Below are 57671 nucleotides of genomic sequence, written 5' to 3' on the forward strand. Positions count from 1 at the left end.
AAGCGGAAAGCGTCTAATCCTGCCAAAGAAAAGAAAGCGAAAACCATTTCCGCGACAAGTGCTTTATAAAGCACCGCGCTACCCTTATAAAAAAAGAGCCACTAGCTGTTAAGCGAGCGGCATTAGCTTTTATGTGCAGGCTTTTTTATACCTATCAATCATCCGACTTTAGGGTAAATACTCACTTATAAAGTTCTCATTATTTTGATTAAAATTTGACTGATCTAATAAAACGATATTTACTTAACATTATATTAACAACAAATAATAATAATCGCAGGATGCAGCCATGAATCAGCCATTTTTTGACCACAAAACCAACCCTCAACTCCCTCATGAGGCGATGCTCGAATGGGCAGAGAAAAAGCCACATGACCTATTTCTTCGTCAAATAAAAAACAGAGAATTTACAGACTATTCTTTTGCTGATGTTGTTGATAAGGCATTGCGTCTTGTGAGCGCACTGCAAGAGATGGGCATTAAACCAAAAGACAGAGTAGCATTAATCTCTAAAAACTGTGCCGAATGGTTTATCACTGATCTGGCCTTAATGTTAGGGGATTTTGTGAGTGTTCCTATTTTTCCAACAGCAGGGCTCGACACCATAGAGCATTGTTTAACGCACAGTGAAAGCAAGGTACTTATTGTAGGTAAACTTGATAATAGTGAAGCAACACAACAGGCAATCACTAACTTACCCGATATATTAACCATCGCTTTTGACTATGACTCTGCAGCCAAGTGTCAATATCAATTTGAAGTTTTATTAGCCACTCATAGCCCTTCTAATTTTAAAGCTGAGCATAATGACAATACATTAATGTCTATTGTGTATACCTCTGGTACTTCTGGTTTACCAAAAGGAGCAATGCTGACCTTTGGCGGATTCAGTCACGCTTCAAAACATTTAATTAATCACATTGGCATGCAGCAAGATGACAGGCTCTTCTCTTATCTTCCTTTAGCTCACATCACTGAGCGAGTATATATTTTAGGTTCAGCTTTCTTTGGAGGGATCCAAACCGCCTTTCCTGAATCTTTAGATACTTTTATTGATGATGTAAAAATGCATCGCCCAACTTTATTTATTTCAGTCCCACGATTATGGACGGTTTTCCAACAACGCATTCAAGATAAGTTGCCACAAAAGAAATTAGCTATTTTATTAAAAATCCCATTCGTCAGTGGATTAATAAAACGTAAGTTAGCAGATGGCTTAGGGCTTGATAAAGCACGTGTACTGGGTTGTGGTTCAGCTCCTGTATCTGCAAGTTTATTAAAATGGTATGAGAGTATAGGCCTAAACATTACCGAAGCATGGGGAATGACAGAAACGTTTGCCTATAGCACACTGAATCATCCATACCGTTCAGATAAAGTCGGTAGTGTCGGTGCAGCAGGACCTGGTGTTGAATTAAAAATTGCAGACGATGAAGAAATTTTAGTTAGAGGTGACAGCCTGTTTGCTGGTTATTATAAAAATGATGAAGCAACCGCTGAAACCTTTAATAAAGATGGATGGCTCCATACAGGTGATATTGGATCTATTGATTCTGAGGGCTTTTTAACTATCCAAGGTAGGAAAAAAGACACATTCAAAACAGCCAAAGGAAAATTCGTTGCTCCTGTACCAATTGAAAAACGCATCTTTGATTTAAGTAATCTTGAAATGATGTGTTTAATAGGCTCAGGTCTACCTGGTCCTATTTTATTAGCAGTACCTCATGCTTATCCTAATTTTGATCAAGCTCGTTATGAAAGAACCGCTCTTAAAAACCTTGAGACAATTAATGATGGTTTAGAGTCACATGAAAAGCTAAAAGGCATCTTAATGATAAAAGAGCCTTGGAGCATTGAAAATGGCATTTTAACACCGACTTTAAAGATAAAACGCCACGTACTAGAGAAAAATTACCATGAATTTGCATCTAACTGGCCTCAAGATAAAAAAATAATCTGGGAATAACCGGATAAAACCTTACACTTAACAAGCAAAAAATAGACAATAACCAAGTAAAAACAACAAAAGCCTTAAAAGTAACACTTTAAGGCTTTTGTTTTATCTAAAAGATATAATTTTTATGATTACTATTGCTTTTTACACACTAAAAACTCAAATCCAACCAAGATAAAAAACATCACACCATCTTTTATTTATAAAAATCAAAAATTAGAACCAACAATCTATTTCCTACAAAATAAAAGATAAAGCAACCGTTTAACAAAAAACATAAGCAATAAATCAAAACTAATAAACACTTATAATACAAATAGATAAATAAAAAACACTCTAAAACAAAACAAAAACCAAGATTACATTATTGACAATAATATAATTTTCTTTAGACTCTCGTCCGTTTGTCAAAAACTTGACCAAAATACATTCAATACAGACGAGGATTGCATATGTCTCACGACAATGATTACAGCTTAGGGCCTGTACCTAAGACAGCCAGAAAAGGCGTCGTTTCCTTAACTTTAGTTATGTTAGGACTCACTTTTTTCTCGGCAAGTATGTGGACAGGCGGTTCACTTGGGACCGGACTTTCTTTTAATGATTTCTTCCTCGCTGTTCTTATTGGTAATTTAATCCTCGGCATTTACACTTCTTTTCTTGGTTACATCGGCGCTTCAACTGGTCTCTCTACTCATCTCCTCGCTCGTTTTTCTTTCGGCTCTAAAGGCTCTTGGCTTCCCTCTCTACTTCTCGGTGGTACTCAAGTTGGTTGGTTTGGTGTTGGTGTTGCAATGTTCGCTATCCCAGTACAAAAAGCCACAGGCATAGATACCAACGCTCTCATTGTTATCTCTGGTCTATTAATGACCGTCACTGTTTACTTCGGTATATCTGCTCTAATGATTTTATCTATGGTTGCAGTGCCTGCAATTGCCATTTTAGGTGGATACTCGGTATTTAGTGCTGTTGATAGTATTGGTGGCATTGCTGAGCTTCAAAAAATTCAACCAGCAGAACCTATGGACTTTTCGGTTGCTCTTGCCATGGTTGTTGGTTCTTTTGTAAGTGCCGGAACCTTAACGGCTGACTTCGTTCGTTTTGGTAAAAAACCAATGGGGGCCGTTGCTATCACAATGATAGCTTTCTTTATCGGTAATTCTTTAATGTTCATCTTTGGTGCTGCTGGCGCTTCTGTTACTGGTCAGTCTGATATTTCAGAAGTAATGATTGCACAAGGGTTATTAATCCCTGCAATTATCGTATTAGGCCTAAATATTTGGACGACAAATGACAATGCGCTATACGCTTCTGGACTTGGTTTTTCAAATATTACTGGTTTACCGAGTAAATATGTTTCTATGCTAAATGGTCTAATTGGTACTGTTTGCGCACTTTGGTTATACAATAACTTTGTAGGTTGGTTAACGTTCTTATCTTTAGCGATTCCACCTATTGGTGGTGTTATCATTGCGGACTTCTTTAGTAACCGTAAACGCTACCTAAATTTTAATAACGCAGCATTCCAAACCATTAACTGGGCAGGTATTATCGCAGTAGCCATTGGTGTTGCCGCTGGTAAATTCTTACCGGGCGTTGTTCCTGTAAACGCTGTATTAGGCGGAGCGATTAGCTACCTATTACTAAACCCAATGATTAACAAAAAATCGATTTCTGAAACAGAAACAGTATAGAAGATACAGCAATGACTAATTTATTAATAAAAAACGTAGCTCTACGAGATCAAGAAGGTTTATTTCAGATCTTGATTGAAGATGGTCAATTCAAAACCATTACTGACAATGAGCAAGCACTCTCCTATTCTGGTGACATTCTTGATGCTGAAGGTGGTTTAGCCAACGCCCCATTTTGCGAACCTCATATTCATTTAGATACAACTCAAACAGCTGGCGAACCAAGCTGGAATATTTCAGGTACCTTATTTGAGGGAATTGAACGTTGGGCTGAGCGTAAAGAACTATTATCTATTGAAGATGTAAAAACACGCGCTAAACAAACATTAAAATGGCAAATTGCTAATGGTATTCAACACGTTCGTACTCACGTCGATGTTTCAGATCCGACACTGATTGCATTAAAAGCAATGCTTGAAGTAAAAGAAGAAATGAAAGAATGGGTTGATATCCAAATCGTTGCTTTTCCTCAAGAAGGCATTCTTTCTTACCCTAATGGTAAAGAATTACTTGAAGAGGCAGTACAGCTAGGCGCAGATGTTATTGGCGCTATTCCTCATTTTGAGTTTACTCGTGAATACGGTGTCGAATCTCTTCACTATATTTTTGAATTAGCGAAAAAATATGACCGTCTAATTGATGTTCACTGTGATGAAATCGATGATGAACAATCACGCTTTGTTGAAACTGTTGCCGCTCTTGCTCATAAATTCAATATGGGTGAAAAAGTAACAGCAAGTCATACAACAGCAATGCATTCATATAATGGTGCTTATGCCTCTCGCTTGTTCCGCTTACTTCGTATGTCTGGTATCAACTTTGTTGCGAATCCACTAGTTAATATCCACCTACAAGGTCGTTTTGACGATTACCCTAAGCGCCGCGGTATTACACGTGTAAAAGAGATGCTAGCAAACAATATTAACGTTTGTTTTGGCCATGACGATGTATTTGACCCATGGTATCCGTTAGGCACAGCTAACATGCTACAAGTTCTTCATATGGGGCTACATGTATGTCAAATCATGGGATACGATCAAATTAACCAAGGTCTTGATCTAATCAGCTATAAATCGGCTCGAACCCTAAATATTCAAGATAACTACGGTATCGAAGAAGGCAAACCGGGTAATCTAATTATCTTGCCTGCTGAAAATGGATTTGATGCTCTACGTCGCCAAGTTCCGGTTCGTTTCTCTATTCGCCACGGTAAAGTAATATCAGAAACTCAACCAGCAACGACTACGATTACGTTAGATAAAGCAGAGACTGTTTCATTTAAACGCTAAGTCATTACCATCTTAAGTAATAAGGGAGCTATCGCTCCCTTTTTTATTGTTACTACCTTCATAGTGATATACTTACTTTATATTCTTATTCAATGGCATTAATTATGACTCAACAAAATAACCCGCTACACGGTATTACATTACAGAAGTTACTTACTGAATTAGTAGAACACTATGGCTGGGAAGAGCTAAGTTATATGGTAAACATTAACTGTTTTAAAAAAGACCCAAGCATTAAATCAAGTCTTAAATTTTTACGTAAAACTGATTGGGCTCGTGAACGTGTTGAAAATATTTATCTGAAACTACAGCGTCATAAAGAAAGAAACCAATAACAAAAAAAGCCCCGTAAGTTTGCACTTACGGGGCTTTTTAATAACTATAAAGATTTAAGTGCTAATTACTTAGCCGCTTTCTCTTCTTTAGCTTTAGCGATTACTTCTTCAGCAACGCTGTTTGGACATGGTGCGTAGTGAGAGAACTCCATAGAGAACTGACCACGACCAGAAGTCATTGTACGTAGAGTACCGATGTAACCGAACATTTCAGAAAGAGGTACATCACCCTTGATACGTACGCCAGTTAGACCAGCTTGTTGATCTTTGATCATACCACGACGACGGTTAAGGTCACCGATAACATCACCAACGTGATCTTCAGGAGTGAATACGTCAACTTTCATGATTGGTTCTAGAAGTTGAGCACCTGCTTTAGGCATAGATTGACGGAATGCGCCTTTAGCTGCGATTTCAAATGCGATTGCAGATGAATCCACTGCGTGGAAGCCACCGTCGAATAGTTCAACTTCAACGTCTAGTACTGGGAAGCCAGCTAGAGGACCAGTTTCCATCATAGATGCGAAACCTTTCTCAACTGCAGGCCAGAATTCTTTAGGTACGTTACCACCAACAACTGAAGATGAGAACGTAAAGCCTGTACCAGCTTCACCTGGTTTGATACGGTAATCGATCTTACCGAATTGACCAGAACCACCAGATTGTTTCTTATGCGTGTAGCTATCTTCAATTGCTTGAGTGATAGTTTCACGGTAAGCAACTTGTGGTTGACCAACAACTAGGTCTACACCGTAAGTACGCTTAAGGATATCAACCTTAATGTCTAGGTGAAGTTCACCCATACCTTTAAGGATTGTTTCACCTGTTTCTTCATCAGTCTCAACTTGGAAAGATGGATCTTCTGCAACCATTTTACCGATCGCGATACCCATTTTCTCAGAACCGCCTTTGTCTTTTGGAGCAACAGCGATAGAGATTACTGGAACAGGGAAGATCATTGGTTCAAGAGTACATTCGTGTTTAACATCACATAGAGTGTGACCAGTTTGTACGTTTTTCATACCAACGATAGCGATGATGTCACCAGCTTGAGCTGAAGTTAATTCGTTACGCTCATCAGCTTGCATCTCAACCATACGGCCGATACGCTCAGTTTTACCAGTTGCTGAGTTAAGAACTGTATCGCCCTTATTCAGTTTACCAGAGTAGATACGTACGAAAGTTAGAGCACCGAAACGGTCATCCATGATCTTAAATGCTAGAGCACGGAATGGTTCGTCTGCAGAAACGATAGCAACTTCGCCAGTCTCTTCACCAGTATCTTTATCAGTTAGAGGTTGAGGCTCAACTTCGTTTGGAGCTGGTAGGTAATCAACAACAGCATCTAGGATTAGTTGGATACCTTTGTTTTTGTACGCAGAACCACAGAAAGTTGGGAAGAACGCTAGGTCACGAGTACCTTTACGGATACAACGCTTAAGCTCTTCGATAGAAGGTTCTTGACCTTCCATGTACGCTTCCATTAGGTCGTCGTCTTGTTCTACAGCTGTTTCAACAAGCTCTTCACGGTAAGCTTCTACGTCATCAACCATATCAGCAGGGATATCTTGGATTTCGTAGTTTTCAGGAAGACCTGTGTCATCCCATACAAATGCTTGACGGTTTAAAACATCTACAACACCAACGAAGTCTTCTTCGCGGCCGATTGGTAGAGTCATAACTAGAGGAGTTGCGCCTAGTACTTTCTTAACTTGGTCAACAACGCTGAAGAAATCAGCACCCATACGGTCTAGTTTGTTAACGAAGATTAGACGAGATACTTCTGATTCGTTCGCGTAACGCCAGTTAGTTTCTGATTGAGGTTCAACACCACCAGAACCACAGAATACACCGATACCACCATCAAGTACTTTTAGAGAACGGTACACTTCAACTGTGAAGTCAACGTGTCCAGGAGTATCGATAACGTTTAGACGGTGATCATTCCAGAAACAGCTTACTGCTGCTGACTGGATTGTGATACCACGTTCAGCTTCTTGCTCCATGAAGTCAGTAGTAGTTGAACCATCGTGAGTGTCACCAATCTTATGGATTTTACCAGTAAGCTTAAGGATACGTTCAGTAGTTGTGGTTTTACCCGCATCAACGTGCGCGAAAATACCAATGTTTCTGTATTTAGATAAATCAGTCATCGTTTTACTCTATTAATAGGATATAAAATGCGCGCAGAGTATAACACAAACTGTCAATTGGTATATGCTTTGTTCTATTTTTGCATAGAATTTTCTACCAAAATGGTTCTAATGTGGCCTCTGCCCCTGAAAATTATAGATGAATTTCTGCATTTTCAAATAAAATAATGCAGAAATCCGAATTCAAAGCCTCAGTTAAAGTTCATCAAAAGCATCAATTGCTTCAGATAGCTTCTTAACGCCATGAATTTGCATTCCTTCTATGCCACCTTTTGGCATGTTTGCAGCAGGTACAATCGCTTTTTTGAAGCCATGCTTATATGCTTCCATTAAACGCTCTTGCCCACTTGGAACTGGACGAATCTCACCTGCAAGACCAACTTCACCAAAGACCACTACATCCTTGGCTAATGGGCGGTCTTTAAAACTAGATAGTAGCGCCATAATAAGAGCCAAATCCGCACTGGTTTCGGCAACCTTAACGCCACCAACCACGTTAACAAACACATCTTGGTCAGCCATTTGCAAACCACCATGTTTATGTAAAACCGCTAATAGCATAGATAAACGGTTTTGATCTAAGCCAACAGAAACTCGGCGAGGATTGGAAAGCTGAGAGTAATCGACTAAAGCTTGTATCTCTACAAGTAACGGTCGTGTTCCTTCCCACACAACCATCACTGAGCTACCAGAGGTTTCCTCTTCTCCACGAGATAAGAAAATGGCTGATGGGTTATTAACTTCTTTTAAGCCTTGGCCTGTCATAGCAAAAACCCCAAGCTCATTAACAGCTCCAAAACGGTTTTTATGACTACGAAGCGTTCTAAAGCGGCTATCTGCACTACCGTCAAGTAACACAGAACAGTCAATAATATGTTCCAATACTTTAGGACCAGCTAAAGTACCATCTTTGGTTACGTGACCCACTAAGAAAATAGCTACATTGTTTTGCTTAGCATATCGAGTTAAAGCGGTTGCTGACTCACGAACCTGCGCGACGCTGCCCGGTGATGATTGCACGTCTGCAACATGCATTACTTGAATAGAATCAATAACCATTATTTTTGGCTGTTCTTTCTCTGCAACCTGACAAATCTTGTCTATATTGGTTTCAGATAACATTTTCAAATTATCTTTTGGCAAACCAAGACGAGAAGCTCGCATTGCTACCTGCTGTAACGATTCTTCACCAGTAACATATAATGTTGGCATTTCAGCAGCCAAACGACACATGGTTTGCAAAAGTAAAGTAGATTTACCTGCACCTGGATTACCACCAATCAAAATTGCAGCACCAGGAACAATGCCACCACCGAGAACGCGGTCAAACTCTTTAAACGAACTACTGAACCGAGGAACTTCTTGTAAATCAATACTAGATAAGGTTTGAACTTCTGAGTCTGTAGTGGAGCCCGCATAACCACCAGATAAACGTTCATTACGAGCAACTTGTGGAGAAGCAGCCAAACGAACCTCTGTAATCGTGTTCCATGCCCCACAAGCATTACACTGTCCTTGCCAACGAGGGAAGTCTGCCCCACAATCATTACAAACGTAGGCGCGTTTTGCTTTTGCCATATATCACCGACATATAAATCAAATAAAAGTGATGGGTTATAACTATTTAACGTATCATTGTTAAATAAACGAGCAATTCTGCCGATAAACCCACTAGATTGTTATTACTGTACCAGAAATCATGCAGCAAGAAGAATATCAAAGCTACGTAGAACAACTTATTCCCGTATTTGGTGAACCTGATTTTAATCTGGTTTGCGAACAAGTTATGTCTCATGAACATCCATCTGTGCATTTAATTGTAAAAATTGAATTAAAACGCATTATGGCACCTTGCACCAAACATATTGATTTACGAGGTCGAGTAAAAGGCCAGTGTCACCAATATGAGCTGGATGGATACACTCACTGGCTTGATGATGTTGCAATTAATACCTATCACAAAAGTATTGAGCGCTTCGGTAGCTATACTGTTGGTGTATGGGAAGCCTTAACCAATACACGTAATAACTTCCGTGTTCTTCATAAAAATAAAGAACAATTAGCAGCGACTGATGATAAAGACGAAAACAATCTATTCAAAGCCAAATTAATTCGATTTGGACACTACCTAACCCGTAGTGAAAACCGTCTGCGCATGTCTACACAAGTTACAGTACTGCTACCAAATGGAAATTTAATCCATGGTACAAGTAGCGATCTTTCTTCTTCTGGTGCTCGTATCAAAGTGCCTACTGCTTTTGAATATGGTTTGGGACAAATCATACAAGTTAGCTTCCCTAACCTTGCAAAAGACACAGGCATAAAAGAACTCAATGGCGACTTCCCTTACCGTATTCTTGGCATTCACGATAGCGAAGAAAGTGATAGTTATCGATGGTTACGATTAAAAATGGAATCAAACCACGATGTTATTGCTCAAGCCATTGAAGAGAAACTAAATAAAAATAAACGACGAACTGTACATGATCAAAAAGATCAAATAGTTCGAGCTCGTACACAAGGCTATGAGCACTGTTTTTTAAAACATACCACTAATATCCCTCTTTTCTTTTCTGGGGATACCTTGAAGTATGCTGTTATTACTGATCACAATGAATCACTTTGGAAGCACTGGCACGATGAAAAAAATCAGCCAGTAATCCATCATTTATTTAAATCAGAGCGTATGCAGTTTTTAACCAAACCAGGGTTAAGAGCCAGTCGTACTCATTTTTATAGCTTTAAACACGATCATGAAGATAAAGAACTCTTCTATTCCATGATGTCATCAGAAGCCACGCAACAAGAGCGCCAACTCTTTTGGCATGTGGGAGCAAAAAGAAAAAGCTGGAAAGTCATTCGTCTTTCTCTTTTCGAATTAGAAAAAGGTGACAAAGAACGCTTATTAACCGTCGCTCCTGAAATGGAAAAAGTGCTGGCTACTTTAACGCATATGGGGATTTTAACTGAACTCAGTTTACCTGATACTCAGAAAGATTACTTGTTAACAGAAAAACCAAACCTTGAAGCTAAGGTATTAAATCCATACCGCCATTCTTTGACGCCAATGGCTCAAGATCCTGCGTTATATTACGATTCAACGCCTCGTAGAACTGAACCGAGATTTAATTACGAAACCTTAATTACTCTTACTCATCCTACAATTGGTGAAATCAAAGGAAGAACTCAAGATATTTCAACCAATGGCTTATCGATATTACTCGATAAACCCGCTTTGCTAACCAAAAAATCTGACGTAAAAATAACGTTTAATGAACTGCAAAGTCTTGATAAAAATACACCATTAAGCCGTATTACTTATCGAGTATTAAAAGTAAATTCAAATGGATTGAATCTTCAACTACAAATTGAAGACAGTTTACAAACTCAAAAAAGCAAGGCTTTCTTGAGTCGATTAATACAGCACAACATAGAAAGACTTCCTGTTGATTATGAACAACTTCCATCGATTGATATGCTGAAAATAATGCATCAATTATTACTAAATAAACTAACAACAACGCCTTTCTTTATTGAAAAGGATAACCATAAAATTAAAACGCGTTGTATTGGGGTTAACTTCCCTTTAAATCGATTAAATAAAATCTGGCTACAATTAGGTAATGAGCAACATTTAAATTTAGAGCCTATTTTTAAATCGAGAGTACAACAATTGTTAGTTAATCCATTGAAAACACCAGCCAATCAACGATCTCACCATCATGAAATCTACATTGCTGTTGTTGTCAAAGATGGAAAAATAAAATCAGTATTCACGCGTATGCTACAAGAGTTTTCATCATACAATGATCGTTTAACCTTCATTAAAAAAGCAAAAGAACACGGTGAGTTTTTAGCAATACGCGTAACCACGACAGCAGTAAAAAATGCACTTTCCACCACCTCTGAAGTGGAATTAAGCCAATTAGCTCAATACGCTATCCATTACGCGAGAGCATTAGAAGATGAATTATCAAGCATTGTGGGTTGTGGTGAAATCGCTGACATAACGGATGAAGTCTTAATTCGACTTGAGTTAGGGTAGTTCTTTCAGTCTATTCTAACGAAAAAATGGACTTCATATAAGAAGTCCATTTTGGTAAAAACAATATAAGTCGCTACCAACTCAGTTTATTACTGAACAATAACGAAGCTGATAAAATACAAACAACACCACCTAAATCAGCATATCTGATTGCGGTTTGTGCTTGCTCTTGCACTTTAGGTTTTGCGTGATAGGCAATACCAAGACCAGCAGCTTCCATCATCACCAGATCATTAGCACCATCACCAACAGCAACCGTATTACTGATCTCTATGTCATATTTATCAGCAAGCTCAACTAAAATATGTGCCTTAGTCTCTGCACTGACAATCTCACCAAGAACCTTACCGGTAAGTTTGCCATCAACAATCTCCAGCTGATTCGATTGTGCATGCACAAGATTGAGTTCTTGTTTTAAATAATCAGAAAAATAAGTGAAGCCACCAGAGGCAATAGCCGGTTTCCAACCGTATTTATGCATGGTAGCAACCAGCTCTCTGATTTCAGACATAAAAGGTAACTCTGATTTTACTTTAGCTAAAATAGCTTCATCAGCTCCGGCTAGAGTACCTACACGTTGAATCAGACTCTCTTTAAAATCTAATTCCCCTTGCATTGCTCTTTCTGTTACTTCTGCAACTTGCTCACCAACACCCGCTAATTTCGCTATTTCATCAATACATTCGATTTCAATCGCCGTTGAATCCATGTCAAATAAAATGATCCCTGGTTTTGATAGATCAGGAATATCTTTCATCTCTGCGTAATCTAAACCGAGCGCATCAACGATAATTTTATGCTCTTCTGTAAGCGCACCAGCTATAGCTGCAACTTCGTAATAACCAACTTTCCAAGTTTTAATTAGTTGCGTTTTATAACCGACAAAAAAATCGATATCATCAAAATGACGAGGTGATAATTGAGGACCGTAAATAATCCAACCTGTTTTTTTAACGTCGAATTGCGTCGTTGTTAAGGTTGAACTAAAACGATTTAATAATGGTATGTGTTTCTTTATTGAAAATGGGATTATCCTATCCATGATTTGCATCCTTTCTTGTCCTGTCTAAAAAATACCGATTGAAGAGGAGTAGAGCAAGAGGCAAATGACATAAACTGCTTTTTTTCGATAAATTCAGTATAATTACTGCATTCATATCTTATTAGGTGGTTGTAATGCTTTCTCAAAACTTTGTCATTAAAGGATTGATGCTGCTTTCTCTAATGGCATTCAGTTACTTTATTTTGATCAACAGTACGATCATCAGTGACAGTAACCAAGTTATTCAAAACAAACAATTACAAGATCTTAGCCGAACAATGACTCGACAAGCGGCCTTATTTGCCGTTGATAGCATTAAAGAAGATAACCATGAAGCATTATTCCAGTTAACGAATAACCTTGCTAAAGAGCGTTTAGTTTTTGATGCCACAATATATGACGCTGAAGGTAGAATCTTAGGAAAAAGTGATAATGCACTAACGGCTTCTCAAATTACTGGATTAAATACGCCATTGTCTATTGATGGTATTGGTCGTCAGCAGTTGATTGAACCTATCATTAAAGATGACCATCTACTTGGCTTTTTACGTGTGACATTTGAAAAATCAACGTTGACCGGCTTTGCAAATCACCACTATCGCAAAAGTGACCGTTTAATGTTTGGTATGCTCGCAATCAGTTTGGTTTCAGGGATGCTGATTATGGGGTTACTAAGAAAAAGAAAAGACGCTTCCAAACCAATCACCACATTGTTTGGTGGTAAAGCATAAAAAGAAAGGCGATGAAATTAACCTCATCGCCTTTTTTATTTCTAACGGTTTTCGTTATGCGTGTTATTTATCGCCAAGTAATACTGAATCTAATGCAATCAGCATCATTTCATCAAATGTCGTTGCGCGCTCATCAGATGTCGTTTGCTCACCAGTCTTAATGTGATCAGATACAGTACAGATTGCTAATGCTTTTGCACCGTATTCAGCGGCAACACCGTACATGCCCGCAGCTTCCATTTCAACGCCAACGATGCCATATTTGTCCATTAGGTCAAACATGCTTGGATCTGGTGTGTAGAACAACTCAGCAGAGAAAAGATTACCCACTTTTACATCGATACCACGAGCTTGCGCTGCTAGCTCTGCATTACGAACCATTTCATAATCAGCAATAGCCGCAAAGTCATGGTCTTTAAAGCGAATACGGTTCACTTTTGAATCTGTACATGCGCCCATACCAATAACTACGTCACGAACTTTAATGCCTTCGTTTACCGCACCACAACTGCCTACACGGATAACTTTTTTAACGCCAAAGTCTTTAATCAGTTCTGTCATGTAAATTGAGCAAGATGGAATACCCATACCATGGCCCATAACAGAAATCTTACGACCTTTATACGTACCTGTGAAACCGTACATATTACGAACATCACATACTTGAACTACATCATCAAGAAATGTCTCAGCGATGTATTTAGCTCGGATCGGGTCACCCGGCATAAGTACTACGTCTGCAAAATCACCCATTTCAGCATTAATATGTGGAGTTGCCATAATTTATATCCTTTGTGTTTACTTAAAATAGAAAAAAAGCAGTAGAGAAGACTCTACTGCTTATTTATTTTTATAGGAAAGATTTTCCATATTCCATATCAGAGGTTTCAAAATACTCTGCTAGAGTTTGACCGATATCGGCAAAGGTATCACGACGACCTAATGAGCCTGCTGGTACCTTATGACCGTAAACAAGAACAGGAATATGCTCACGTGTATGATCTGTACCTGGCCATGTAGGATCACAACCGTGATCGGCAGTCAGGATCAAAATATCATCTTCTTGTAGCATATCCATGATTTCAGGAAGACGCCCATCAAAGTATTCTAATGCTGCAGCATAACCTGCTACATCACGACGGTGTCCGTATGCTGAATCAAAATCTACAAAGTTAGTGAATACGATAGTATTGTCACCCGCTTGCTCAATTGCTTCTTTAGTTGCATCAAATAACGCAGGGATACCCGTAGCTTTGGTTTTCTTCGTAATACCACAACCCGCATAGATATCAGAGATCTTACCAATTGAATGAACTTGACCACCCTTTTCATCGACTAATTTTTGTAAAATCGTTGCCGCTGGTGGCTCAACAGAAAGATCGCGACGGTTACCTGTACGTTCAAACTGACCTTTACCCGGACCAATAAATGGACGAGCGATCACTCGACCAATATTGTAATCTTCAAGCTCTTCACGTGCGATTTGGCAAAGCGTTAATAGGTTATCTAAACCAAACGTTTCTTCGTGACATGCAATTTGGAATACAGAGTCAGCAGAAGTATAGAAAATAGGCATGCCTGTTTTCATGTGCTCTTCACCTAAATCATCTAACACTTGTGTGCCCGATGCATGGCAATTTCCTAAATAACCCGGAAGGTTAGCACGCTCTAAAATGCGATCTGTTAGCTCTTTAGGAAAGCTGTTTTCTTTATCAGTGAAATAACCCCAGTCAAATAAAACAGGTACACCTGCAATTTCCCAGTGGCCAGATGGTGTATCTTTACCTGAAGACAACTCAGCAGCATGACCATAAGCACCGATAATTTCAGCGTTTGCATCTAAACCAGCAGAAAATTTGCCAGTCGATTCTTTACCTGCCATCACTAAACCAAGTTTAGATAAATTAGGCAGCGTTAGTGGCCCTTTACGGTTTCCATTATCAGCTAATCCTTTATCACACTGCTCAGCAATGTGGCCCATCGTATCTGAACCTACATCACCAAATTTATCAGCATCGCCTGCTGCACCAATTCCAAATGAATCGAGAACTAAAATTATTGCACGTTTCATGTTTTATTCCTTACACATCTTCAGGGCGAATTTTACGGTAAACTTCAGGAGTCGCTTCTGGTTGTTTCTCACTAATCACAATCGCTGCTTTTACTGCATTGGCAGCTTGTTGCCATTGCTCTTCATTACGAGCATGAATCATTGCAAGTGGTTGTTGATTATCCGCAGTTTGACCTAAACGAATCATATCGCTTAACCCTACAGCATAATCAATCGTATCGCTAGCAACACGGCGACCACCACCCATTCCGACAACAGCCATGCCTAAATCACGTGTATCCATTGCATGAACAAAACCCGTTGTATCAGCAAAAACAGGTTTAATGATTTGCGCGCTTTCTAAATGATTATCGTAGTTTTCGATAATATCGCTAGGGCCACCAAGACCAAAGACCATTTTACCAAAACACTCTGCAGCTTTACCGTTATCTAATACTGTTTGTAATTTAGCACGAGCATCTTGCTCATCTTTTGCTAAGTTAGCAATCACTAGCATTTCGGCACAAAGTGCCATTGTTACTTCATATAAACGAGGGTTACGGTATTCACCAGTTAAGAAACGAATTGCTTCACGAACTTCTAATGCGTTACCTGCAGTTGAAGCTAGTACTTGGTTCATATCAGTAAGCAATGCTGTCGTCTTAGTACCAGCACCATTTGCTACCGCTACGATTGATTTAGCTAACTCTTCTGATGCTTCGTAAGTTGGCATAAATGCGCCAGAACCTACTTTTACGTCCATAACAAGAGAATCTAAACCAGCCGCTAATTTCTTAGATAAAATAGACGCCGTGATTAATGAAATATTATCCACTGTAGCCGTCACATCACGAGTAGCATAAACACGCTTATCCGCCGGTGCTAGGTCTCCAGTCTGACCAATAATAGCAACACCCGCTTCTTTGGTTACTTTTCCAAATACATCGTTACTCGGAGTAATGTTGTAACCCGCAATAGATTCTAGTTTATCTAACGTGCCACCTGTATGACCTAGACCACGACCAGAAATCATTGGTACATAACCACCACATGCGGCAACCATAGGGCCAAGCATTAATGAAGTTACATCACCAACACCACCTGTTGAATGTTTATCAACAATTGGGCCATCAAAGTTCATGTGACTCCAATCGATAACCATGCCAGAATCACGCATAGCACATGTTAATGCGATACGTTCAGGCATCGTCATTTCATTAAAATATACCGCCATTGCAAACGCTGCAATTTGACCTTCTGAAACGGTTTCTTTTGCTACGCCTTGAATAAAGAAGTTAATTTCTTCTGCTGTTAGCTCTTTATTGTCACGTTTTTTACGAATAATCTCTTGTGGTAGATACATTAGTGCCTCCCCAATCTTGGTTGGGTAATTAAAATAGGTAGGGTTGAGGTAGGCGAGACGAGTATGTCTCACCTAAGTCGATTTATTTCTTAGCTATAAATCAAGTAACGAGAAACTAGTAAGCTGATGGATCAGCTGTTTCTTCTGTTACTTCTAATGTATTTAATAGGTTAGTCAGTAGGCTTGATGCACCAAAACGGTAGTGCATATTATCAGCCCAATCGCCACCAAGAATATCATCAGCCATTGCTAGGTATGCTTGTGCATCTTCAGCAGTGCGAACGCCACCAGCAGGTTTAAAACCAACTGTTTTAGCTACATCCATATCACGGATAACTTCAAGCATCATACGTGCGTATTCAGGCGTTGCGTTTACTGGCACTTTACCTGTTGAGGTTTTGATAAAGTTAGCGCCCGCTTCAATACAGATTTGAGATGCTTTTTTGATTAATGCTTCTTCTTTTAATTCACCAGTTTCGATGATTACTTTAAGAAGAACATCACCACATGCTTCTTTACATTGCTTAACCAGTTCAAAACCTGTTGTTTCATCACCAGCAATAAGAGCACGATATGGGAAAACCACATCAACTTCATCTGCACCATAAGCAACCGCTGCTTTTGTTTCAGCAACAGCAATCTCAATATCATCATTACCGTGAGGGAAGTTAGTTACTGTTGCAATGCGTACTTCTGGTGTGCCTTGTTCGCGCAGCGTTTTCTTAGCGATAGGAATAAAACGAGGGTAGATACATACAGCCGCTGTATTACCTACTGCTGTTTTTGCATTTTTACAAAGTGCAATTACCGCTTCGTCTGTATCGTTATCGTTTAGTGTTGTTAAATCCATCAACTTTAATGCACGTAGTGCAGCTGCTTTTAAATCGCTCATTGTTATCTCCGATAGATAGAATTCTTTGATAGTTTTGCTGTTCAGGTTAAGTACGTTCAACAGCAAATGAGCGGACTTGATTCCTTGAAGAATTGGACAATATATTAAGCCCAATCAATATCCATTTTGCCGCCAGTATTTATTCCATTTTCTAATAAATAAAATACTGATTTTGTTAACGTCTCATCATGAGACACCGTTGAAACATTGCTTCATCTTATCAATACTTCTTTTGAGGCACTAGAGAAACAATGTTTCCAGAGAAAGACACTGAGATTATGAAAAGAAACGTTCAACAATCCATTGATAACCGACTGCACCAGCGTAAACGCCGACAATTCCCATCACACCAGAAAGAACTGGAGGCGCAGGAATAGGCAGCTTAATTGCAGAGAAAACAACTCCAACAATCAAACCTGCGAACATAGATAGTAAAACTTCATTCATAATTGACTCTCATTTTAGGTTATGTGTGCTTTAACTACAGTGTAGACCATAGCTCATTTTTTTAACCTAGCAATTCTTCTCTCTTTTATTATGGATTCATTATATCAATATAATTTTGCTTGATTGTTTTTGTGTGGTAACGCAATCGGTTTGCATCTCAAACTTTTTGCATAAAAAATGTGATTTTAGCGCATTTATTCATCACACTTTTTCATGAGCAACAGACATAAAAAAACCCGCACATAATGCGGGTTTTATAATGATTATCTGTTCCGCTCTATACGATTATAGAGATAGGAATAGACCTGCAATTGTTGCAGACATTAGGTTTGATAATGTACCAGCAGCAACCGCTTTCATACCCATGCGAGCGATGTCATGACGACGTGCTGGTGCAAGGCTACCTAGACCACCAAGAAGAATCGCTACAGAAGAAAGGTTAGCGAAACCACATAGTGCGAATGAGATGATTGCTTCTGTTTTCTCAGAAAGAACCACTTCTGCGCCATCAGCTAGGTAAGGTGCAAAGTTTAGGTATGCAACGAATTCGTTAACTACCAGTTTTTGACCAAGGAATGAACCAGCAATTGTTGCTTCTTCCCATGGAACACCGATTAAAAATGCTAAAGGAGCAAAGATGTAACCAAGAATCAGTTCTAGAGTGATATGAGGCATATCGAACCAACCACCGATACCACCTAAGATACCATTGATTAGAGCGATTAAACCGATAAACGCAAGAAGCATTGCACCTACGTTTAACGCAAGTTGCATACCCGTTGCAGCACCTGCAGCAGCGGCATCGATTACGTTAGCTGGTTTGTCATCGCCTTCGTTATCTAGAGCATCTAGTTGCTCAATTGGTTGTTCTGTTTCTGGCTTGATGATTTTAGCAAATAGAAGACCACCAGGTGCAGCCATGAATGATGCTGCGATTAGGTACTCTAGAGGCACGCCCATAGAAGCATAACCAGCTAGTACACCACCAGCAACAGATGCTAGACCACCACACATTACTGCAAATAGCTCAGATTGAGTCATTTTAGGAACAAACGGACGCACAACTAGAGGCGCTTCTGTTTGACCAACAAAGATGTTAGCTGTAGCAGACAGTGATTCTGCACGAGATGTGCCAAGTGCTTTCTGCAATGCACCACCTAGGAAGTTAATCACGATTTGCATGATGCCTAGGTAGTAAAGAACAGCAGTTAAAGAAGCAAAGAATACTATTACAGGAAGTACACGCAGTGCGAATACGAAACCGCCGCCACCAAATACTTCGAACATTTTACCAGAAACTAAACCACCGAATAAGAATTCGATACCTTGGTTACCGTAGTTAATTACGTTAGCAACAGCTTCCGATGCACCATAAAGTACATCACGACCCACAGGTACATAAAGTACAAATGCGCCTAAGAAGAATTGGATAGCAAAAGCGCCACCGACAGTGCGTAGATTGATTGCTTTACGGTTATCAGAAAGAAGTACAGCTATACCTAGCAGTACCACGATCCCAACCAAACTCATTAGCAGGCTCATAGTTAAAGTTTTCCCTAAATTTATTGTTGGCGTGTTTCAAATTAGCGGGGGCGATTATACTCATTGAACCACAAAGAAAGTAATGCTGTTGTCACATAATCGTGGCTGATACATGCTTTATTCATTCATAATTGTGATCATTATCACTAAGGCGTTTCTAAATAATCATCAATTACAACTAAAGAAATGACTGGTAACTCAAATCCCAAACAAAGAGGTGGTATTTTTATAAACAGTTTCCGAAATCGTTTGCATTGACTCTTTTCTAATCAAAGACAGATATTCGAATATTTTTTGTACTTTATCTGGGGTGTTTTTTTCACCTTGAAAGCCAAATACTGGCATGTCTGGTGCGTCAGTTTCTAATAAAATTTTATCTAAAGGCAGCTGTGAAATGACCATTTTAGTCTTCTTTGCTCTTTCGTAACTGATCACGCCACCGACACCAATATAAAACCCTAATTCAATGAACTGATTGGCCTGCTGCAAGCTACCACTAAACCCGTGAATTACTCCACCTCTCTCTGGCTGAATTTCTCTCAACAGCTTTAATACCATATCGTGGCTTTTACGACTGTGAATGATCAAAGGAAGTTGATGCTTTTTTGCCAATAAACACTGTTGACGAAAAACAGAAAACTGAATTTCCTTATCACTTTCTGGATGCCAAAAATCCAGCCCACATTCACCAATCGCTACGCATTTATTATTTTCTCCATCAAGCAACTCAACTAAGTTCTCTAATTCCTTTTCATAAGTTGATGTAATAAATAATGGGTGAATGCCTAATGCGTAATAAATCTCATCAAATTGATGTGCCAATCTACTCACTTGATTCCAGTTTGATTGATTCACACTGGGTACAACGAGCGTTGTTACACCTTTATCCTTTGCCATTTGTAAGTAGGACACTTCATTATCTTTAAAAGGGTCAAAATCAAAATGACAATGTGAATCAATGAACGTAAAAGCCATTACTCTTCTTCTTTTCTATAAGGAACACAACTGCGCTTGTTTTCTGGTGTTAAGCCTAATGACTCACACCATACATCATACTTTCGTATCCATAATTTAATTAACTTTAACATTCATGCTTCCTTTCTTACTTAACGTACCAATGAATAATACGAACCTGAATGAGTTGATGAGTTGATGAGTTGATGAGTATAAGTACACTAGTATTACTATAGATACAAAAACGGAGTCCGTTAAGACTCCGTTTTTATTTATTTGATAAGCAACTGATTAATTAGTGCTCACGCGTCGCTCTAAATTGAACATCTGGGAAACGCTCAGAAGCAAGATTTAGATTCACCATTGTCGGTGCGATGTAAGTTAGGTTGTCACCACCATCAAGCGCCAAGTTAGCTTGGTTCTTACGTTGGAACTCATCCATTTTCTTACCATCAGTACAATCAACCCAACGAGCTGTTGCAACGCTCACGCCTTCATAAATCGCTTCAACGTTATATTCTGCTTTAAGACGAGCCACAACCACGTCAAACTGAAGCACACCAACGGCACCAACAATAAGGTCATTGTTTTGAAGTGGACGGAATACTTGTACCGCACCTTCTTCAGATAATTGAACTAGACCTTTAAGTAGTTGTTTTTGCTTCAGAGGATCTTTCAGACGAATACGACGGAACAATTCTGGTGCAAAGTTAGGAATACCTGAGAACTTCAAGCTTTCACCTTGAGTAAAGGTATCACCAATTTGAATAGTACCATGGTTATGTAAACCGATAATATCACCAGCATAAGCCGTTTCAGCACGTGAACGGTCACCCGCCATAAAGGTTACCGCATCAGAAATACTGACGTTTTTACCTGTACGAACGTGGTTCATCTTCATGCCCTGAGTATATGTACCAGATACAATACGCATAAAGGCAATACGGTCACGGTGTTTAGGATCCATATTTGCTTGAATCTTAAAGACAAAGCCTGAGAACTTATCTTCTGTAGCTACAACATCACGCTCATTTGCTTGACGTGTTTGTGGCGCAGGAGCCCAGTCAGTAAGACCTTCTAGCATATGGTCAACACCGAAGTTACCAAGAGCAGTACCGAAGTACACAGGTGTCAATTCACCAGCTAGGAAAAGCTCATGATCAAACTCAGGACATGCGCCCATAACAAGTTCTAGTTCTTCACGAACACTTTCAGCCAAATCAGAACCAACAGCAGCATCCAGTTCAGGGTTATCAAGACCTTTGATCGTACGTACTTCTTGGATCTCATGACCATGACCTGATTCATATAAAATCGTTTCGTCACGGTGAATATGGTAAACACCTTTAAATTCTTTACCACAACCAATAGGCCATGAAATAGGAGCACAAGCCATACCTAGCTCGCTTTCTACTTCATCAAGCACTTCCATTGGGTCACGTACTTCACGGTCTAATTTGTTCATGAAGGTTACGATTGGCGTATCACGTAAACGCGTAACTTCCATTAATTTACGAGTACGATCTTCGACACCTTTTGCTGCATCAATAACCATTAAGCATGAGTCAACAGCAGTTAGTGTACGATAAGTATCTTCCGAGAAATCTTCGTGTCCAGGAGTATCAAGTAAGTTAACCAAACAATCGTTGAATGGAAATTGCATTACTGACGTAGTAACAGAGATACCACGTTCTTTTTCCATTTCCATCCAGTCTGATTTTGCGTGCTGGTTTGAACCACGACCTTTTACGGTACCCGCTTTTTGAATCGCGTTTCCGAATAATAATACTTTTTCAGTAATGGTTGTTTTACCCGCATCCGGGTGAGAAATGATGGCAAACGTTCTGCGTTTACCCACTTCTTGTAAAAAAGACATAAGCGTTGATAATCCTGTAAGATTTCAGAAAGGATAGAACATGTAATAATTAGGCGAGATTATACGCAAACTCGCCTCTTATCTAAAGTAAGGAATTTAGAAAAATATAAAGCTCATAATAATAGCGTCTTCTTTGCCATTATTTGTTGGGTAATAATCATGACGGCGAGTCACTTCATTAAACCCTTCAGACTCATATAGTGAGATAGCTTTAGTATTACTTTCACGCACTTCGAGCCATGCTGATTCAGCTTTTTGCTCCATACACATATCAATAAAAAATTCAGTTAACTTACGCCCGAACCCTTTACCTTGATGAGCAGGATCTATCGCAATATTCAATAAAGTCACTTCGCCGACAACATTTTGAGCATAAAAGTAACCCACGACTTGCTCATCAACTAGCATGACTCGATGCTGAGCACAGCGACTATCAAGCTCTCTGATCATAGATTCAGCCCAAGGATGTGAATGAGCAGCTCTTTCTATTCGCCAAATATCATCTAAATGAGATTCAGAAGTTGTTTGAATTTTAATTGTCATAAGAACAAATTTGTCGCCATAAATCACGTCGTGATTGAGTATTAGAATGCATCTCTGACAATAAAGGAGAGGTTAATATTTTAACGCCTTCTAGCTCTGTGGTTGATACCCCAGAGAACCAGCACCAATCTAAATGATGCTCACCAATATATTCTAATGACTCAGAGGAAAGAAATAACGCCTGCTCAGGCGACAGCTTCATACTCGCAAGCACTTTTCCAAATAGAAAAGCATCACGTTCTGTCGGTATAGCAGGAGCTACAAATAATAACTGACAAGTTTCAGGTAACGATAATGTTGTGTTTTCTAATGCTGGAAAATAGCTTGTCTGACGAACCTGCCAAACCGAAATATCCATCTCATTTAAAAACTGTAGTGCTTGTTGGGGCATATCATTCACCTGCTTATCTAAGGTGGAGAATCTTATCAATATTCTAGATTTGATGCTACTTATACACACTAGGAACACACACTCATCATTACTGAGTAACGCCACTTCGTCTCAAATATTATACATAGTGACATTTTAACCTACTCCTGACTTTGCATGTATTTTGATTCAATACTTTAGCCCCTCATTTTTGTATTAAGACTATGGCTAATGAAAAAACAATTAATTACTGCTACCGCTTTCTCCTCTTTTCTTTCAATGATTGCTCTTGTTTTACTTATTAATGCTGTATCAATAAATACTGTTTATGCGAAAGATAAAGATGATTGGGTACTGATTGGCGATAAAACGGTTAACTTTGAGCAAGAGGAAGATAAAGTAGAGCCCCTGCCTTTTCTTAGTGAGCGTAAATTTTCCAAGATAAAAATCAAATGTGTGCAAGGTACTGTCAGCATAAAAAATATGAAAGTAACCATGACTGATGGCTCAACCAAACAATTAAAAACCATGGGCACATTAACAAAGGGAATGAGTTCTCGAACTTATAAATTACCAGGAACGGATAAATCCAAATTTGATTTTCTGGAATTACAATATAAAAGTTGGGGAAACCTGACATTAAATGCCGCGGGAGTGGTGAAAAAAGCCAAAGTAGAAGTATGGGGATTAAAGCGCTAACTACCAATAAAAATAGAATGCTCATAGCAAGATGAGCATTCTTTTCGTCTATTTATAATAAATCAAATTCAGGACAGTACTCGATTAACCCTGATTTCCCTTCAATAAACTCAGAAGAACAGGCTTTAATCATAAAAGCACCTTCAGGAACTTCCCATTTAGAGTGCATATCGTAATTCGTCGCTGATTCAAAACCAAAACGTTGATAGTAATTAGGATCACCTAATACGACAGCAACGGGATACCCCAGTTCAGTCAACATCTCTAGGCCTTCTTTTACTAATGCCTCAGCAATACCTTGTTTTTGATGCTCCTTTTTTACACATAAAGGAGCTAATCCTTGCCAGTTTAAATCATCGCCATTAAGAGTAACTGGACTAAATAAGCAATGACCAATCACTTCACCATCATCACTACATGCAACTAATGCAAGTGTTAAATGACTGTTTTCACGCAAAGACATCACTAATTTCGCTTCTGCTTCAGTATCAAATGCAGAGCGAACTAAACGGTCAACCGTCAGAATATCAGCTGGAGCTTCAGTTCTAATAAGCATTCATGGTCTCTTTAACTTCTGGTTTCTGCAAACCTTGCTGTACAAAGTTCGCCAACGTCATTAATGCTTGATTTAATGGTTTTGGTAACGAATCAAGATCAACGCTATCCATTAAGTTTTTCACTTCCAAACCAAGCTCTGTATCGCCTTCAATTTTTAGGCGACGTTGAAAAAACAAAGTATCAGGATCTTCTTTTCGGCCTGCAATTAAAATCAGATCATTTAACTGCCCACTGAAACTCACATCATCATTCTCTGTTTTATTTGAGACTACCAGTTTTTCATCTTGATAGCTGATAAACCATTCTAATTCGAGATCAAGAATCGAAACTTTAAGCCATTTATCTTCTAAAAACTCAAAATCACCATCTTCAAGAGCTTCATGAAAAACTTGTTTTAATCCTTCGAGTAACATCTTCTGTTGAATTGAAACAGGAACTAACTTTGCAGGAGTTTTTAAAACAGAGGCCGCATTTTCTACTAATTTCGAACGAATTTGATTAATCACACTTAATTTCCATAACATTTGGTCGATAACTAGAGGCAAGTATAAATTGATAGAGTGATATCTAACCTGTTTATTATCAAAAAAAGCACTTATTACGATTAAAGGTAGAAAATAGGGATTCTTTCAATGTATATTTTACTGTTCGTCTTATAAATAAACATTATATCTCTGGAAGTTATTGGTCTTCTTTACTAAAAGCGGTAACACTATGTCTCTTTCTCAAATACAACATTGGCTTCCTTTGCTTACAGATAACAGTCCATTTCTGTTTGCTATTTTGGACAAAGACCATAAATACATAACAGTAAACAACCGTTACTGTGAACTTAGTGGATTAAACCGTGAATCCCTTTGTGGTCGAAGTGACTCTGAAATTTTAGGTAAACATTTTTACTCGTCATTAAAAGCCTATTATGACCGAGCCCTAAACGGTGAAAAAATTGAAGCTGAAATTACGCTAGATGACCATCGTTTTGATACCAGTCTACATTTCAGTCTCTTCCCTATTTATGAAGAAGATACCACTTATATTGTATTCCACGCTGTCGATACCTCAGAACGCCAACAACTTCTCAACTCTCTAAAAGAAAGTGAATCTAAGTACCACAAACTCACAGAGCTATTAAGTGACTCCGTCTTTTTAATCGAGGGAGATATTATTGTCTCTGCAAACGGAGCATCAGCTAAAATGCTTGGGTTTAACAATCCAGCAGAATTTATTGGCGAAAGCATTGAACAACTTTTACACTCCCCTTCTCGTACTCAATGCTTATCAGAGTTAATATCAAACTTACCTTCTGAACAACAATTAACAGTAAGAACTACCGCTAATTGCTCTCTGCGTGCCGAATTAATATTAACGGTTGAAGAAACTCACATATTAGGAAGCCCTGCTCATCTTGTTATTTTAAAAGAAAACAAGAAGCAAATTGCAATGAGCAACCATATTGCCGCTTCTCAAGTGGACCTACTCACCGGGATCTATAACCGACACGGTTTTACTCATGTTATAGAGAAAATGATTAAAGAAGATATTCCTTTTTTCATGCTCTATTTAGACATCGATAACTTTAAAAATATTAATGACTCACTTGGGCATCATATTGGGGATCGAGTCTTAAAAGAGATCTCTAATCGCTTACAGAAACTATTACCCAAACACGCCGTAGTTGGTCATTTAGGTGGCGATGAATTTGGAATTCTATTTCCAAAACCTGAACATAACCAAGTTCTTGAGCAATTATCTGAAAAGATCATCAATTTAATCAATCAACCATTCGATCTTGTTCACTTCTCAAAACGTCTTGCTTGTTCAATTGGTAGTGTTCAATACCCGGCAGATGGCAGTGATGCTCGCAGTTTATTGCAAAATGCAGACACAGCCATGTATGAAGCAAAAGATCGAGGTAGAAACCGTTTAATTAAATTTCATGACCAAATGAACAAAGAAGCACGCATGCGTCTTTGGTTAGAGATTGAATTACAAAAAGCACTTCAAAATAATGGACTTGAAGTTTGGTATCAACCAAAAGTAAGTGCTCGTGACTTTAGAATTAATGGTGCAGAAGCTCTGGTTCGATGGAAACACCCTGTTGAAGGTTATATCAGCCCAGCTCGTTTCATCCCTGTAGCTGAGCGCTCTGGCTTAATTGAAACTTTAGGTAAAGTCGTGATGCGCGAGGTTTTCCAAACCGTTAAAGAATGGAAGAATCAAGGGATCTTACCTGGCCGTATTGCTATTAACCTGTCACCAGAGCAATTTGGTAACCCTCAATTAATTGAGTACATGGAGAGACTTCTTAAGACGACACAAGTTGACCCTAATTGTATCACGTTAGAATTAACTGAAAGTGCGGTAATGAGTGATGGCGAACATGCAATTCAAATGCTTGATGCGATTAAAAAACTCGGTTTTACTCTATCAATTGATGACTTTGGTACCGGCTACTCTTCTTTAGCTTATCTAGCACGCTTTCCATTAGATGAGTTAAAAATCGATCGCGGGTTTATTAATGAAATAGATACATTACCCAAGCAAATTACGATCATCGAAAACGTAATTAATTTAGGTAAAAATTTAAACATGGATATCGTTGCTGAAGGCGTCGAAACAAGACAACAAGCGATGCTATTATCAAGTCTAAATTGTGATTCTATTCAAGGATTCCATTTCTACAAACCTCAACCAAAACATGAGATTGAAGCGTTATTAGTACAAAACAAACGCGCCAGATAAATAGAAATAATCGAACTTAATACCTAGATAAAGCCCACCACTTTCTAGGTATTACAGTCGATTATAAATTTAAAAAGAGCAAAAACTCAGGTTGAACCTCAATCCATCCCAAGCCTTTATTTAAAACACAAAACAACTAAAAACCTGCCTTATATCAAGTTTCAAAATTTTGTTACTATTATCATAGAGCATCAGATTTTTGTAATTAGGTATTCTTATGGAACTCCTCTGCCCAGCCGGTAATTTGCCCGCACTAAAAACCGCAATTGATTGCGGTGCCGATGCTGTTTATATCGGTTTTAAAGACGACACAAATGCTCGCCATTTTGCAGGCTTAAACTTTACAGGTAAAAAGCTTGAGAAAGCAGTGCAATATGTTCACGATAAAAATAAACATATTCATGTTGCCTTAAATACATTTGCTCACCCAGATGGATTTAGCCGTTGGACAAAGGCCGTAGATAACGCAGCAGCAATGGGAATTGATGCGCTTATTATTTCTGATATTGCTGTACTAGAATACGCAGCAACGACCTACCCTGATTTAGAGCTACACCTCTCGGTACAAGCATCTGCAACCAATGTTGCCGCTATTGATTTCTATAAAAAGAACTTCAATATTAAACGTGTTGTTTTGCCACGAGTGTTATCTATTCATCAAGTTAAACAACTTTCTCGTAATTTAACCTCAGATGTTGATTTAGAAGTCTTCGCTTTTGGTAGTCTATGTATCATGTCTGAAGGTCGTTGTTACTTATCATCATACATGACAGGCGAATCGCCAAACACAGTAGGCGCTTGCTCACCAGCAAAATATGTTCGTTGGCAAGAAACAGATAATGGACTGGAGTCTCGTTTAAATAATATTTTAATCGATCGTTATGGTGAAGGTGAAAATGCCGGCTATCCAACCCTGTGTAAAGGACGCTTTGATGTAGAAGGTAAAACCTTCCATGCCCTTGAGGAACCTACCAGTTTAAATACATTATCTTTAGTTCCTGAATTATTTGCAGCCAATGTTGCATCAGTGAAAATAGAAGGACGTCAACGCAGCCCTGCTTATGTTGAGCAAGTAACTCGTACATGGCGTGCAGCTATCGATAGCTACAAAGCAAATCCTGAAGGCTATGCGGTAGAACCTAAATGGGATGCAACATTAGCGAATGTATCAGAGGGGACACAAACCACTCTTGGTGCTTATCATAAGAAGTGGCAATAGGAGAACATCATGAAATACGCATTAGGTCCACTCCTATACTTTTGGTCTAAAGAAAACGTTGAGTCGTTTTATCAACAAGCAACCAATAGTGAAGCTGATATTATTTATTTAGGTGAAAGTGTTTGTTCAAAACGCCGAGAAATGAAACCTAAAGACTGGTTTGCTATTGCTAAGGATATTTCAGATTCTGGTAAACAAGTCGTGTTATCTACCATGGCTTTATTAGAAGCACCGAGTGAAGTCAATGTAATGAAAAAGTACATTGATAATGGTGATTTTATTATCGAAGCCAATGATGTATCGGCAATTCAACTAGCATCAGAGAGCAAAGTTCCATTTGTTGTTGGTCCAGCAGTTAACTGTTATAACGCTCAAACCCTAAACATCTTTTTAAAGCAAGGGATGACCCGTTGGTGTATGCCTGTAGAGCTTTCTCGTGAATGGCTACAGAACGTATTAACTCAATGTGATGAACTTGGTATCCGTAATAAATTTGAAACCGAAGTATTCAGTTACGGTTATCTTCCTCTTGCGTATTCTGCTCGCTGCTTTACTGCTCGTGCTGAGAATAAACCAAAAGATGAATGCGAAACGTGCTGTATTAAATACCCAACAGGCATTACGGTTAATAGCCAAGAAGGTCAGGAAGTATTCACGTTAAATGGTATTCAAACTCAATCTGGCTACTGCTACAACTTGATTAATGACTTACCAAGCATGAGTAGCCTAGTTGACGTGGTACGCTTAAGTCCATTAAGTGTTGAAACATTTGATGAAGTAAGCAAATTCAAAGCAAATGAAACAGGTTCTGCAAAGTTTGCTTTAAAAGATGCTCGTCATTGTAATGGTTACTGGCACAACATTGCTGGATTAGACATTCAAATGTAATTTTGAATTTTCTTTTGAATACAAAAAAGCCTTATCCATATGAATAAGGCTTTTTTATTATACTAATGTAGCTAATTATTCTGCTGTTGCTTCTTCTTTTAGAATCTCTTTTTCAGTACTTGTTTCCTGTGGTGCAACCGGTGTTTCTTTCGCTTCTTGTGCTTGCTGCTCTTTTATTTTTTGCTCTTGCAAATCACGTAAAGCTTTATAGATATTACCTAGTTCCACAAACGAATATCGATGTTCTACATACTCATAAACGTTGTTCGACATACTTAACTTATACAAAGCAATTGCGTTTGGATAATCACCTTCGTATTGGTAACGCTTAGCTAAGTAAAAATAACCTTCTGTTAGTTTTTCTGCCAATGCGACATTATTACGAGTTGTAGTTAAGATTTTTTTCAAAAACTCATCTTCAGAAGTTTCTTTTAAAATAAGTCCTGCAAGATCCCATCCAAAATCTTCATCTGTTCTTTGTTGATATTGTTTTTGGAAGGTTTCTGTTGCGACTTTTGCATCCACTTCTAAACCAATCCAATACAACCAAATAGCACGATATGGATCGCGAGGTGCATCATTGTAATGCTTTTGAGCAATCTCATACGCTTGATCGTAGCGCTCACCATAATATAGAGCGATAGCTAAATTACGTTCCGCAAATTGGTTGTTTGGATCTAACTCTAAAGCAGAATCTAGTGCTTCATAAGCTCCATCAAAATCTGTATTTTGTGTGTAGTAAACACCAAGGATATTAAACACATCACTCTGATCAGGTTTTAACGTTAAAGATTGAGTAAAGTCGACACGAGCCAAGTCACGTAAACCTAAACTGTCTTTAATTAACCCTCTTTCATAATACATTTTTGCACGAGTTACATCATCCACATCAGGGCGCTGTAGCAATTGGTCCAAACGAGATAATTGGATCTCTTGTTGGATACTTGGTTGTAAAGGAACTGCCATTGGAGGGTATCCCCATCCTGATGTATCCCCTTTAGATGCACACCCAGACAACACTAATACTGCGCCAACTAAGGCTACTCGAATCCAATTCACTCATTTTCTCCTATGATAAACCTAATTCTTTTAATAAAAGCGACTCTATATTAAAAGAAAAGGGAGCATTTCTGCTCCCTTTATAACATGCTTTAAATCAAAAGACTGTAATCAATAAGATTATTCTGCGTCTTTTGCTTCAGCAGCAGGTGCTGGATTTAGTTCAGCATTTGCTTCTTTAATACTTAGACGAATACGGCCTTGACGGTCGATTTCAAGTACTTTAGTTTTCACTTCTTGACCAACTTGTAAGTGATCAGCCACTTTCTCGATACGCTCTTCTGCGATTTGAGAAATGTGAACTAGACCTTCTTTAGGACCAAGAACCGTTACGAACGCACCGAAATCTACGATACGCATAACTTTACCTGTGTAGATCTTACCCACTTCAACTTCAGCAGTGATCTCTTCGATGCGACGAATCGCTTCTTTAGCAGCAGCACCTTCAGTTGCAGCGATTTTGATAGTACCGTCGTCTTCGATTTCGATAGTTGTGCCAGTCTCTTCACAAAGAGCACGGATAACTGCACCACCTTTACCGATAACATCTTTGATCTTATCAGAGCTGATTTTCATTGTGTGGATACGTGGAGCAAATTCAGAGATATCTTCACGAGCACCAGAGATTGCTTCATCCATAACTTTAAGGATGTGCTTACGCGCACCTTGAGCTTGGTTTAGAGCGATCTGCATGATCTCTTTAGTGATACCTTCGATTTTGATGTCCATTTGAAGTGCAGTGATACCTTCATTAGTACCCGCTACTTTAAAGTCCATATCACCTAGGTGGTCTTCGTCACCAAGGATATCAGAAAGAACAACGAAATCGTCGCCTTCTTTCACAAGACCCATCGCGATACCAGCAACAGATGCTTTAATTGGAACACCAGCATCCATAAGAGCTAGAGATGTACCACATACAGAAGCCATTGAAGATGAACCGTTAGATTCAGTGATTTCCGAAACTACACGTACTGTGTATGGGAATTCTTCAATAGAAGGCATAACCGCTTGGATACCACGTTTAGCCAGTTTACCGTGACCAATTTCACGACGCTTAGGTGAACCAACAAAACCAGTTTCACCTACACAGTATGGAGGGAAGTTGTAGTGTAGAAGGAAGTGATCTTTCTTCTCACCCATTAGGCTATCGATGATTTGAGCATCACGTTGTGTACCAAGCGTTGCAGTAACAAGAGCTTGAGTTTCACCACGAGTGAATAGAGAAGAACCGTGTGTACGAGGAAGAACACCAGTACGTACGTCTAGCGCACGAACCATGTCTTTTTCACGACCATCGATACGTGGATTACCAGCGATGATACTGCGACGTACAACCGTTTTCTCTAGATCGTGGAAAATAGTGTGAACTTCTTTTAGGTTCACATCTTCATTTTCAGATACTAGAACTTCGTTAACTTCAGCCGCGATTTCATGAATGCGATCGTAACGAGTCATTTTTTCAGTAATTTGGTAAGCTTCAACTAATTTAGCTTCTGCTAGTTCTGCAATACGTGAGTTAAGAACTGTGTTCTCTTCTGGAGCAACCCAATCCCATGCAGGAGTAGCAACTTCAGCAGCAAACTCATTGATTGCTTTGATAACAACTTGTTGTTGATCGTGACCGAACACAACAGCAGATAGCATTTCTTCTTCAGTTAGGTTATCAGCTTCTGATTCAACCATTAATACTGCGCCTTCTGTACCAGACACTACTAGGTCTAGTTTAGAGTTTTCAAGCTCAGTATTTGATGGGTTAAGAACAAGCTCACCGTTGATGTGACCAACACGTGCAGCACCGATAGGACCGTTAAATGGAATACCAGCAATAGCTAATGCCGCAGACGTACCGATCATAGTGATCATGTCTGGGTTAACTTCAGGGTTGATAGAAACAACCGTTGCAATTACCTGTACTTCGTTTTTGAATGCATCAGGGAAAAGAGGACGGATTGGACGGTCAATTAGACGAGCTGTTAGTGTTTCAGCTTCAGAAGGACGGCCTTCACGCTTAAAGAAACCACCAGGGATTTTACCCGCAGCGTACGTACGCTCTTGGTAGTTAACTGTTAGTGGGAAGAAATCTTGACCAGGAACAGCTTCTTTCTTAGCAACAACAGAAACGAATACAGATGTATCGTCCATGCTTGCCATTACAGCAGCTGTAGCTTGACGAGCAATTACACCCGTTTCTAGAGTAACGGTATGGTTACCGTACTGAAATGATTTTACGACTGGATTCGCGAACATTTTTTTTCCTTTATTCTTATTGTTAAATGGCACTTTGTGCTATCAAAAATAAGAAATTTGTAGTTGATAATTCAACATACTACTAATCGCGACTAGTACAAATTGACTTCACTAAAGACAATTTGTAATAGCCGCGACCTAGTGGCCGACTTCGGTGACTGTAATATGATGAATTGGATAGTTTTATCAAAATTACTACTGAGCAATTTCAACGAGGCACAGTATACCTCAATTAGGGGAAGATGCGAGTTTCAGGAATGAAAAAGGAGATTTTAGAGCATAAAAAAAGGAGCGATAAACGCTCCTTTTCGTCAAACTGCCTTTACAGACATCGCAAATTAGCGACGTAGGCCTAGACGTTTGATTAGATCTTGGTAACGAGCAAGGTTTTTGCCTTTTAGGTAATCAAGAAGCTTACGACGGCTAGAAACCATACGTAGTAGACCACGACGGCTGTGGTGATCGTGCTTGTGATTAGCAAAGTGACCTTGAAGGTGGTTGATAGAAGCAGTTAGTAGTGCTACTTGTACTTCTGGTGAACCTGTGTCGCCTTCAGATTGTGCGTATTCAGCAACGATTGCTGCTTTAGTTTCTGCATTCAGAGACATAATTCTCTCCTGATAAGAGTAGTTTAATATTTGTAGTAGCCAATCTCTGATTCAGCCACTACGCGAAGGGCGAATTATACGGATGAACAATAATAAAGCAATAAAAAAAGAGCAAAAACCAACAGCTTTTGCTCTTTCTACTCTTTTGAAGCTCAGGATTAATTATTTTTCTTCTTCATCTCGAAAAACAACTAAACGCTTAGGAGCAACACGACCATCATCATCAATGTGACCAACACCGATGAATAAACGTTCATCACCCGATGTCATACGAACGATGCCATCTTGTGGAGCGCCAAACACTTGTACCGGTTGACCGTGTAAAACATGATCTGCCAATTCAGGGATCATATTTACTTCAGGTAAATCTTGTACTGCTGAGTCCATTGGCATTAATAATGGGTCAAGCAACTCACGAGGAGCTCGTTCTTCACGATGTGCTTGCTCAAGTAATGCTTCTAGGTCTTCGATCGTTACCATATTCTCATATGGGTAGTTCGACACGCCTGTACGACGTAAGTAAGTTACGTGCGCACCACAACCCAGCATTTCACCCAAATCATCAGTGATCGTACGAATGTAAGTACCTTTTGAACAATGCACTTCCATTTCTACTTCATGCCCTTCAAAACGGAGCAATTCAATAGAATAAACAGTGATCTTACGTGACTCACGAGGTACTTCAATGCCTTCACGTGCATATTCATACAAAGGACGACCTTGGTATTTTAATGCTGAAAACATTGATGGAATTTGATCCGTTGTACCACGGAATTTCGCAATACAACGCTCTAGCTGACCGCGATCCACTTTTACTTCACGAGTTTGAACCACTTCACCATCAGAGTCTGATGTATTCGTACGCTCACCTAGTTTAGCGACAACACGGTAGCGTTTATCAGAGTCTAAAAGAAACTGAGAAAACTTCGTTGCTTCACCTAAACAAATAGGAAGCATACCTGTTGCTAGAGGATCAAGTGCACCTGTATGACCTGCTTTTTCAGCAAAGTAAATGCGTTTAACTTTTTGCAGAGTATCGTTTGAAGTAATACCTGTTGGTTTATCAATTAAGATAACACCATTAACCGGACGACCCTTACGACGGCGAGCCATTACTCTTCACCTTCATCTGATTCGGTGCGGCCTGATTCTGCCATTTTACGTTTATCTGTATTAACAACATCAGTTACTAAATTAGACATACGCATACCTTCAACAAGTGTGTTGTCGTAAGTAAAACGAATTTCAGGAGTTAGGCGTAAGCGAATGCGCTTGCCAAGCATCATACGTAATGATGGCTCGTGCTCTTTTAGAGCGGCTAAGCTTGATTCAGGAGTTTGATCACCAACACAGAAGAAAGTCACGAATACTTTTGCATAAGCTAAATCACGTGATACTTCTACATCAGAAATAGTCACCATACCGATACGTGAATCACGAACTTCACGTTGTAGCATAACTGCTAGTTCTTTTTGTAATTGTTGCGACACACGCTGTGTGCGGCTAAATTCTTTTGACATATCTTTTCTCTCTTAGAAAGATGGGGGGCTTGGTAATTACCAGCCCCCCATGGTGTATTCAACAACCGATTACTACTTACCTTTAAAAGATAACGTTAGTAATTATAGTCAATTAGTCAAGAGTACGTTTGATCTCAACGATTTCGAATACTTCGATTTGGTCACCAACGCGTACGTCGTTGTAGTTCTTAACGCCGATACCACACTCGTAACCATTTTTAACTTCAGCTACGTCATCTTTAAAGCGACGTAGTGACTCTAGCTCACCTTCGTAAATTACTACGTTATCACGTAGAACACGAATTGGGTTGCTACGCTTAATCGTACCTTCAGTAACCATACAACCAGCGATTGCACCAAGTTTAGGCGACTTAAATACGTCACGAACTTGAGCAAGACCAATGATTTCTTGTTTAAACTCAGGAGCAAGCATACCGCCCATTGCAGCTTTAACTTCATCGATCAATTGGTAGATAATTGAGTAGTAACGAAGATCTAGGTTTTCGTTTTCAACAGTACGACGAGCCGTTGCATCAGCACGAACGTTGAAACCAAGGATGATTGCATTAGACGCTGCTGCAAGAGTTGCATCAGTTTCAGTAATACCACCAACACCAGAACCTACGATGTTAACTTTAACTTCGTCAGTAGACAGTTTAAGTAGTGAATCAGCAATCGCTTCAACAGAACCTTGAACGTCAGCTTTAAGTACTACGTTTAGCTCAGCAACTTCACCCGCTTCCATGTTAGCAAACATGTTTTCAAGCTTAGCTTTTTGTTGACGTGCTAGTTTAACATCACGGAATTTACCTTGACGGTAGTTTGCAACTTCACGTGCTTTACGCTCATCACGAACTACTGTTGCTTCGTCACCTGATGCAGGTACACCTGAAAGACCAAGGATCTCAACAGGGATAGATGGGCCAGCTGATTCAATATCTTTACCGTTTTCATCGCGCATAGCACGAACACGGCCGTATTCTTGACCACAAAGAACGATATCGCCTTTGTTAAGAGTACCTGATTGAACAAGAACTGTTGCTACAGGACCGCGACCTTTATCAAGGCGAGATTCAACAACAACACCTGACGCCATGCCTTCTCTTACAGCGGTAAGTTCTAGAACTTCAGACTGAAGAAGAATTGCTTCTAGAAGACCGTCAATGTTGGTACCTTGCTTAGCTGAGATATGAACAAAGATATTCTCTCCGCCCCATTCCTCAGGAATAACATCATATTGAGCAAGCTCATTTTTAACGTTATCTGGGTTAGCACCTTCTTTATCGATCTTGTTTACAGCAACAATCAGAGGTACACCAGCCGCTTTTGCGTGTTGGATAGCTTCGATTGTTTGTGGCATAACACCATCATCTGCAGCAACAACAAGAACAACGATATCTGTCGCTTGAGCACCACGAGCACGCATAGCTGTAAACGCTGCGTGTCCAGGAGTATCAAGGAAAGTGATCATACCGTTGTCAGTTTCAACGTGGTATGCACCGATGTGTTGTGTAATACCACCTGCTTCAGCATCAGCAACGTGTGCACGACGAATGTAGTCAAGTGTAGAAGTTTTACCATGGTCAACGTGACCCATGATAGTTACTACTGGAGCGCGACCTTCAGCTTCAGCGCTGTTGTCACGATCAGATAGTACTGCTTCTTCTAATTCATTTTCTTTACGAAGAATAACTTTGTGACCCATTTCTTCTGCTACAAGTTGTGCAGTTTCTTGGTCAATCACTTGGTTGATAGTCGCCATAGCGCCCATCTTCATCATAACTTTGATTACTTCTGTTGCTTTAACAGACATTTTGCTTGCTAGTTCAGAAACAACGATTGTTTCACCGATAGCAACGTCTTGCTTAGCAACTGTCGCTGACTTATCAAAGCCATGCTGCATTGAAGTAGGTTTGTTAACTTGTGCTTTCTTATTACGACCACCGCGTTGGTTACGACCACCACGAGGAGCAGCAGCTTCTGCAGGTTTTGCTTTTTTCTTACGACGGCGAGGTTGTTGCTCTTCTTTACGATCAGCTGCATCTTCAGCTTCACGTGCATGAGAAGAAGTAGTTACATGGTAATCTGCATCTTTTTCAGCAGCTGATTTCTTTTGCTCTTCTTCTTTCCAACGAGCTTCATTTTCTTCAGCCAATTTACGAGCTTCTTCTACTAATTTTGCCGCTTCAGCTTCTGCTTTACGAGTCGCTTCTAGTTCCTGACGAGCTTTAAGCTCCTCAGCTTCTTTTTTCGCTTGTTCGTTTTTCTTAGTCATTTCTTTTTTAGCCTTATCAGCTTCAGCACGTTTCGCTTTCTCTTCAGCTTCACGTTTTGCATTGGCTTCCGCCTCAGCTTCACGTTTTGCCTGCTCTTCCGCTTCACGTTGTGCTTTTTGTTCAAGTTCGCGAACTGCAGCTTCCTCTGCATCGCGTTTGGCTTGTTCTTCAGCTTCTGCTTTCAGTTGCTCAGCTTTTTTCTCTTCTTCAAGTGCGCTTGCTTTTACATAAGTACGTTTTTTACGAACTTCTACTTGCACATCTTTACTTTTACCGCCGCTACCCGCAACACTTAATGTGCTACGAGTTTTACGTTGAAGAGTTAGACGCGTAGGCGATGCACTATCATCAGCACTACCATGCTCTTTCTTTAAGTGTACTAACAAAGATTGTTTTTCACCTTCAGAAACAGAGTCTCCGTCTTTTTTATTAATACCAGCATCCGAAAATTGCTGAAGTAAGCGGTCAACTGGAGTTCCAATTTCTTCACTAAGTGCTTTTACCGTAAGCTTTGTCATACCGCTTCTCCTTGCTTGCTATTATTATTCTTCGTCACTAAACCAACAGATGTTACGAGCTGCCATGATTAACTCACCAGCACGCTCTTCTGTTAGATTTTCAATATCAGACAGTTCATCAACACCTTGGTCTGCAAGGTCTTCAAGTGTAATAACACCTTTAGCTGCAAGTTTGAAAGCAAGCTCACGCTCTAAGCCTTCAAGAGCAAGTAGGTCTTCAGCTGGCTCAACACCATCTAATGATTCTTCTTGAGCTAGAGCTAATGTTGTTAACGCTTCTTTCGCACGAGTACGTAGAGCATCAACAGTATCTTCATCTAACTCTTCAATTTCTAGAAGCTCATTTACAGGTACGTAAGCGATTTCTTCTAGAGTTGTGAAACCTTCTTCAACTAATAGTTGAGCAAAGTCTGCATCGATATCTAAATGCTTAACGAATGCATCAATAGAACCTTGCGCTTCTTCTTGGTGCTTTTTGTTAAGATCAGCAACTGTCATTACGTTTAGTTCCCAACCAGTCAGTTGAGATGCTAGACGTACGTTTTGACCACTACGGCCAATTGCTTGTGCTAGATTATCAGCTTCAACAGCGATATCCATTGTGTTGTTGTCTTCATCAACAATGATAGAGGCAACTTCTGCTGGAGCCATTGCATTGATAACAAATTGCGCAGGGTTATCATCCCAAAGCACGATATCAATACGCTCACCACCAAGCTCACCAGATACAGCTTGTACACGTGCACCACGCATACCAACACACGCACCAACAGGATCAATACGTTTGTCGTTAGTTTTAACTGCGATCTTAGCACGAGAACCAGGATCACGAGCTGCACCTTTTAATTCAATTAGCTCTTCACCAATTTCAGGTACTTCTACGCGGAACAATTCAGTTAGCATTACGCCTTTTGAACGTGTCATGAATAATTGGAAACCACGTGCTTCAGGTTTAACTGCATATAGCAGACCACGAACACGGTCACCTGGACGGAAGTTTTCACGAGGAAGTTGGTCTTCACGTAAAATTACCGCTTCAGCGTTGTTACCAAGATCAACGATGATTGCATCGCGGTTTACTTTTTTAACGATACCAGTGATTAGCTCACCTTCGTTATCAATAAACTGCTCAACGATCATTGCACGCTCAGCTTCACGTACTTTTTGTACGATAACTTGTTTCGCTGTTTGAGTTGTAATACGGTCAAATGTTACTGACTCGATATCATCTTCAATGTAACCACCAACTTCGATAGTTTCATCTTCAAACTGTGCTGCTTCAATAGAAATTTCAAGCGTTGGGTTTTCAACGTTTTCTACTGCAACCCAACGACGGAATGTTTCGAAGTCACCAGTTTTGCGATCGATCGCAACACGTACTTCAATTTCCATTTCAGATTTTTTCTTTGTTGCTGTTGCAAGCGCGATTTCTAATGCTTCAAAAATTCGCTCACGAGGAACAGCTTTTTCATTTGATACTGCTTCTACAACAGCTAAGATTTCTTTGTTCATTTTAGCCTCTTCAAGCCTTAAAATTTAGGAACTAAGTTCGCCTTTGAAATGTTGCTTAACGCAAATTCTTCATTGTTACCATCAACTGTAACCGTAACAATCTCACCGTTAACTTCAAGGATGTCACCTTTCCATTTACGACGGTTATTCATCGGCATCTTTAATACAAGGCTGACCTCGTGACCAACAAATTGTTGATAATGTGCTGCTTTAAACAGTGGACGTTCAAGACCTGGAGACGAAACCTCTAGGTTATATGCTACTGTAATTGGATCTTCTACATCCATTACTGCACTGATTTGACGACTGGCTTCTGCACAGTCTTCCACAAAGATGCCATTTTCATGGTCGATGAATACACGTAGTGTTGAGTGTTCACCCGCACGTACGAATTCTAAACCAACCAATTCATAACCTAAAGCACCAACAGGAGCCTCAAGCATTTCTGTTAGTTGTCTTTCTAATCCTGTCATTGATATCCCCTGAAAACAAAAAAAGGGCTCAAGGCCCAATTCTTAAAAAACAGTCTGTTTCAGATAGCAAAAAACCCCGTAATTGCGGGGTTTAATACTGCTGGACCCTGAATGCCACTTGCGTGACTTACTTAAATAATAGCAATAACTCTTATTTAAGTAATTGGTTGCGGGAGCCGGATTTGAACCGACGACCTTCGGGTTATGAGCCCGACGAGCTACCAAGCTGCTCCATCCCGCGTCCGAAAAGAACAAAGAAATTATAGTTTCTTTATGCTTTTATTACAAGAATCAGATTCTCGTCTGAATATGGTGCCGAGAGAGGGACTTGAACCCTCACACCATAAGGCACTAGCACCTCATGCTAGCGTGTCTACCAATTTCACCATCTCGGCTAAATTCTTTTAAAGAGGAACGTCGCTGTCTTCAGTTGCAGGAACGTCGCTCGCGTTATCAGTTACTTGCTCTGTCGCTTGTTGATCTAGTTTAAGATCAAAACCTTCAGATTTATGCGTAGACATGTTGCCTAACGCTAAACTGATAACAAAAAATACTGTTGCACAAATTGCAGTCATTCGGGTTAAAAAGTTTCCAGAGCCACTAGAGCCAAATACAGTATTTGATGCCCCAGCCCCAAATGAAGCTCCCATATCTGCGCCTTTACCGTGTTGTACCAATACTAGGCCAATTACACCGACTGCGGCAATCAGATAAATCACAAGTAGAATCGTATGCATTCCGTCACCCATGTATCTAATTAATGTACCGGTAGCCTATTGGCAACACCAGCGCCCTCTCAATTAAGAGGCCGAAGGATATTAACCAAACTAGGCTACTATGACAAGTTAAAATTAACAAAAAACGTTCAATTTCATTTAATTGCTCAAATTAGCAGCTTTCTTTCACTGCATCCGCGATTTGTTGCGCATACTGTGTCACTAATTCCGCATCTTCACCTTCAACCATAACGCGAATTAAAGGCTCTGTACCTGACTTACGTAATAATACGCGGCCATTATCACCTAATTTAGCTTCCACATCAGCTTGAGCGGCTTTTACTGCTTCTGACTCAAGAGGATCATTATCTCCCGCAAATCGAACATTCACTAAAATTTGTGGGAACATACTCATGCCATCACACAATTCTTTTAATGACATTTTACTACCAACAATAGATGCAATAACTTGAAGCGCTGCAACAATCGCATCACCCGTCGTTACTTTATCTAAAAGGATAACGTGACCTGAATTCTCAGCACCAATTAACCAATTGTTTTCCAGAAGCTTTTCCATCACATAGCGGTCACCAACATCTGAACGAACAAATGGAATGCCAAGATTACGTAACGCAACCTCCATGCCCATATTTGTCATCAATGTACCAACCACACCACCTTTTAACTCACCACGACGTAGCGCGTCACGAGCAATGATGTACGCAATCTGGTCGCCATCTACTTTTTCACCAAACTCATCCACCATGATGATACGGTCACCATCGCCATCAAATGCCACACCAAAATCCGCTTTTTCTTCAACAACTTTAGCTTGAAGAGCACGAACATCAGTAGCACCTACTTCATGATTAATATTGGTTCCGTTTGGCTCACAACCGATTGTGATGATCTCTGCACCTAGCTCTTTAAATACATTCGGAGCAATATGATACGTTGCACCATTTGCACAATCGATAACGATTTTTAAACCAGCAAGACTTAACTCTTTAGGGAAGGTACTTTTACAGAATTCAATGTAACGACCTGCAGCATCATTAAGACGAGAGGCTTTACCAAGTAAAGCAGATTCAACACATGTCATTGGCTTATCAAGCTCTGCTTCAATCGCCATTTCAACGTCATCTGGAAGTTTTGTCCCTTCTGATGAGAAGAATTTAATGCCATTATCGTAGTATGGATTATGAGAAGCTGAAATCACAATACCTGCTTCTGCACGAAATGTCTGAGTAAGGTAAGCCACAGCTGGAGTTGGCATCGGACCCGTAAATTTAGCTTGTAATCCAGCAGCTGCTAAACCTGCTTCTAATGCTGATTCAAGCATATAACCAGAAATACGTGTATCTTTACCAATAATGACTTTTTTTGTGCCTTGCTTAGCTAAAACTTGTCCTGCCGCCCAGCCAAGCTTCATAACAAAATCAGGTGTGATAGGTGCTTGCCCTACTAATCCTCGAACGCCATCGGTTCCGAAATATTTACGTTCAGCCATGTTGTACTCCATGTTTTTTTAATAATTTATTTAAATTGAACAATTCTTTAATGAGGAAATTGTTCTAAAGTTGCTTGGCAAACCTTTACGATATCCATCGTTTGTTCAAAATCATGAACACGAATAATTTGCGCCCCTTTCATAGCTGCAATCGTTGCACAAGCCAAGCTACCAGATACTGCCATTTTCGGCTCTACATCTAGTAACTTAAAAACCATCGATTTTCTCGACATCCCAGCAAGAAGCGGTAAACCAAATTGGTGAAAACGCTCTAACTCAGCAAGAAGCTGGTAATTATGCGCTAAGGTTTTACCAAAACCAAATCCAGGATCGAGAATTAACTTATCTTTTGCGATACCAACCGATTGGCATGCATCGATTCTTTCACTTAAAAAGTCAGATATATCAGAAAACAAGTCTTGGTAAGAAGGATTAGATTGCATGGTTCTAGGTTGACCTTGCATGTGCATCAAACAAATTGGAACATTGGCTTCTGCTGCTACTTGTAGTGCATTTGGCTCTTGTAGTGCTCGAACATCATTAATTAAATCAGCACCTGCTTTTACTGCCTCTTGCATCACAATAGCTTTACTGGTGTCGATTGAAATCCATGTATCAAATCGTTGATGAACCGCTTCAATAATCGGTAATACACGGTCTAATTCTTGTTGCAATGACACTTCTGGCGCGCCAGGTCGCGTTGACTCGCCGCCAATATCAATAAAGCTCACTCCAGCATTAACCATTTTTTCAGCTTGTTTAAGTGCTGCATCCAGATGAGTAAATTGGCCACCATCCGAAAAAGAGTCAGGTGTTACGTTCAGTATGCCCATGACATGAGAGCGATCTAATAAAAGGGATTTATTTTTGCTTATTAGTTTCATTACTCTACACCTTTAATAAATACAAAAACCCCGAGCATAACTCGGGGTTTAATTTATCTTACTTCATCTTATTTTTCAGATGATTCAGAATCGTTTTTTGTTTCATCAGTTGGAGTTGGTTGTTCTTTTGTTTCTTCAACTTTCTCTTCTGCTTTTGATTCTGTTTCTTCTTTTTCTACTGGCGTTTCAGTCTTCGCTTGAGGCTGCGGGTTATTATCTCCCCAACCTTGTGGCTCACGAATGTCAGTTTTACGATCCATAAGATCATCAATTTGACCAGCATCAATGGTTTCAAACTTCATTAACGCATCTTTCATTGCATGCATGATATCCATGTTATCTTCAAGGATCTGTCTTGCACGAGCATAGTTGCGGTCAATGATAGTACGGATTTCAGCATCAATCAGTTGAAGCGTTTCTGGAGAAACATGCTTAGATTGATGAGAACCACCGTGACCAGAGAACGGGTCGCCTTGATCTTCTGCATACAGTAGAGGACCTAGAGCATCAGAGAAGCCCCATTGCGTTACCATTTTACGAGCAATATCTGTTGCACGTTCAATATCGTTCGACGCACCAGTTGATACTTTATCAACACCGTAAATCAATTCCTCAGCTAAACGACCACCATACAGACTCGAAATCATCGATTCTAAATGTTGACGGTTCATACTGATACGATCTTGTTCTGGTAGATACATAGTTACACCCAACGCTCGTCCACGTGGAATGATAGATACTTTGTATACTGGATCATGCTCAGGAACTAAACGACCAACAATGGCGTGACCTGCTTCATGATATGCTGTTGATTCTTTGGTCTCTTCTGACATAACCATTGATTTACGCTCTGCGCCCATCATGATTTTATCTTTCGCTAATTCAAACTCAACCATTGAAACAACACGCTTATTTCCACGCGCCGCAAACAAAGCAGCTTCGTTTACTAAGTTAGCTAGATCCGCACCAGAGAAGCCTGGAGTACCACGAGCAATTAACGACGGTTCTACGCCTGCACCTAATGGTACTTTACGCATATGAACTTGAAGGATCTGCTCACGACCACGGATGTCAGGTAGACCCACAACAACTTGGCGGTCAAAACGACCTGGACGTAGTAATGCTGCATCAAGTACGTCAGGACGGTTTGTCGCAGCAATAACAATGATGCCTTCGTTACCTTCAAAGCCATCCATTTCAACTAGCATTTGGTTTAATGTTTGCTCACGCTCATCATTACCACCACCAACACCTGCACCACGTTGGCGACCTACAGCATCGATCTCATCAATGAAAATAATACAAGGTGATGATTTTTTCGCTTGTTCAAACATATCACGAACACGTGACGCACCAACACCAACAAACATCTCAACAAAATCAGAACCAGAAATTGAGAAGAAAGGTACTTTTGCTTCACCGGCAATCGCTTTTGCAATTAACGTTTTACCTGTACCTGGAGGACCAACCAATAAAACACCTGTTGGAATTTTACCACCCAGTTTTTGGAAACGGCTTGGCTCACGTAAGTAATCAACTAACTCTTTTACGTCTTCTTTTGCTTCATCACAGCCAGCAACATCATCAAACGTTGTTTTGATTTGCTCTTCTGTCATCATCTTGGCTTTGCTCTTACCAAAGGACATCGCTCCTTTGCCACCGCCGCCTTGCATTTGACGCATGAAGAAGATCCAAACACCAATAAGAAGAATCATTGGGAACCACGAGATGAAGATAGACTCAAGTAAGCTCTGCTCTTCTGGTGGTGTACCTTTAACGATTACATTTTGGTTAATTAGGTCATCAAGCAACTTAGGATCTTGGAATACTGGCATATATGTTACGTAACGAGTGCCGTCACGCTTCATTACCTTAATCTCGCGATTATTAAAGGTTGCTTCTTGTACTTGACTATTACCAACTTCTTTAACAAAAGTCGTATAGTCAATTGAACGACCAGAGCTATCACCTGGTCCAAAACTCTGGAATACCGACATTAAAACAACAGCGATAACCAGCCATAATATTAGATTTTTTGCCATGTCACTCAAGGTGTTAACCCCGCGTTAACTAAATAGATGAAAGACAGAGTACTACAGTTTATATTCTGTATCTACTACGTAAAACTTATCCTTTGTAACCAGTCGCTACAATATAGACTTCACGTGAACGAGCACGTGATGAATCAGGCTTTCTGATTTTTACTACTTTGAACATATTACGCACTTCTTGCAAGTACTGATCAAAGCCTTCGCCTTGGAATACTTTTACAGTAAAGCTACCATTTGGTGCAAGAACTTGACGACACATATCCAAAGCTAACTCAACTAAGTACATAGCACGAGGCTGATCTACCGCTAAGTTACCACTCATGTTTGGCGCCATATCAGACATTACGACATCAACCATATCAGGTTGAATTCGTTCTAATAGTGCATCCAATACTGCTTCTTCCCTAAAGTCCCCCTGTAAAAAACTTACGCCAGCAATGGAATCCATTGGTAAAATATCACAAGCGATTACTTGCCCTTCATCACCAACTTGCTCTACTGCATATTGTGACCAACCACCTGGAGCTGCACCAAGGTCAACTACCGTCATACCAGATTTTAAAAGCTTGTCTTTATTTTGAATTTCTTCAATTTTGAAAATAGCACGAGAGCGATAACCCCTTTTTTGAGCCTCAAGAACGTATTTATCATCAAAATGTTCTTTTAACCAGCGACCAGAGCTCGCTGAAACTTTATTCTTACTCATGCATTACCTAAAAATACTTAATTAAAATTAGAAGACTGCAACAAAAAATAGTCTTCCTGCTTAGATGGCGTTAGAATAGGCTGTTTTCAACCCTTAATATAGAAAAAATCGGGTATATATGAACCTAAGCACAAAACAGAAGCAATACCTTAAAGGTCTTGCTCACAACCTAAAACCCGTTGTATTGATGGGTGCAAATGGTCTAACAGAAGCTGTAGTAGCTGAGATTGAAATTGCACTTAATCATCACGAGTTAATTAAAGTTAAAGTCGCTTCTGAAGACCGTGATACTAAACAACTGATTGTTGAAGCAATTATCCGTGAAACAGAAGCTGAAAAAGTTCAAGTTATCGGTAAAACACTTGTTTTATACCGTCCTAGCGAAGATCGTAAAATCGAAATTCCTAGAAAATAATTTCTTTCATTTAGTCTAAAGAAATTAAAAAGGCCGTAGTAGTTATCTTTAAAGTAGAGTTAACTATGCGGCCTTTGTGTTTCATACAAGTAATAAATATTAAATGTAATCTACAGCGTCAATCTCGAACTCTTTCGTACCGCCAGGAGTTTGAATGTTTACTTCATCCCCTTCCATTTTACCAATCAAGCCACGAGCAATCGGTGAATTTACAGAAATTCGACCTTCTTTAATGTTCGCTTCATCATCAGCAACGATTTGGTATTTCACTTCTTCGTCTGTATTCACATCAATTAAAGTCACTGTTGTACCAAAAATAACTTTACCAGTGTTGGTCATTTTAGTTACATCAATAACCTGAGCTACAGATAGCTTATATTCAATATCACGGATCTGTGCTTCACAAATACCTTGTTCTTCACGTGCTGCGTGATATTCAGCATTTTCTTTTAAATCACCTAGCTCACGAGCTTCACCGATCGCTTTTGAAATCAAAGGACGACGCTTTAATAATACTTCTAATTCATCACGCAGTAGCTTTTCGCCACGTACCGTCATTGGTACCTTATCCATATTTATATACCTCTAAAGCTGAAATCAGAAATTCAGCAAATAAAAATCCCACCAAAGGCTCTCAATAAACAGACTATTGAGCGTAGACCTTAAGTGTTTCTGTTAAATATTAATTTCCTCTAGTTTAAACAAAGAAAGTTTTTTTATCACCTATCTATTGTTTGTTTCTACGAATTGTTTTCAAAAATGACGAGTACGCAAATTAAGAAGTCCGTCTCAAATATTAAATATCAACAATTTAAACCATGTAAATTTAAATAAAATGAGAAGATGCTCACATAAAGATCCAAAACAAAAATCAAAAAAACATAAATTTACATTTACTGCAAAAATCAGACAAACTTTCCTCTATTTACGTAACCAACTGAAAAATAACGATCAACATCACACAAAAATAATAAAAAACACTGTTCAATTGCACTTTTTAGATTGTTTTACTAACCTTTTTGTGCCTTTACACATGAAAATAGTCTTATTGAAACAGTGAAGGTAACTGATGATAATTCTTAGACATAAGAAGTTATAAACAGTTCGTTTCATTTAAAATGGAAATTAATCTCCTCCACCCTTATAGGAATTAGAATAATGATGAACAAAAAAGTATTAGCTCTAGCAGTAGCAGCAATTACTTCAGCTGGTGCAGTAAACGCAGCAGAACTTTATAAAGACGAAGCACAATCTATCGAAATGGGCGGCCGTGCAGAAGCACGTCTAGCTATGAAAGATGGTGATGCAACAGATAACACTCGTATCCGTCTAAACTTTAAAGGTACAACTCAAATTTCTGACGGCCTATACGGTGTTGGTTTCTGGGAAGGTGAATTTACAACTAACGATGCTAAGGGTAGCGTTGCAGGTTCTCAACTTGAGAACCGTTACACATACGCTGGTATCGGCGGTAACTTCGGTGAAGTAACTTACGGTAAAAACGACGGTGCTTTAGGTGTTATCACTGACTTCACTGATATCATGGCTTACCACGGTAACTCAGCAGCAATGAAAATTGGTGTAGCTGATCGTGAAGACAACGCAATTGCTTATGTTGGTCAATTTGGCGATTTCGCATTCAAAGCAAACTACCGCTTTGATGACGCAGTAGCAGGAAAAGAAAGCAACGACGGTTTCTCTACTTCTGGTATCTACGCATTCGGCGACTCTGGTTTTAAACTGGGTGCAGGTTACGCTGACCAAGCAAACCAAAATGAAGCAATGGTTGCTGGTTCGATGACTATGGGCGATTTCTACTTCGCAGGTACATTCACTACAGGTGAAGTATCAGATAATGTTATCGGTCTTAACGATACAGAAGACTACACTGGTTTTGAATTAGCTGGTGCATACACTATGGGTAAAACTGTATTCACAGCGACATACAACAACGCTGAAGTTGATCACGTTGATTACGCAGATGGTCTAACTGCTGATAACTTTGCAGTTGACGCTACATACTTCTTCAATGCTAACTTCCGTACTTACATCTCTTACAACCTAAACTTACTAGATTCTGATAAAGTTGGTTCTAAGAATGCAGAAGACGAAGTTGCTCTAGGTATGCGTTACGACTTCTAATCAGTCTTAACTCTTACTTAAATAAAGCGCTCACCTCGGTGGGCGCTTTGTATTTGTGACGCCTTCTGAAATTTTTCTAATTCATTACACATCATTATCAACAGACGTTAAGATATCTCATTATTTTCAAATTGAGTTCATCATGTTTTTTTCTCGTTACTCCCTTATCGCACTCAGTCTTATTTCTTTTTCAAGTATTGCTGATATCAAAGAGACACTTTCATCTCTCCCATCTGGTAGCAGAGCCGCTATTACTGTCGAAAATCTACAATCAAATAAGATAGAGTTTCAACAAAAGCAAGATGAACTATTACCACCAGCAAGTACCTTAAAAATTGCCACTGCATTGGCAGCTCGTTTGGCTTTAGGAACTGAATTCACGTTTACAACAACATTATATAAAGATGATAAAGATGTTGTTTTGACTTTCTCTGGTGATCCTTCTCTGTCACGAAAACAACTTTCTGAATTATTTAATGATAGTGAACTAAAAACTATCCAAGGTGATTTATGGATCGATGGAAGTATCTTTACTGGGTATGAGCGAGCTGTCGGCTGGCCTTGGGATATTTTAGGCGTCTGTTATAGCGCACCATCAAGCGCATTAAGTATTGATGAAAACTGTGTTCAAGCTTCGATCACCACTCATGAGGATGGCAGTACCCGAGTCTTTGTACCTATTCATCAGCCTATTTCTTTTTCTAGCTATGCTAAAAGTGTGAGCAGAGAAGAACAAAAATCGACGTTCTGCGACTTAGAGTTAACCACTCAAGGTAACCATTATGAGCTAAACGGCTGTTTAGTTAAGCGCAATAAACCTCTTCCGTTGAAATTTGCGGTGCAAGATACAAGAGATTTCACAAAAAGAACCGTATCTAAAATCCTTGCTGAACATAATATTAAACTTAATGGTGAAATTCGCTTTGGTGCACCAAAGACTGAATTAACCAACTTAAACGTATTAGCTAAACATAATTCTAAACCATTAATGGAATTGTTAGATCACATGCTCAAAAAGTCTGATAACCATTATGCGGATAACTTAACTAAGATGTTAGGTCATTTAAACTTTCAGCAACCGGGTAGCTTCACCAATGGCACCGCGGCAATTAAAGATATCTTACTAAAACAAGCGAATATTGATTTAAGCAATGCGGTGTTGGTTGATGGTTCTGGTTTATCACGTAATAACCGTATGACCGCTAATCAAATGAAAAGCATTCTTCAATTCATTCATAAATACGATAAAGAGCTAGGTTTAATTGAGCTATTACCAACCTCTGGTATTGATGGCACCCTAAAGTATCGTAATAGCATGCGTAAAGAGCCAATTAAAGGCAGCATGAAATCCAAGAGTGGTTCACTGTTTGGTAGCTATAATATGGCAGGATTTGTTGGTTTAGAAAATAAAGAGCCTCAGCTGTTCGTTCAATTTGTTGCAGATTATCACCCAGTTGCAGCAAAAGAAGGGGCGGTACCAGTTGAGCGACCAATAGATACCTTTGAGAAAAGCTTTTATCAAGAATTAATTAACTTATCAGAAGAGTAGCGTTTTCTAATAATAGTAGTAATACTAATTCCATTAATAATCTAATCTGTTTAGTTATCTTGATATAAACCAAAAAATCCCGAAGAACTCTCATTCTTCGGGATTTTTATTATTACTTAACTAATATTGTTACTTAGCCTGTTTCGCGATTAAGCGTATTTAGCTGCCACTTTAGCGTGTAGCTCTTGAACAGAGTTAACCGTTTTACGGTCATCCGCTTCATGCGCTAAACAACTAGCAAATGCTGCATTTAGCGTTGTTGTGTAGTTTACTTTCTCAGCTAGTGCACCACGACGTAATACTTTAGAATCTTCAATCGCTTGACGACCTGCTGCAGTATTAACGATGTAGGTGTATTCACCATTCTTGATACGGTCAAGAATGTGAGGACGGCCTTCGTGTACCTTGTTTACTAGACGTGGGTTAATACCCGCTTCGCCAAGAATAACCGCTGTACCGTGAGTTGCATCCAGTTGGTAACCCAATTTAACAAGATGTTTTGCTAAATCTACAACACGTTTCTTATCACCTTCACGAACAGAAAGTAATGCACGACCACCTTCTGGGTATTCTTTGCTACAGCCAAGTTCAGCTTTAGCAAATGCTTCAGCAAACGTTGCACCAACACCCATAACTTCACCCGTTGAGCGCATTTCTGGGCCTAACAGTGGGTCAACACCAGGGAACTTGTTAAACGGTAATACCACCTCTTTAACTGAGTAGTATGGTGGGATAATCTCTTTAGTAAAACCTTGAGACTCTAGAGATTGACCCGCCATTACACGCGCTGCAATCTTAGCTAATGGTGCACCAGTTGCTTTAGATACAAATGGAACCGTACGAGCAGCTCGTGGGTTAACTTCAATTAGATATACTTTGTTATCTTTAACAGCAAACTGTGTATTCATTAAGCCACGAACACCTAGCTCGAATGCCAGCTTACGAACTTGATCACGCATGACATCTTGAATTTCTTCGCTTAACGTATAAGCAGGAAGAGAACATGCTGAGTCACCAGAGTGAACACCCGCTTGTTCGATGTGCTCCATGATACCGCCGATAACCACTTGCTCACCGTCACAAATCGCATCTACATCCACTTCTATAGCATCATCAAGGAAGCTATCAAGAAGTACTGGAGATTCATTTGAAACACTTACAGCTTCATTGAAGTAACGACGTAAGTCTTGCTCATCATATACGATTTCCATCGCACGACCACCAAGAACATAAGAAGGGCGAACAACTAGTGGGAAGCCGATTTCTTTTGATTTATCAATCGCCTGTTCCATTGTAGTAACCGTTGCATTTTCTGGTTGAAGAAGCTCTAGACGGTCTACTGCAACTTGGAAGCGTTCACGGTCTTCAGCACGGTCGATAGCATCAGGGCTTGTACCAATGATTGGAACACCTGCTGCTTCAAGAGCACGAGCCAGTTTAAGTGGTGTTTGACCACCGTATTGAACGATAACACCTTTTGGTTTTTCAACACGAGCAATTGCTAGTACATCTTCCAGAGTTACTGGTTCGAAGTATAGACGGTCAGACGTATCGTAATCCGTAGAAACAGTCTCAGGGTTACAGTTAACCATGATAGTTTCGTAACCATCTTCACGAAGTGCTAATGAGGCGTGTACACAACAGTAGTCAAACTCAATACCTTGGCCGATACGGTTTGGACCGCCACCTAAGATCATGATCTTATCTTTGTCTGTTGGGTTTGCTTCACACTCTTCATCATAAGATGAGTACATGTAAGCCGTATCTGATGAGAACTCAGCAGCACACGTATCTACGCGCTTGTAGACAGGGTGTATATCATGCTGGTCACGTAAACGGCGAATTTCACTTTCACCCACACCTAATAGTTTAGAAAGACGCGCATCAGCAAAACCTTTACGCTTAAGTTTACGAAGTGCATCTGCAGTTAAGTTAGCAAAACCACCCGCTTTAACCGCTTCTTCTTCTTTTACTAAATCTTCAATTTGAACTAGGAACCAACGGTCAACATTCGTTAGATTAAACACACCATCAACAGACATACCCGCACGGAACGCATCTGCGATATACCAAATACGCTCAGCACCTGCATCTTTCAGTTCATGACGAATTTTTGTTAATGCATCAGGAGCATCTAAATCAACCATCTCATCAAAACCAGTCGCACCTACTTCTAGACCACGAAGTGCTTTTTGTAGAGATTCTTGTTGATTACGGCCGATAGCCATCACTTCACCAACTGATTTCATCTGTGTTGTTAAGCGATCGTTAGCCCCTGCGAATTTTTCGAAGTTAAAGCGAGGGATCTTAGTAACAACGTAGTCGATTGTTGGTTCAAATGACGCAGGCGTTGCACCACCAGTAATGTCATTCATTAGCTCGTCAAGCGTAAAGCCAATAGCCAATTTCGCTGCAATTTTTGCAATTGGGAAACCTGTTGCTTTAGAAGCAAGAGCAGATGAACGAGATACACGAGGGTTCATTTCAATGATAACCATACGGCCATCTTTCGGGTTAATACCGAATTGAACGTTTGAACCACCCGTTTCAACACCAATCTCACGCAGTACAGCTAGAGAAGCATTACGCATTAATTGGTATTCTTTGTCTGTTAGTGTTTGCGCAGGTGCTACCGTGATTGAGTCACCCGTGTGAATGCCCATCGCATCAAAGTTTTCAATTGCACATACGATGATACAGTTGTCGTTCTTATCACGAACCACTTCCATCTCGTACTCTTTCCAACCGATTAATGATTCATCGATTAGAAGCTCGTTAGTTGGCGAAAGGTCTAAACCGCGACGACAAATTTCTTCGAACTCTTCTTTGTTGTATGCGATACCACCGCCCGTTCCACCCATCGTAAATGATGGACGAATGATACATGGGAAGCCAACCATATCTAAAACTTGATATGCTTCATCCATTGTTTTTGCAGTATCAGCGCGAGGACATTCAAGACCAATTGATTTCATTGCTTTATCGAAGCGAGAACGGTCTTCCGCCTTATCAATTGCATCAGCTGTTGCACCAATCATCTCAACACCGAATTCAGCAAGAACACCGTGTTTTTCTAAATCAAGCGCACAGTTTAATGCAGTTTGACCACCCATTGTTGGTAATACCGCATCTGGACGCTCTTTTTCGATGATGTTACGAACCACTTCCCAATGAATTGGTTCAATGTACGTTGCATCAGCCATGTCTGGGTCAGTCATGATTGTTGCAGGGTTAGAGTTCACAAGAATAACGCGGTAGCCTTCTTCACGAAGTGCTTTACACGCTTGTGCACCAGAGTAGTCAAATTCACATGCTTGGCCGATTACAATTGGACCTGCACCTAGAATTAGAACGCTTTTAATATCAGTACGTTTTGGCATCTTATTACTACTCCGAATTAAGCTTTGTTTGTCTTGTCAGCAATAGACTGCTGAATTAATTCAATGAAATGGTCAAACAATGGCGCTGCATCGTGTGGACCTGGGCTTGCTTCAGGGTGACCTTGGAAGCTGAATGCTGGTTTATCTGTACGGTGGATACCTTGCAGAGTGCCATCAAATAGTGATTTGTGCGTCGCACGTAGATTCTCAGGTAATGTTTCTTCATCTGCTGCAAAACCGTGGTTCTGTGCAGTGATCATTACTACATCACGCTCCAAGTCTTTAACTGGGTGGTTTGCACCATGATGACCAAACTTCATTTTTACGGTTTGAGCACCAGATGCTAAAGCAAGAATTTGATGACCAAGACAGATACCAAAGATTGGTAAACCTTTTTCTAGGAACACTTTTGTTGCTTCAATAGCGTAAGTACATGGTGCTGGGTCACCAGGGCCATTTGATAGGAATACACCATCTGGATTCATTGCTAATACTTCTTCTGCAGAAGTTTGGGCAGGAACAACCGTTAAACGACAACCACGGTCAACTAACATACGTAAGATGTTACGTTTAGCACCAAAGTCATAAGCCACTACGTGGAATGGTAATTCACTGTCTGCTTTTTCTTCTGGCAAACCGCCAGTCAAAGTCCAAGAACCTTGCTTCCATTGATAAGCTTCAGAAGTCGTTACTTCTTTTGCTAAATCCATGCCTTTAAGACCTGGGAACTCTTTTGCTTGAGCAAGCGCAAATGCTTCATCTAAATTAGTGCCCGCTACGATACAACCGTTTTGAGCACCTTTTTCACGCAAAATTCGAGTCAGCTTACGCGTATCGATATCAGCGATGCCGACAATATTTTGAGATTTAAGATATTCAGAAAGAGTTTGTTCACTGCGGAAGTTTGAAGCTAAGAGAGGGAGATCGCGAATTACAAGGCCTTGAGCGTGGATTGAAGAAGATTCTTCGTCTTCGGAATTGATTCCGGTATTGCCAATGTGGGGATAAGTGAGAGTAACGATTTGTTGAGAATAGGAAGGATCAGTGAGAATTTCTTGATACCCCGTCATCGAGGTATTAAAAACGACTTCACCAACGGCCGAGCCATCTGCTCCAATCGATTGACCGTGGAACACTGTCCCATCTTCTAGGACTAACAGCGCTGATTTACTCAAGACAACCTCCAAACATAATAATCATTCATTTCACATCAATATATATGCAAAACTATTTTTTTAAAACCCAAAAAACAAACTACAAGCTCGATTTTTGACAAATTGGCGAAATTTTAGAGATGTATAGATTAACTGTCAACCAAAAACACATTATTAAATAACTTTTTCGGCCAACTCAAACTAAAAATCAATATACAAGGTCAAAAATGGAACTTTTAACGCTAAAATTGATGCTTTTTTGCTCTTAATGAGTTTTTGCATCAAAAAATCATTTTTTAGAATGATTAATTTAAGCATTAGATCAAAGCAAACGATAAACAGCAGAGAAAAGTTACAAAAATAACCAGCTCAATTAAAAACACAAACAAAACCACAAAAAAGCACAAGCACTCCCTATATAATTTAATTTAAAACAAGAAGAAGTTAGATTTATAAGAATAGAGAAAACTAAGATATACCGAGCATTATTCGTGAATAATAAGTGATTATAATAAATTAAAGATAAATAGTTAGTATCTCCCCTTCAAGTTATTACCATTACAGGGCTTTAGTTAAAAAAAAGCCCGAATCACATTGATTCGGGCTTAGTAATAATTAAATCTGATCTAAATTTAATACATCGTGCATGGTATAAAAACCGGGTTCTTTCTTATGAAGCCAATGAGAAGCTCTCACAGCACCATTAGCAAAAGTCATACGATCTGTTGCTTTATGCGTTATCTCAACTCTCTCGCCAATATCTGCAAACATAGCAGTATGCTCACCGACAATATCACCAGCTCGAATGGTAGCAAAACCAATTTCATCTTTACTTCTTTCACCAGTAATGCCTTCTCTAGCATATACAGCCACATCTTCTAATTTGTTACCCATGGCACCAGCAATCGCCTCTCCCATTCCAATCGCTGTACCTGACGGTGCATCGACTTTATAACGGTGATGAGCTTCAACGATTTCAATATCGCAATAATCCCCCATGACCTTTGCTGCTTTTTCTAGCAGTTTAAAGACAAGGTTTACGCCAACACTATAATTTGGAGCCATAACTACTGGAATTTCTTTCGATGCTTGATCAATAATTTCTTTTCCAGGCTCGCTAAAACCTGTTGTACCAATAACAATCGCTTTATTATGTTCTTGGCAAAGTTCTATATTTTTTAATGTTGAAATAGGAAGGGTAAAATCAATAATGACATCAAAGTCATCTGTCACTTTAGCTAAATCATCAACAATAAGAATGCCAGATTTACCCAACCCAGCCATTTCACCAACATCAACCCCTATAAGGCTAGATTCAGGGCGCTCACTCGCTGCTGCAAGTACAGCAAACTGAGAACCATTTACTGCTTTAATTAAGTTGCGACCCATTCTTCCTGCTGCGCCAGCAATTGCTACTCTTACCATTTTGATCTCCGCTTCTTTAAATTCGCATCCTTGCACTTTATCTTAAATTTTTATTCACTACTATGTGAAGTATTAAGATACCGTTTTGATTTGCAATTCTTTTGGCACTTCAAAAAACATATTTTCTTCACGACCAGTTAATTCTTCAACAGCCGTTCCACCAAATGCTTTTACTTGTTCAATAATTTGGTTAACTAACTCTTCAGGAGCCGAAGCTCCAGCAGTAACGCCAACTTTAGCTTGGTCTGTTAACCATTCTTCTTTAAGATCTTCAGGACAATCAATTAAATAACTCGTTGTCCCTAGTTTTTCAGATAATTCGCGTAAGCGGTTTGAATTTGAAGAGTTTTTAGAACCGACGACAATCATCACATCCACTTGGCTTGCCATATCACGCACCGCATCTTGGCGGTTTTGTGTTGCATAACAAATATCATCTTTACGTGGCCCTTGAATGTCAGGAAATACTCGACGTAACTCATCAATCACATCAGCAGTTTCATCAACAGATAATGTTGTTTGGCTTACATAGTGAAGATTCGATGGATCTTTTACATTTAATTTAATTACATCATCAGGTGTTTCAACTAAATACATTCCAGCAGAATCACTTGCATACTGCCCCATTGTACCTTCGACTTCTGGATGTCCTGCGTGACCAATTAATACAACTTCAATATTTTTCTTACTTGCACGAGCCACTTCCATATGCACTTTTGTCACTAATGGGCAAGTTGCATCAAACACCGTTAATGCTCGTTCTTTCGCTTCTTTACGTACGGCTTGTGAAACACCATGAGCAGAGAAAATAACAATATTATCGTCAGGCACTTCGTGCAATTCTTCAACAAAAATAGCACCGCGTTGTTTTAATCCTTCAACAACAAACCGGTTATGTACTACCTCATGACGAACATAAATAGGTGCTTCATATAACTCTAAAGCGCGTTCAACAATGCTAATGGCACGATCTACACCAGCACAAAAGCCACGAGGGTTAGCTAATACTATTTTCATTTTTTATCTCTTTATTGTGTTGGATTAACCAACCGCTACAATCTCTACGTCAAAGATAACATCTTGACCTGCTAATGGGTGATTAAAATCAACCGTCACTGAGTCACCAGCAATCTCTGTAATGATGCCCGGGATATCCATTCCATCAGGACCACTGAAAGCCATAATAGTACCGACTTCAGCCGCAGCATCACCAACAAAACGATTTCTATCCATATGATGTATATTATCAGGATTTGGTAAGCCAAATGCATCTTCAGCACATAATTCAATGCTTTTCGCTTGCTCAGCTTCTAAACCAAGTAAACATTTCTCAAAATTTTCACTTAAGCTACCATCACCCATAGTAAATTTTGCTGGTTTACCTGAACTGTATGTACTATCCGCAACCGATCCATCTTTTAATTTTATTGTGAAATGTAGGGTAACTTCACTGTTATTTTCTATTTTCATTTCAATCTTTCCTTGAAAAAAAACGCCACTCGACTGCTCGGGTAGCGTTCATTGATTATGCTCTATGAGTTTTATTGCTCTTTTTTACCAGAGCGGAGACCATCCAAAATGATCAAGCCCGCACCGATACATATGGCTGCATCCGCTAAATTGAATGCTGGCCAATGATAATTACCCCAATAAAAATCGAGATAATCGACAACGAAACCATGAACTAAGCGATCAAAAACATTACCAATAGCACCACCAATGATCAGTGCATAAGCAATATTATTCAATTTATCTTTCTGCGGAGCTTTACGCATCCAATAAACTAACAAACCACATACGCTAATAGCAATGCCAGTAAAAAACCAACGTTGCCAACCAGCTTGATCACTTAAAAAGCTAAATGCTGCACCATAGTTATGAACATAAAGAAAGTTAAAGAAAGGCAATACTTCAATACGGTTTGCCCAACCATAACCCATTTCTTTCATCACAAATAATTTGATGCTGATGTCTGCCATAAAGATGATCCCCGCTAGCCATAGCCAGCGGAGTCCTGATTCTTTAAGCAGCGGTAATGTTTTCTTATCGCTAGTCATTATGCAAATTTACGCTCTTCGCCTTCGCCGTCAATATTAGATACACAACGACCACATACTTCTTCATGGCCCTCGATAGT

Annotated in this window: 49 protein-coding genes and 2 tRNA genes (1 of these 51 running past the window's edge); 13 read left to right on the forward strand and 38 right to left on the reverse strand. The window is 39.5% G+C overall.

The window, feature by feature from the left end; all coding sequences use genetic code 11:
• The first annotated feature begins 289 nt into the window (after positions 1-289).
• From HC728_RS06645 to HC728_RS06660, 4 genes are all read left to right on the forward strand, one after another.
• Complete coding sequence (locus HC728_RS06645; RefSeq protein ID WP_065623107.1) at positions 290-1966, forward strand: AMP-binding protein; 1677 nt, start codon at positions 290-292, stop codon at positions 1964-1966.
• Positions 1967-2406: 440 nt separating this feature from the next.
• Positions 2407-3648 carry a cytosine permease gene (codB, locus tag HC728_RS06650; RefSeq protein WP_065604960.1) on the forward strand — a complete coding sequence of 414 codons (1242 nt, stop codon included), beginning with the start codon at positions 2407-2409 and terminating at the stop codon, positions 3646-3648.
• Between the two features lie 11 nt (positions 3649-3659).
• Positions 3660-4937, forward strand: a complete 1278-nt coding sequence (locus HC728_RS06655; protein ID WP_065623110.1) for a cytosine deaminase — start codon at positions 3660-3662, stop codon at positions 4935-4937.
• Positions 4938-5041: 104 nt separating this feature from the next.
• Entirely contained in the window at positions 5042-5272 is a 231-nt protein-coding gene (locus tag HC728_RS06660; RefSeq protein WP_005417766.1) for a VF530 family DNA-binding protein, read from the forward strand.
• Positions 5273-5337: 65 nt separating this feature from the next.
• On the opposite strand, the gene fusA is transcribed toward HC728_RS06660, so the two are convergent.
• Positions 5338-7425 carry an elongation factor G gene (gene fusA / locus HC728_RS06665; protein WP_005417763.1) on the reverse strand — a complete coding sequence of 696 codons (2088 nt, stop codon included), beginning with the start codon at positions 7423-7425 and terminating at the stop codon, positions 5338-5340.
• A 195-nt stretch (positions 7426-7620) separates the two neighbouring features.
• Complete coding sequence (gene radA, locus HC728_RS06670; RefSeq protein ID WP_005417762.1) at positions 7621-9003, reverse strand: DNA repair protein RadA; 1383 nt, start codon at positions 9001-9003, stop codon at positions 7621-7623.
• A 121-nt stretch (positions 9004-9124) separates the two neighbouring features.
• Here radA and HC728_RS06675 point away from each other — a divergent pair, with 121 nt between their 5' ends.
• Positions 9125-11470 carry a PilZ domain-containing protein gene (locus HC728_RS06675; protein ID WP_065597944.1) on the forward strand — a complete coding sequence of 782 codons (2346 nt, stop codon included), beginning with the start codon at positions 9125-9127 and terminating at the stop codon, positions 11468-11470.
• Between the two features lie 73 nt (positions 11471-11543).
• On the opposite strand, the gene serB is transcribed toward HC728_RS06675, so the two are convergent.
• On the reverse strand, positions 11544-12512 hold the full coding sequence (gene serB / locus HC728_RS06680) for a phosphoserine phosphatase (RefSeq protein ID WP_065597943.1): 969 nt from the start codon (positions 12510-12512) through the stop codon (positions 11544-11546).
• Positions 12513-12646: 134 nt separating this feature from the next.
• On the opposite strand from serB, the gene HC728_RS06685 reads away from it, so the two are divergent.
• The gene (locus tag HC728_RS06685) at positions 12647-13243 is read left to right on the forward strand and encodes a YtjB family periplasmic protein (protein WP_005417713.1); all 597 of its coding nucleotides are present in this window, start codon (positions 12647-12649) and stop codon (positions 13241-13243) included.
• Between the two features lie 63 nt (positions 13244-13306).
• On the opposite strand, the gene deoD is transcribed toward HC728_RS06685, so the two are convergent.
• The 10 genes from deoD to HC728_RS06735 all read right to left on the reverse strand — a co-directional run bounded on the left by deoD (position 13307) and on the right by HC728_RS06735 (position 23301).
• Positions 13307-14023, reverse strand: coding sequence for a purine-nucleoside phosphorylase (gene deoD, locus HC728_RS06690; RefSeq protein ID WP_005417712.1), 717 nt, complete (start codon positions 14021-14023; stop codon positions 13307-13309).
• Between the two features lie 70 nt (positions 14024-14093).
• Entirely contained in the window at positions 14094-15314 is a 1221-nt protein-coding gene (locus HC728_RS06695) for a phosphopentomutase (RefSeq protein ID WP_063656120.1), read from the reverse strand.
• A 10-nt stretch (positions 15315-15324) separates the two neighbouring features.
• Positions 15325-16656: a thymidine phosphorylase gene (gene deoA / locus HC728_RS06700; RefSeq protein ID WP_005417710.1), complete on the reverse strand. Its 1332-nt coding sequence runs from the start codon at positions 16654-16656 to the stop codon at positions 15325-15327.
• A 115-nt stretch (positions 16657-16771) separates the two neighbouring features.
• Positions 16772-17548: a deoxyribose-phosphate aldolase gene (gene deoC, locus HC728_RS06705; protein WP_005417709.1), complete on the reverse strand. Its 777-nt coding sequence runs from the start codon at positions 17546-17548 to the stop codon at positions 16772-16774.
• Positions 17549-17824: 276 nt separating this feature from the next.
• Complete coding sequence (locus HC728_RS06710) at positions 17825-17995, reverse strand: XapX domain-containing protein (protein ID WP_005417708.1); 171 nt, start codon at positions 17993-17995, stop codon at positions 17825-17827.
• 285 nt (positions 17996-18280) lie between these two features.
• Positions 18281-19537, reverse strand: a complete 1257-nt coding sequence (locus HC728_RS06715; RefSeq protein WP_005417707.1) for a NupC/NupG family nucleoside CNT transporter — start codon at positions 19535-19537, stop codon at positions 18281-18283.
• Positions 19538-19735: 198 nt separating this feature from the next.
• A complete protein-coding gene (locus HC728_RS06720) occupies positions 19736-20512 on the reverse strand; it encodes a TatD family hydrolase (RefSeq protein ID WP_190395229.1) in 777 nt (258 codons plus the stop codon).
• A 274-nt stretch (positions 20513-20786) separates the two neighbouring features.
• Positions 20787-22367 carry a peptide chain release factor 3 gene (gene prfC / locus HC728_RS06725; protein ID WP_005417703.1) on the reverse strand — a complete coding sequence of 527 codons (1581 nt, stop codon included), beginning with the start codon at positions 22365-22367 and terminating at the stop codon, positions 20787-20789.
• A gap of 96 nt (positions 22368-22463) precedes the next feature.
• A complete protein-coding gene (gene rimI / locus HC728_RS06730; protein ID WP_011261268.1) occupies positions 22464-22910 on the reverse strand; it encodes a ribosomal protein S18-alanine N-acetyltransferase in 447 nt (148 codons plus the stop codon).
• The gene (locus tag HC728_RS06735; protein WP_005417701.1) at positions 22900-23301 is read right to left on the reverse strand and encodes a DNA polymerase III subunit psi; all 402 of its coding nucleotides are present in this window, start codon (positions 23299-23301) and stop codon (positions 22900-22902) included. Before HC728_RS06735 ends, rimI begins: the two co-directional genes overlap by 11 nt.
• A gap of 210 nt (positions 23302-23511) precedes the next feature.
• On the opposite strand from HC728_RS06735, the gene HC728_RS06740 reads away from it, so the two are divergent.
• Entirely contained in the window at positions 23512-23979 is a 468-nt protein-coding gene (locus HC728_RS06740) for a hypothetical protein (RefSeq protein ID WP_017018307.1), read from the forward strand.
• 52 nt (positions 23980-24031) lie between these two features.
• Here the strand turns inward: HC728_RS06740 and HC728_RS06745 are convergent, their stop codons facing one another.
• On the reverse strand, positions 24032-24535 hold the full coding sequence (locus HC728_RS06745) for a GNAT family N-acetyltransferase (RefSeq protein ID WP_005417699.1): 504 nt from the start codon (positions 24533-24535) through the stop codon (positions 24032-24034).
• On the reverse strand, positions 24525-25043 hold the full coding sequence (locus HC728_RS06750) for an SCP2 domain-containing protein (protein WP_005417693.1): 519 nt from the start codon (positions 25041-25043) through the stop codon (positions 24525-24527). The genes HC728_RS06745 and HC728_RS06750 overlap by 11 nt, the downstream gene beginning before the upstream one ends.
• A gap of 208 nt (positions 25044-25251) precedes the next feature.
• Between HC728_RS06750 and HC728_RS06755 the strand changes: the two genes are divergently transcribed.
• From HC728_RS06755 to HC728_RS06765, 3 genes are all read left to right on the forward strand, one after another.
• Positions 25252-27279, forward strand: coding sequence for an EAL domain-containing protein (locus HC728_RS06755; RefSeq protein ID WP_005417691.1), 2028 nt, complete (start codon positions 25252-25254; stop codon positions 27277-27279).
• Positions 27280-27496: 217 nt separating this feature from the next.
• Entirely contained in the window at positions 27497-28498 is a 1002-nt protein-coding gene (locus HC728_RS06760; RefSeq protein ID WP_005417689.1) for a peptidase U32 family protein, read from the forward strand.
• 9 nt (positions 28499-28507) lie between these two features.
• Positions 28508-29386, forward strand: a complete 879-nt coding sequence (locus HC728_RS06765) for a U32 family peptidase (protein ID WP_012534154.1) — start codon at positions 28508-28510, stop codon at positions 29384-29386.
• Between the two features lie 75 nt (positions 29387-29461).
• Here HC728_RS06765 and nlpI read toward each other — a convergent pair whose 3' ends face one another.
• The 15 genes from nlpI to rlmE all read right to left on the reverse strand — a co-directional run bounded on the left by nlpI (position 29462) and on the right by rlmE (position 45469).
• Positions 29462-30445 (reverse strand): lipoprotein NlpI, encoded by a 984-nt coding sequence (gene nlpI, locus HC728_RS06770; RefSeq protein WP_190395230.1) that lies wholly within the window; start codon positions 30443-30445, stop codon positions 29462-29464.
• Positions 30446-30565: 120 nt separating this feature from the next.
• Entirely contained in the window at positions 30566-32695 is a 2130-nt protein-coding gene (gene pnp / locus HC728_RS06775) for a polyribonucleotide nucleotidyltransferase (RefSeq protein ID WP_012534174.1), read from the reverse strand.
• A 338-nt stretch (positions 32696-33033) separates the two neighbouring features.
• Positions 33034-33303, reverse strand: a complete 270-nt coding sequence (gene rpsO, locus HC728_RS06780) for a 30S ribosomal protein S15 (RefSeq protein WP_005417682.1) — start codon at positions 33301-33303, stop codon at positions 33034-33036.
• A 162-nt stretch (positions 33304-33465) separates the two neighbouring features.
• Positions 33466-34416 (reverse strand): tRNA pseudouridine(55) synthase TruB, encoded by a 951-nt coding sequence (truB, locus tag HC728_RS06785; RefSeq protein WP_005417681.1) that lies wholly within the window; start codon positions 34414-34416, stop codon positions 33466-33468.
• Positions 34416-34823, reverse strand: coding sequence for a 30S ribosome-binding factor RbfA (gene rbfA, locus HC728_RS06790; protein WP_005417680.1), 408 nt, complete (start codon positions 34821-34823; stop codon positions 34416-34418). Before rbfA ends, truB begins: the two co-directional genes overlap by 1 nt.
• 112 nt (positions 34824-34935) lie before the next feature.
• Positions 34936-37617, reverse strand: coding sequence for a translation initiation factor IF-2 (infB, locus tag HC728_RS06795; protein ID WP_005417679.1), 2682 nt, complete (start codon positions 37615-37617; stop codon positions 34936-34938).
• A 24-nt stretch (positions 37618-37641) separates the two neighbouring features.
• On the reverse strand, positions 37642-39129 hold the full coding sequence (nusA, locus tag HC728_RS06800; protein ID WP_005417678.1) for a transcription termination factor NusA: 1488 nt from the start codon (positions 39127-39129) through the stop codon (positions 37642-37644).
• 17 nt (positions 39130-39146) lie between these two features.
• Entirely contained in the window at positions 39147-39602 is a 456-nt protein-coding gene (gene rimP / locus HC728_RS06805; protein WP_005417676.1) for a ribosome maturation factor RimP, read from the reverse strand.
• A 164-nt stretch (positions 39603-39766) separates the two neighbouring features.
• Positions 39767-39843, reverse strand: a tRNA-Met gene (locus HC728_RS06810).
• Positions 39844-39912: 69 nt separating this feature from the next.
• A tRNA-Leu gene (locus tag HC728_RS06815) sits at positions 39913-39997 on the reverse strand.
• A gap of 9 nt (positions 39998-40006) precedes the next feature.
• On the reverse strand, positions 40007-40339 hold the full coding sequence (secG, locus tag HC728_RS06820; RefSeq protein ID WP_005417674.1) for a preprotein translocase subunit SecG: 333 nt from the start codon (positions 40337-40339) through the stop codon (positions 40007-40009).
• Positions 40340-40490: 151 nt separating this feature from the next.
• The gene (gene glmM, locus HC728_RS06825) at positions 40491-41828 is read right to left on the reverse strand and encodes a phosphoglucosamine mutase (protein WP_012533775.1); all 1338 of its coding nucleotides are present in this window, start codon (positions 41826-41828) and stop codon (positions 40491-40493) included.
• 47 nt (positions 41829-41875) lie between these two features.
• On the reverse strand, positions 41876-42712 hold the full coding sequence (gene folP, locus HC728_RS06830) for a dihydropteroate synthase (RefSeq protein WP_017018304.1): 837 nt from the start codon (positions 42710-42712) through the stop codon (positions 41876-41878).
• 68 nt (positions 42713-42780) lie between these two features.
• Positions 42781-44754 (reverse strand): ATP-dependent zinc metalloprotease FtsH, encoded by a 1974-nt coding sequence (ftsH, locus tag HC728_RS06835; protein ID WP_012532957.1) that lies wholly within the window; start codon positions 44752-44754, stop codon positions 42781-42783.
• Positions 44755-44839: 85 nt separating this feature from the next.
• Positions 44840-45469 (reverse strand): 23S rRNA (uridine(2552)-2'-O)-methyltransferase RlmE, encoded by a 630-nt coding sequence (gene rlmE, locus HC728_RS06840; RefSeq protein WP_005417666.1) that lies wholly within the window; start codon positions 45467-45469, stop codon positions 44840-44842.
• Between the two features lie 118 nt (positions 45470-45587).
• On the opposite strand from rlmE, the gene yhbY reads away from it, so the two are divergent.
• The gene (gene yhbY, locus HC728_RS06845) at positions 45588-45884 is read left to right on the forward strand and encodes a ribosome assembly RNA-binding protein YhbY (protein WP_005417663.1); all 297 of its coding nucleotides are present in this window, start codon (positions 45588-45590) and stop codon (positions 45882-45884) included.
• 99 nt (positions 45885-45983) lie between these two features.
• Here the strand turns inward: yhbY and greA are convergent, their stop codons facing one another.
• Positions 45984-46457 carry a transcription elongation factor GreA gene (gene greA, locus HC728_RS06850; RefSeq protein ID WP_011261251.1) on the reverse strand — a complete coding sequence of 158 codons (474 nt, stop codon included), beginning with the start codon at positions 46455-46457 and terminating at the stop codon, positions 45984-45986.
• A 588-nt stretch (positions 46458-47045) separates the two neighbouring features.
• On the opposite strand from greA, the gene ompU reads away from it, so the two are divergent.
• On the forward strand, positions 47046-48026 hold the full coding sequence (gene ompU / locus HC728_RS06855) for a porin OmpU (protein ID WP_175422693.1): 981 nt from the start codon (positions 47046-47048) through the stop codon (positions 48024-48026).
• Between the two features lie 142 nt (positions 48027-48168).
• Positions 48169-49575 (forward strand): serine-type D-Ala-D-Ala carboxypeptidase, encoded by a 1407-nt coding sequence (gene dacB / locus HC728_RS06860; RefSeq protein WP_065597936.1) that lies wholly within the window; start codon positions 48169-48171, stop codon positions 49573-49575.
• Positions 49576-49724: 149 nt separating this feature from the next.
• On the opposite strand, the gene carB is transcribed toward dacB, so the two are convergent.
• The 7 genes from carB to ileS form a co-directional block, all read right to left on the reverse strand.
• The gene (carB, locus tag HC728_RS06865) at positions 49725-52955 is read right to left on the reverse strand and encodes a carbamoyl-phosphate synthase large subunit (protein ID WP_012533127.1); all 3231 of its coding nucleotides are present in this window, start codon (positions 52953-52955) and stop codon (positions 49725-49727) included.
• A gap of 17 nt (positions 52956-52972) precedes the next feature.
• Entirely contained in the window at positions 52973-54130 is a 1158-nt protein-coding gene (gene carA, locus HC728_RS06870; protein WP_011261247.1) for a glutamine-hydrolyzing carbamoyl-phosphate synthase small subunit, read from the reverse strand.
• A 594-nt stretch (positions 54131-54724) separates the two neighbouring features.
• Positions 54725-55534, reverse strand: coding sequence for a 4-hydroxy-tetrahydrodipicolinate reductase (dapB, locus tag HC728_RS06875; protein WP_005417649.1), 810 nt, complete (start codon positions 55532-55534; stop codon positions 54725-54727).
• Between the two features lie 72 nt (positions 55535-55606).
• The gene (gene ispH / locus HC728_RS06880) at positions 55607-56551 is read right to left on the reverse strand and encodes a 4-hydroxy-3-methylbut-2-enyl diphosphate reductase (RefSeq protein ID WP_012533917.1); all 945 of its coding nucleotides are present in this window, start codon (positions 56549-56551) and stop codon (positions 55607-55609) included.
• Between the two features lie 24 nt (positions 56552-56575).
• Positions 56576-57004, reverse strand: coding sequence for an FKBP-type peptidyl-prolyl cis-trans isomerase (gene fkpB, locus HC728_RS06885; RefSeq protein ID WP_190395231.1), 429 nt, complete (start codon positions 57002-57004; stop codon positions 56576-56578).
• Between the two features lie 71 nt (positions 57005-57075).
• A complete protein-coding gene (gene lspA, locus HC728_RS06890; RefSeq protein WP_005417644.1) occupies positions 57076-57591 on the reverse strand; it encodes a signal peptidase II in 516 nt (171 codons plus the stop codon).
• On the reverse strand, positions 57591-57671 hold the final stretch of the coding sequence (ileS, locus tag HC728_RS06895) for an isoleucine--tRNA ligase (RefSeq protein ID WP_012533712.1). It continues 2778 nt past the right edge of the window; only the last 81 of its 2859 coding nucleotides appear in the window; its start codon lies off the right edge, out of view; it ends in the stop codon at positions 57591-57593. Before ileS ends, lspA begins: the two co-directional genes overlap by 1 nt.

Origin of the sequence: Aliivibrio sp. S10_S31 (assembly GCF_014694495.1) — a bacterium.
GTDB lineage: Bacteria > Pseudomonadota > Gammaproteobacteria > Enterobacterales > Vibrionaceae > Aliivibrio > Aliivibrio fischeri.

Coding starts and splice junctions, on each gene's coding strand:
- deoC (WP_005417709.1), bottom strand. CDS start 17,548: ATGAGCGATTTAAAAGCAGCTGCACTACGTGCATTAAAGTTGATGGAT.
- HC728_RS06715 (WP_005417707.1), bottom strand. CDS start 19,537: ATGAGCCTGCTAATGAGTTTGGTTGGGATCGTGGTACTGCTAGGTATA.
- HC728_RS06735 (WP_005417701.1), bottom strand. CDS start 23,301: ATGCCCCAACAAGCACTACAGTTTTTAAATGAGATGGATATTTCGGTT.
- infB (WP_005417679.1), bottom strand. CDS start 37,617: ATGACAAAGCTTACGGTAAAAGCACTTAGTGAAGAAATTGGAACTCCA.
- pnp (WP_012534174.1), bottom strand. CDS start 32,695: ATGTTCGCGAATCCAGTCGTAAAATCATTTCAGTACGGTAACCATACC.
- folP (WP_017018304.1), bottom strand. CDS start 42,712: ATGAAACTAATAAGCAAAAATAAATCCCTTTTATTAGATCGCTCTCAT.
- truB (WP_005417681.1), bottom strand. CDS start 34,416: ATGGCTCGCCGTCGTAAGGGTCGTCCGGTTAATGGTGTTATCTTAATT.
- HC728_RS06760 (WP_005417689.1), top strand. CDS start 27,497: ATGGAACTCCTCTGCCCAGCCGGTAATTTGCCCGCACTAAAAACCGCA.
- radA (WP_005417762.1), bottom strand. CDS start 9,003: ATGGCAAAAGCAAAACGCGCCTACGTTTGTAATGATTGTGGGGCAGAC.
- ftsH (WP_012532957.1), bottom strand. CDS start 44,754: ATGGCAAAAAATCTAATATTATGGCTGGTTATCGCTGTTGTTTTAATG.
- HC728_RS06765 (WP_012534154.1), top strand. CDS start 28,508: ATGAAATACGCATTAGGTCCACTCCTATACTTTTGGTCTAAAGAAAAC.
- serB (WP_065597943.1), bottom strand. CDS start 12,512: ATGGATAGGATAATCCCATTTTCAATAAAGAAACACATACCATTATTA.
- HC728_RS06655 (WP_065623110.1), top strand. CDS start 3,660: ATGACTAATTTATTAATAAAAAACGTAGCTCTACGAGATCAAGAAGGT.
- dapB (WP_005417649.1), bottom strand. CDS start 55,534: ATGGTAAGAGTAGCAATTGCTGGCGCAGCAGGAAGAATGGGTCGCAAC.
- carB (WP_012533127.1), bottom strand. CDS start 52,955: ATGCCAAAACGTACTGATATTAAAAGCGTTCTAATTCTAGGTGCAGGT.
- HC728_RS06695 (WP_063656120.1), bottom strand. CDS start 15,314: ATGAAACGTGCAATAATTTTAGTTCTCGATTCATTTGGAATTGGTGCA.
- rpsO (WP_005417682.1), bottom strand. CDS start 33,303: ATGTCTCTGAATGCAGAAACTAAAGCAGCAATCGTTGCTGAATACGCA.
- nusA (WP_005417678.1), bottom strand. CDS start 39,129: ATGAACAAAGAAATCTTAGCTGTTGTAGAAGCAGTATCAAATGAAAAA.
- lspA (WP_005417644.1), bottom strand. CDS start 57,591: ATGACTAGCGATAAGAAAACATTACCGCTGCTTAAAGAATCAGGACTC.
- HC728_RS06675 (WP_065597944.1), top strand. CDS start 9,125: ATGCAGCAAGAAGAATATCAAAGCTACGTAGAACAACTTATTCCCGTA.
- fusA (WP_005417763.1), bottom strand. CDS start 7,425: ATGACTGATTTATCTAAATACAGAAACATTGGTATTTTCGCGCACGTT.
- HC728_RS06740 (WP_017018307.1), top strand. CDS start 23,512: ATGAAAAAACAATTAATTACTGCTACCGCTTTCTCCTCTTTTCTTTCA.
- ompU (WP_175422693.1), top strand. CDS start 47,046: ATGAACAAAAAAGTATTAGCTCTAGCAGTAGCAGCAATTACTTCAGCT.
- deoA (WP_005417710.1), bottom strand. CDS start 16,656: ATGTATCTACCACAAGAGATTATTCGTAAAAAACGTGACAATAAAGAG.
- ispH (WP_012533917.1), bottom strand. CDS start 56,551: ATGAAAATAGTATTAGCTAACCCTCGTGGCTTTTGTGCTGGTGTAGAT.
- rimP (WP_005417676.1), bottom strand. CDS start 39,602: ATGACAGGATTAGAAAGACAACTAACAGAAATGCTTGAGGCTCCTGTT.
- HC728_RS06720 (WP_190395229.1), bottom strand. CDS start 20,512: ATGGCTTTTACGTTCATTGATTCACATTGTCATTTTGATTTTGACCCT.
- codB (WP_065604960.1), top strand. CDS start 2,407: ATGTCTCACGACAATGATTACAGCTTAGGGCCTGTACCTAAGACAGCC.
- rimI (WP_011261268.1), bottom strand. CDS start 22,910: ATGACAATTAAAATTCAAACAACTTCTGAATCTCATTTAGATGATATT.
- HC728_RS06660 (WP_005417766.1), top strand. CDS start 5,042: ATGACTCAACAAAATAACCCGCTACACGGTATTACATTACAGAAGTTA.
- deoD (WP_005417712.1), bottom strand. CDS start 14,023: ATGGCAACTCCACATATTAATGCTGAAATGGGTGATTTTGCAGACGTA.
- yhbY (WP_005417663.1), top strand. CDS start 45,588: ATGAACCTAAGCACAAAACAGAAGCAATACCTTAAAGGTCTTGCTCAC.
- dacB (WP_065597936.1), top strand. CDS start 48,169: ATGTTTTTTTCTCGTTACTCCCTTATCGCACTCAGTCTTATTTCTTTT.
- fkpB (WP_190395231.1), bottom strand. CDS start 57,004: ATGAAAATAGAAAATAACAGTGAAGTTACCCTACATTTCACAATAAAA.
- HC728_RS06745 (WP_005417699.1), bottom strand. CDS start 24,535: ATGCTTATTAGAACTGAAGCTCCAGCTGATATTCTGACGGTTGACCGT.
- HC728_RS06755 (WP_005417691.1), top strand. CDS start 25,252: ATGTCTCTTTCTCAAATACAACATTGGCTTCCTTTGCTTACAGATAAC.
- rbfA (WP_005417680.1), bottom strand. CDS start 34,823: ATGTCAAAAGAATTTAGCCGCACACAGCGTGTGTCGCAACAATTACAA.
- rlmE (WP_005417666.1), bottom strand. CDS start 45,469: ATGAGTAAGAATAAAGTTTCAGCGAGCTCTGGTCGCTGGTTAAAAGAA.
- HC728_RS06685 (WP_005417713.1), top strand. CDS start 12,647: ATGCTTTCTCAAAACTTTGTCATTAAAGGATTGATGCTGCTTTCTCTA.
- greA (WP_011261251.1), bottom strand. CDS start 46,457: ATGGATAAGGTACCAATGACGGTACGTGGCGAAAAGCTACTGCGTGAT.
- HC728_RS06710 (WP_005417708.1), bottom strand. CDS start 17,995: ATGAATGAAGTTTTACTATCTATGTTCGCAGGTTTGATTGTTGGAGTT.
- glmM (WP_012533775.1), bottom strand. CDS start 41,828: ATGGCTGAACGTAAATATTTCGGAACCGATGGCGTTCGAGGATTAGTA.
- HC728_RS06645 (WP_065623107.1), top strand. CDS start 290: ATGAATCAGCCATTTTTTGACCACAAAACCAACCCTCAACTCCCTCAT.
- prfC (WP_005417703.1), bottom strand. CDS start 22,367: ATGTCTTTTTTACAAGAAGTGGGTAAACGCAGAACGTTTGCCATCATT.
- secG (WP_005417674.1), bottom strand. CDS start 40,339: ATGCATACGATTCTACTTGTGATTTATCTGATTGCCGCAGTCGGTGTA.